47 protein-coding genes and 1 pseudogene (1 of these 48 running past the window's edge) are annotated in these 57,671 nt (G+C 38.1%); 21 read left to right on the top strand and 27 right to left on the bottom strand.

The window, feature by feature from the left end; translation table 11 throughout:
* The 8 genes from GQR53_RS09190 to glmM form a co-directional block, all read left to right on the top strand.
* Positions 1-43 carry the final stretch of a hypothetical protein gene (locus GQR53_RS09190; RefSeq protein WP_165743737.1) on the top strand. 683 nt of this gene lie to the left of the window's left edge, so the window shows 43 of its 726 coding nt (coding positions 684-726); its start codon lies off the left edge, out of view; its stop codon occupies positions 41-43.
* Positions 44-331: 288 nt separating this feature from the next.
* Positions 332-595: a glycosyltransferase family 4 protein gene (locus GQR53_RS09185; RefSeq protein WP_165743736.1), complete on the top strand. Its 264-nt coding sequence runs from the start codon at positions 332-334 to the stop codon at positions 593-595.
* Positions 592-1,722, top strand: a complete 1,131-nt coding sequence (locus GQR53_RS09180; RefSeq protein ID WP_165743735.1) for a hypothetical protein — start codon at positions 592-594, stop codon at positions 1,720-1,722. Before GQR53_RS09185 ends, GQR53_RS09180 begins: the two co-directional genes overlap by 4 nt.
* Positions 1,723-1,778: 56 nt before the next feature.
* On the top strand, positions 1,779-2,894 hold the full coding sequence (locus GQR53_RS09175; RefSeq protein ID WP_165743734.1) for a glycosyltransferase family 4 protein: 1,116 nt from the start codon (positions 1,779-1,781) through the stop codon (positions 2,892-2,894).
* Positions 2,891-3,838 (top strand): SDR family oxidoreductase, encoded by a 948-nt coding sequence (locus GQR53_RS09170; protein ID WP_165743733.1) that lies wholly within the window; start codon positions 2,891-2,893, stop codon positions 3,836-3,838. Before GQR53_RS09175 ends, GQR53_RS09170 begins: the two co-directional genes overlap by 4 nt.
* An 11-nt stretch (positions 3,839-3,849) precedes the next feature.
* On the top strand, positions 3,850-4,398 hold the full coding sequence (locus tag GQR53_RS09165; RefSeq protein WP_165743732.1) for a sugar transferase: 549 nt from the start codon (positions 3,850-3,852) through the stop codon (positions 4,396-4,398).
* Positions 4,399-4,737: 339 nt separating this feature from the next.
* Positions 4,738-6,684, top strand: a complete 1,947-nt coding sequence (locus GQR53_RS09160; RefSeq protein WP_346774392.1) for a nucleoside-diphosphate sugar epimerase/dehydratase — start codon at positions 4,738-4,740, stop codon at positions 6,682-6,684.
* Positions 6,685-6,869: 185 nt separating this feature from the next.
* Complete coding sequence (gene glmM, locus GQR53_RS09155; RefSeq protein ID WP_165743730.1) at positions 6,870-8,225, top strand: phosphoglucosamine mutase; 1,356 nt, start codon at positions 6,870-6,872, stop codon at positions 8,223-8,225.
* A gap of 164 nt (positions 8,226-8,389) precedes the next feature.
* Here glmM and GQR53_RS09150 read toward each other — a convergent pair whose 3' ends face one another.
* The 7 genes from GQR53_RS09150 to GQR53_RS09120 all read right to left on the bottom strand — a co-directional run bounded on the left by GQR53_RS09150 (position 8,390) and on the right by GQR53_RS09120 (position 19,381).
* The gene (locus GQR53_RS09150) at positions 8,390-9,544 is read right to left on the bottom strand and encodes a DUF3596 domain-containing protein (protein ID WP_165743729.1); all 1,155 of its coding nucleotides are present in this window, start codon (positions 9,542-9,544) and stop codon (positions 8,390-8,392) included.
* Positions 9,545-9,891: 347 nt separating this feature from the next.
* Complete coding sequence (locus GQR53_RS09145; protein WP_165743728.1) at positions 9,892-11,130, bottom strand: hypothetical protein; 1,239 nt, start codon at positions 11,128-11,130, stop codon at positions 9,892-9,894.
* Positions 11,131-11,142: 12 nt separating this feature from the next.
* Positions 11,143-14,028 carry a site-specific integrase gene (locus GQR53_RS09140; protein ID WP_121954979.1) on the bottom strand — a complete coding sequence of 962 codons (2,886 nt, stop codon included), beginning with the start codon at positions 14,026-14,028 and terminating at the stop codon, positions 11,143-11,145.
* Positions 14,021-15,625 carry a site-specific integrase gene (locus tag GQR53_RS09135; protein ID WP_165743727.1) on the bottom strand — a complete coding sequence of 535 codons (1,605 nt, stop codon included), beginning with the start codon at positions 15,623-15,625 and terminating at the stop codon, positions 14,021-14,023. The genes GQR53_RS09140 and GQR53_RS09135 overlap by 8 nt, the downstream gene beginning before the upstream one ends.
* A 153-nt stretch (positions 15,626-15,778) precedes the next feature.
* Positions 15,779-16,258, bottom strand: coding sequence for a hypothetical protein (locus GQR53_RS09130; RefSeq protein WP_121954981.1), 480 nt, complete (start codon positions 16,256-16,258; stop codon positions 15,779-15,781).
* A gap of 2,154 nt (positions 16,259-18,412) precedes the next feature.
* Positions 18,413-18,838, bottom strand: a complete 426-nt coding sequence (locus tag GQR53_RS09125; RefSeq protein WP_165743726.1) for a hypothetical protein — start codon at positions 18,836-18,838, stop codon at positions 18,413-18,415.
* Positions 18,839-19,162: 324 nt separating this feature from the next.
* Complete coding sequence (locus GQR53_RS09120) at positions 19,163-19,381, bottom strand: hypothetical protein (RefSeq protein ID WP_165743725.1); 219 nt, start codon at positions 19,379-19,381, stop codon at positions 19,163-19,165.
* Between the two features lie 192 nt (positions 19,382-19,573).
* Here GQR53_RS09120 and GQR53_RS09115 point away from each other — a divergent pair, with 192 nt between their 5' ends.
* Positions 19,574-20,071, top strand: coding sequence for a hypothetical protein (locus GQR53_RS09115; RefSeq protein WP_165743724.1), 498 nt, complete (start codon positions 19,574-19,576; stop codon positions 20,069-20,071).
* A 100-nt stretch (positions 20,072-20,171) separates the two neighbouring features.
* On the opposite strand, the pseudogene GQR53_RS09110 reads toward GQR53_RS09115, so the two are convergent.
* Positions 20,172-21,167, bottom strand: a pseudogene (locus tag GQR53_RS09110) (IS256 family transposase); the annotation flags it as partial.
* A 439-nt stretch (positions 21,168-21,606) separates the two neighbouring features.
* Between GQR53_RS09110 and GQR53_RS09105 the strand changes: the two are divergent.
* The gene (locus GQR53_RS09105; RefSeq protein WP_165743723.1) at positions 21,607-22,929 is read left to right on the top strand and encodes a Fic family protein; all 1,323 of its coding nucleotides are present in this window, start codon (positions 21,607-21,609) and stop codon (positions 22,927-22,929) included.
* A gap of 491 nt (positions 22,930-23,420) precedes the next feature.
* Here GQR53_RS09105 and GQR53_RS09100 read toward each other — a convergent pair whose 3' ends face one another.
* Positions 23,421-23,864 carry an MbcA/ParS/Xre antitoxin family protein gene (locus GQR53_RS09100; RefSeq protein WP_165743722.1) on the bottom strand — a complete coding sequence of 148 codons (444 nt, stop codon included), beginning with the start codon at positions 23,862-23,864 and terminating at the stop codon, positions 23,421-23,423.
* 1,315 nt (positions 23,865-25,179) lie between these two features.
* Between GQR53_RS09100 and GQR53_RS09095 the strand changes: the two genes are divergently transcribed.
* The 3 genes from GQR53_RS09095 (at position 25,180) to GQR53_RS09085 (ending at position 27,207) form a co-directional block, all read left to right on the top strand.
* Complete coding sequence (locus tag GQR53_RS09095; RefSeq protein ID WP_165743721.1) at positions 25,180-25,599, top strand: hypothetical protein; 420 nt, start codon at positions 25,180-25,182, stop codon at positions 25,597-25,599.
* A gap of 28 nt (positions 25,600-25,627) precedes the next feature.
* Positions 25,628-26,440 (top strand): hypothetical protein, encoded by an 813-nt coding sequence (locus GQR53_RS09090; RefSeq protein WP_165743720.1) that lies wholly within the window; start codon positions 25,628-25,630, stop codon positions 26,438-26,440.
* A gap of 419 nt (positions 26,441-26,859) precedes the next feature.
* The gene (locus GQR53_RS09085; protein WP_165743719.1) at positions 26,860-27,207 is read left to right on the top strand and encodes a hypothetical protein; all 348 of its coding nucleotides are present in this window, start codon (positions 26,860-26,862) and stop codon (positions 27,205-27,207) included.
* A gap of 398 nt (positions 27,208-27,605) precedes the next feature.
* Here the strand turns inward: GQR53_RS09085 and GQR53_RS09080 are convergent, their stop codons facing one another.
* Positions 27,606-28,352, bottom strand: a complete 747-nt coding sequence (locus GQR53_RS09080) for a hypothetical protein (protein ID WP_165743718.1) — start codon at positions 28,350-28,352, stop codon at positions 27,606-27,608.
* Positions 28,353-29,169: 817 nt separating this feature from the next.
* On the opposite strand from GQR53_RS09080, the gene GQR53_RS09075 reads away from it, so the two are divergent.
* Both GQR53_RS09075 and GQR53_RS09070 read left to right on the top strand, forming a co-directional pair.
* A complete protein-coding gene (locus GQR53_RS09075) occupies positions 29,170-30,336 on the top strand; it encodes a nucleotide sugar dehydrogenase (protein ID WP_165743717.1) in 1,167 nt (388 codons plus the stop codon).
* 519 nt (positions 30,337-30,855) lie between these two features.
* Positions 30,856-31,860: an NAD-dependent epimerase gene (locus tag GQR53_RS09070; protein WP_024606393.1), complete on the top strand. Its 1,005-nt coding sequence runs from the start codon at positions 30,856-30,858 to the stop codon at positions 31,858-31,860.
* A gap of 280 nt (positions 31,861-32,140) precedes the next feature.
* On the opposite strand, the gene GQR53_RS09065 is transcribed toward GQR53_RS09070, so the two are convergent.
* The 8 genes from GQR53_RS09065 to lptD form a co-directional block, all read right to left on the bottom strand.
* Positions 32,141-33,583 carry a capsule assembly Wzi family protein gene (locus tag GQR53_RS09065; RefSeq protein WP_165743716.1) on the bottom strand — a complete coding sequence of 481 codons (1,443 nt, stop codon included), beginning with the start codon at positions 33,581-33,583 and terminating at the stop codon, positions 32,141-32,143.
* A gap of 298 nt (positions 33,584-33,881) precedes the next feature.
* On the bottom strand, positions 33,882-35,897 hold the full coding sequence (locus GQR53_RS09060; protein WP_165743715.1) for a methyl-accepting chemotaxis protein: 2,016 nt from the start codon (positions 35,895-35,897) through the stop codon (positions 33,882-33,884).
* A gap of 137 nt (positions 35,898-36,034) precedes the next feature.
* Complete coding sequence (locus tag GQR53_RS09055; protein WP_165743714.1) at positions 36,035-36,853, bottom strand: symmetrical bis(5'-nucleosyl)-tetraphosphatase; 819 nt, start codon at positions 36,851-36,853, stop codon at positions 36,035-36,037.
* A gap of 8 nt (positions 36,854-36,861) precedes the next feature.
* Positions 36,862-37,251 carry a Co2+/Mg2+ efflux protein ApaG gene (gene apaG / locus GQR53_RS09050; RefSeq protein WP_002960839.1) on the bottom strand — a complete coding sequence of 130 codons (390 nt, stop codon included), beginning with the start codon at positions 37,249-37,251 and terminating at the stop codon, positions 36,862-36,864.
* Positions 37,235-38,041 carry a 16S rRNA (adenine(1518)-N(6)/adenine(1519)-N(6))-dimethyltransferase RsmA gene (rsmA, locus tag GQR53_RS09045; protein ID WP_165743713.1) on the bottom strand — a complete coding sequence of 269 codons (807 nt, stop codon included), beginning with the start codon at positions 38,039-38,041 and terminating at the stop codon, positions 37,235-37,237. The genes apaG and rsmA overlap by 17 nt, the downstream gene beginning before the upstream one ends.
* Positions 38,038-39,030: a 4-hydroxythreonine-4-phosphate dehydrogenase PdxA gene (pdxA, locus tag GQR53_RS09040; RefSeq protein ID WP_024589800.1), complete on the bottom strand. Its 993-nt coding sequence runs from the start codon at positions 39,028-39,030 to the stop codon at positions 38,038-38,040. Before pdxA ends, rsmA begins: the two co-directional genes overlap by 4 nt.
* Before the next feature lie 2 nt (positions 39,031-39,032).
* Positions 39,033-40,328 (bottom strand): peptidylprolyl isomerase SurA, encoded by a 1,296-nt coding sequence (gene surA, locus GQR53_RS09035; protein ID WP_002960833.1) that lies wholly within the window; start codon positions 40,326-40,328, stop codon positions 39,033-39,035.
* Between the two features lie 30 nt (positions 40,329-40,358).
* Complete coding sequence (gene lptD, locus GQR53_RS09030) at positions 40,359-42,611, bottom strand: LPS assembly protein LptD (protein WP_165743711.1); 2,253 nt, start codon at positions 42,609-42,611, stop codon at positions 40,359-40,361.
* A 100-nt stretch (positions 42,612-42,711) separates the two neighbouring features.
* Here lptD and GQR53_RS09025 point away from each other — a divergent pair, with 100 nt between their 5' ends.
* Genes GQR53_RS09025 through djlA form a run of 3 tightly spaced genes read left to right on the top strand, consistent with a single transcriptional unit; the run spans position 42,712 to position 45,264 of the window.
* Positions 42,712-43,713: a phosphotransferase gene (locus GQR53_RS09025; protein WP_165743709.1), complete on the top strand. Its 1,002-nt coding sequence runs from the start codon at positions 42,712-42,714 to the stop codon at positions 43,711-43,713.
* Positions 43,710-44,366 (top strand): N-acetylmuramate alpha-1-phosphate uridylyltransferase MurU, encoded by a 657-nt coding sequence (murU, locus tag GQR53_RS09020; RefSeq protein WP_039485522.1) that lies wholly within the window; start codon positions 43,710-43,712, stop codon positions 44,364-44,366. Before GQR53_RS09025 ends, murU begins: the two co-directional genes overlap by 4 nt.
* A gap of 31 nt (positions 44,367-44,397) precedes the next feature.
* Entirely contained in the window at positions 44,398-45,264 is an 867-nt protein-coding gene (gene djlA, locus GQR53_RS09015; protein ID WP_002960826.1) for a co-chaperone DjlA, read from the top strand.
* On the opposite strand, the gene GQR53_RS09010 is transcribed toward djlA, so the two are convergent.
* From GQR53_RS09010 to rsuA, 3 genes are all read right to left on the bottom strand, one after another.
* Positions 45,247-46,197, bottom strand: coding sequence for a DUF3530 family protein (locus GQR53_RS09010; protein WP_165743707.1), 951 nt, complete (start codon positions 46,195-46,197; stop codon positions 45,247-45,249). The two genes, djlA and GQR53_RS09010, sit on opposite strands and share 18 nt — an antisense overlap.
* A 92-nt stretch (positions 46,198-46,289) precedes the next feature.
* Positions 46,290-46,943, bottom strand: a complete 654-nt coding sequence (gene rluA / locus GQR53_RS09005) for a bifunctional tRNA pseudouridine(32) synthase/23S rRNA pseudouridine(746) synthase RluA (RefSeq protein WP_165743705.1) — start codon at positions 46,941-46,943, stop codon at positions 46,290-46,292.
* Between the two features lie 120 nt (positions 46,944-47,063).
* Positions 47,064-47,762: a 16S rRNA pseudouridine(516) synthase RsuA gene (gene rsuA, locus GQR53_RS09000; protein ID WP_138488517.1), complete on the bottom strand. Its 699-nt coding sequence runs from the start codon at positions 47,760-47,762 to the stop codon at positions 47,064-47,066.
* A 59-nt stretch (positions 47,763-47,821) separates the two neighbouring features.
* Between rsuA and zapE the strand changes: the two genes are divergently transcribed.
* Positions 47,822-48,931: a cell division protein ZapE gene (gene zapE / locus GQR53_RS08995; RefSeq protein ID WP_165743703.1), complete on the top strand. Its 1,110-nt coding sequence runs from the start codon at positions 47,822-47,824 to the stop codon at positions 48,929-48,931.
* Between the two features lie 447 nt (positions 48,932-49,378).
* On the opposite strand, the gene GQR53_RS08990 is transcribed toward zapE, so the two are convergent.
* From GQR53_RS08990 to GQR53_RS08965, 6 genes are read right to left on the bottom strand one after another with little or no spacing between them, the layout of a single operon-like run.
* On the bottom strand, positions 49,379-50,806 hold the full coding sequence (locus GQR53_RS08990) for a tetratricopeptide repeat protein (protein ID WP_165743701.1): 1,428 nt from the start codon (positions 50,804-50,806) through the stop codon (positions 49,379-49,381).
* A 19-nt stretch (positions 50,807-50,825) separates the two neighbouring features.
* Positions 50,826-51,482, bottom strand: coding sequence for an energy transducer TonB (locus GQR53_RS08985; protein ID WP_165743699.1), 657 nt, complete (start codon positions 51,480-51,482; stop codon positions 50,826-50,828).
* 1 nt (position 51,483) lies between these two features.
* Entirely contained in the window at positions 51,484-51,888 is a 405-nt protein-coding gene (locus GQR53_RS08980; RefSeq protein ID WP_036981164.1) for a biopolymer transporter ExbD, read from the bottom strand.
* A gap of 4 nt (positions 51,889-51,892) precedes the next feature.
* Positions 51,893-52,273 (bottom strand): MotA/TolQ/ExbB proton channel family protein, encoded by a 381-nt coding sequence (locus GQR53_RS08975; RefSeq protein ID WP_002960812.1) that lies wholly within the window; start codon positions 52,271-52,273, stop codon positions 51,893-51,895.
* On the bottom strand, positions 52,266-53,591 hold the full coding sequence (locus GQR53_RS08970) for a MotA/TolQ/ExbB proton channel family protein (protein ID WP_165743697.1): 1,326 nt from the start codon (positions 53,589-53,591) through the stop codon (positions 52,266-52,268). Before GQR53_RS08970 ends, GQR53_RS08975 begins: the two co-directional genes overlap by 8 nt.
* Complete coding sequence (locus tag GQR53_RS08965; RefSeq protein WP_024596704.1) at positions 53,591-54,364, bottom strand: DUF3450 family protein; 774 nt, start codon at positions 54,362-54,364, stop codon at positions 53,591-53,593. The genes GQR53_RS08970 and GQR53_RS08965 overlap by 1 nt, the downstream gene beginning before the upstream one ends.
* 217 nt (positions 54,365-54,581) lie before the next feature.
* Between GQR53_RS08965 and GQR53_RS08960 the strand changes: the two genes are divergently transcribed.
* Together GQR53_RS08960 and GQR53_RS08955 are read left to right on the top strand one after the other, a co-directional pair.
* Positions 54,582-56,762, top strand: coding sequence for a TonB-dependent siderophore receptor (locus tag GQR53_RS08960; RefSeq protein WP_165743695.1), 2,181 nt, complete (start codon positions 54,582-54,584; stop codon positions 56,760-56,762).
* An 89-nt stretch (positions 56,763-56,851) separates the two neighbouring features.
* Positions 56,852-57,532, top strand: a complete 681-nt coding sequence (locus tag GQR53_RS08955) for a Fe2+-dependent dioxygenase (protein WP_165743694.1) — start codon at positions 56,852-56,854, stop codon at positions 57,530-57,532.
* Positions 57,533-57,671 lie beyond the last annotated feature (139 nt).

Here is a 57,671-nt window from a genome sequence, read left to right as displayed (position 1 = left end):
GAAGATCAATACTATCAGAATGCATAGAAGTATAAAAAAATAAATTTTTATACTTAATCTTTAGTATTTTCTAAATTTGGATGATTAAGTATTAAGTGACAATTACGCTTGCCGCTTTACTTTCTAATAAATATAGATGGTCACTACTGTCTAGACCGGTATTACCGAATTTTCTGCTCATAGAATATTGCTAGCGTTAAATATGGTGTTCTCAGAGCAAAGGATTTTGAGGTTAGTGCATGGTCTTAATAAACTCAAGAGAGTGCTATTCAAAAATGGATATAGATATAGTGTCTCTAGAAGATGGCTCATGGGAAAGAGGAAAGTGTGTATGTATAAGTTATTACGATATATGAGTTGTGGCGTACCTGTTGTAGGTGTAAATGAAAGTGTAGTTACAGAAGTAAGTAGCGGTTTCCTGCTAATTCATATTGATACACTAAGTGAGTTGTTTAGCAGTGAAATGAACAGTATCGCTCTTGGTTATAATTGCTTTAATAAAGTGAAAAATAAATTCTGTTTAAATATCGAACAGTCTAGGCTTTTAAAAATACTACAATTTACATGCCCTCATGAAGCTGGGTTGCAAGAATGAATTGGTATCAGCGGTTAGGTCTTGAAACCTCTTTTTTTTACGATTTACCTAACTTTTTAATATGTGTATTGGTTGTATTAATAGCAGGTAGCTTGGCTAAGTTACCACGTAACTATAAGTTACTTTTATTAGTACATTGTTGTATGCCTTTTTTTTTAAATGACTTTTTATTCTCGGCCAGTTATATGGGAGATCAGTTTAGATATACAGGTGCAGTTCGTGAAATAAGAGAGAGCTTTGAATTAACTAGCGAGATTGGTAATGTTGCAAATGCTAGTTGGATTCTCGCTTTTATACCACTCCCCTTTGTTGAAACGATAAAAAGTTTAGGTTTTTTTAATAAGTTAATTTTTGTTTTAATGTTTATTTTTTTATATAAAAAGGGTGTACTAACTCGGTTTTCGGCTTATTTTTTATTGTTATATCCTAGTATTCTGCTTTATACGGGATTAAGTATTCGCGATACAGTTATTTTTAGTTGCATGATGCTAACTGCTTATTTTGCGGTTAAACGTAACTTCCTTTTAATGGTTTTATTTATTGCCCCTCTTTATTTTATAAAATTTCAAAATTTCTTTATTATGTTGCCCTTATTTACTTTTTTATTATTTAATTTAGGTGAAAAAGGGCTTTCCCTTCGTAAGGGGTTAGTAATTTTAGTGATTACCTTTATCGTATTAATTATAAGCTTTCCAGTAGCCGCACCATTAATAAATAATCTTCGTTTAGCTATGTTCCGAGAAGATGGCGGTATAAATGTTGGAGATGTGGCACTAATAAATGGAATTGGTGATTTTATTTATATGGGGATAACCAGTGGTTTGTATTTTTTTGTGAAACCTCTGCCTTGGGAAGCTAGTAAGGTACTCCAGCTAATACAGTCGCTCGAAAATATAGTCATTATGATAATTGTTATTAAATTAACAATTCACGCATGGCGTAAAAATATGAACAAATTAATGTTTTGGTTAGTACTATTTGTTGCTTCACTTTCAATATACGGGTTGGTAGTCTTTAACTATGGTACAGCGGCACGGTATAGATTTTCTTTCATTGCGTTATATGTTGTATATGTTGCTTACGTCTGCAATATAACTCAGCTTTTTAATAGAAAAATAAAAGCTTAACACTAAGGTAACTGCTGTTTGTATATTAATAATATGAACATTATTAAAGGTTTTTAATGAAGTTATTATTTATAGTTAACGTAGATTGGTTTTTTATATCTCATCGTTTATCCATTGCATTAACGGCTATTGAGCAAGGTTACGAAGTACATTTAGCTTGTGGAATAACTGATCGTAAAAGTGAACTTGAAGCATTAGGTATTATTGTTCACTCTTTATCAATCAGCAGAAGTGGTACGAGCTTAATAAAAGAGCTGAAAGTCATTAAAGAGATGAACGTTATAGTGAAAAAGATTTCCCCCGATGTTGTTCATTTAGTGACTATTAAAGGTGCTGTCTACGGTGGTTTAGTTACACGCTTTAAAAATATTAAAGTAAGAGTGGCTTCTATTTCTGGTTTAGGTTTTGTCTTTATAGATAAAGGGTTTAAAGCTCGTATTCTTCGCTTTTTAGTCACTAAATTATATCGAATAGCATTAAGTTCATTAAATACTAAAGTGATTTTTCAAAACGAAAATGATAAATCTATTTTTATTGCAAACAAAATAATAAAACCTGAACAAAGCCTGATTATTAGAGGTTCGGGAGTTGACTTAGAAGCCTACAAGTATTTACCTGAGCCTGCTGGTGAAAAAGTTATTATGTTTTTAGCACGCTTATTAAAAGATAAGGGCTTAGTTGAGTTTTGCGACGCTGGAATAAAACTTAAAAAATCAGGTTTTAAAGGTCGGTTTGTACTAGTCGGCGATATTGATCTTCATAACCCTAATTCTTTAACTCAAGAAGAGCTTAATAATTATGTAAAGTCTGGTTATATTGAACATTGGGGATTTGCGACGAATGTTGCAGAAATAATCGCTCAATCCCATATTATGGTTCTTCCTTCATATAGAGAAGGATTGCCTAAAAGTTTAATTGAAGCCGCGGCCTGTGGGCGTGCAGTTATTACAGCGGATGTCCCAGGTTGTCGTGATGCTATTACACCGAATGAAACGGGCATTCTGATTCCGGTGAAATCTTCTGATGCCATAGTCAGTGCAATTGAAATGCTTTGTAATAATGATGAAAAAAGAATTGTAATGGGTAAAAAAGGAAGGGTATTAGCAGAGAGTTGCTTTAATATAGATGAAGTTATTGAAACTCATTTAAAGCTATATAAAGAGGTTATATGAGAATTGCAATAACAGGTGCAACAGGCTTTGTTGGAAGGCATTTAATGAAAGGGTTAATAGCAAGTGTAGAAGAGTTAGTTACTATAGGGCGACGTAAAACTGATTTATCTAACGTTACTTTTTATAAAGGCTCTATTGATAAAAAAACTGATTATAGCAAAGCATTAGGCTCAGTAGATGTTGTTATTCATTGCGCTGCTAGAGTTCATGTAATGAATGATGCTGCAAGTGATCCACTAACTCAGTTTAGGTCTGTAAACACTCAGGGAACACTTAACTTAGCAAAACAAGCAGCCCAAGCTGATGTTAAACGCTTTATATTTTTAAGCTCGATTAAAGTAAATGGTGAAAGTACAAGTGGCAAAGCTCCATTCACTGCAAGTGATAAGTCAGTTGTCGAAGATCCTTATGGGATCTCAAAGTTTGAAGCTGAGCAGCAACTACTTGAGTTAGGTAAGCAAACTGGTATGGAAATTGTGATAATCAGGCCACCACTTGTTTATGGTGAAGGAGTAAAGGCAAATTTTTTATCATTAATGCGTCTTGTGGGCAAAGGCTTACCACTTCCTTTTAGATCGATTAAAAATAACAAACGTAGTTTAGTATCAGTTTATAATTTGGTTGAATTAATTAAGGTATGTATTACGCATCCAAAAGCAGCAAATCAGGTGTTTTTAGCTTCTGATGATAATGACTTATCAACCGCCGAAATGGTAGCATTAATGGCGAAAGTGCAAAATAAAAAAAACCTTGCTTTGCCAGTACCTGTTTGGTGTTTTAAGTTAGTAGGAAAAATACTAAATAAAGCTGATGTTATTGATAGGCTTACGGGCTCCCTTCAGCTAGATATTACCCATACAATAAACACGCTTAATTGGACGCCCTCATACTCCGTTGAACATGGTTTTAAATTAGCAGCTAAAAAGCCCTCACAAGATAATTAATGGATTTATAAATGATACGTTTACTTGATTTTTTGTTTTCACTTTTTGGATTGTTATTTGTAATGCCATTTTTAGTGATTTTATACATTATTGGTCTATTTGATACTGGCTCACCTATATTTATACAGGAGCGTGTTGGTCGTAATAAAAAGCCATTCACATTAGTTAAGTTTAGAACTATGACTGTTGATACAGCATCGGTCGCAAGTCACTTAGCAAGTACAGCATCAATCACTTCATTTGGTGGGTTTTTACGTAAGACAAAACTAGATGAGCTTCCTCAGTTGTGGAATGTTTTGAAAGGTGAAATGAGTTTGGTCGGCCCTCGACCAGGTTTGTTTAACCAAGAGGAGTTAACTCAAGCACGTGAAGCTAAAAATGTGTTTGCAGTGCGCCCTGGGATTACAGGCTTAGCTCAAGTAAACGAGATTGATATGTCTACCCCTGAACTACTTGCTAAAACAGACCGTGAAATGATTGATACACTCACAATTGGTAATTATTTTAAATATATACTAATGACGGTGACTGGTAGTGGTAGTGGAGATAGGGTTAAATAAGGCCAACTAACTTTAATAGTAAAACGGCCCAATTGTAATATCTATTGGGCCTAAATTTCTGTTGCTTTTAACACATTGATTTAAATACACTATTTCTTGAAGAGTGTCTCGCGTGAGACACTCTTGAGACAGTTTTTAGGCATTATTTACTGCACCAATAGTCACATTACTTATATATTTTAACTGTCTCAATCAAGCGCTTAAGCTCTAACCGTGTAATAAATAAATCATCATTTAAAGCTACTTATATTAATGAGTTTTTTGTTATAGTTTTAATATTGTTAATTTCAAACATCATATTGGGTTATGCCCTGGACCGGAATCGAAAAGGAACTTGCCGTGGATGGTTTTATCCGTTCTATTTTAAGTGCTTCTAGGCCTAAAAAGCGCCTTATTACACTTTTTATTGACTCGCTTTTTATAGCAGTCGCTTTTTGGTTAGCCCTTATTGTTAGGCTTGATAGCTTTGAGCCATTAAAAAGTGCTGATAATTGGCTGTTGTTATTGATGTTAATCCCCACCGCTTTGTATGCGTTTATTAGTTTAGGTTTATACCGCGCTGTACTTAGATACATGAACTCACAAGCTATTTGGGCAATTGTACTAGGCACTGTAATAACAACGGTCAGTTTGGTTTTAATCGCCTTTTTTATAGGTATAGATATACCGCGCACGATGCCATTTATATTTGCGTGGTTGTGCTTATTAACTGTCGGTGGGTCTCGCGTATTGGTACGCGCGATGATTGGCAGAATGACGACAAGTAAAAAAGAACCTGTCATTATTTATGGGGCGGGTTCTGCCGGACGACAATTAGCGACGGCATTAGGTGCTGGTCCAGAATATTTTGTTAGAGCGTTTATTGATGATGATGCAACTAAACATGGTTCAATCATTCAAGGTATACCCGTTTTATGCTTTAAAGGTATTTACGAGCTCATAAATAAACGCAAGGTAAGTAAAGTTTTATTAGCACTCCCAAGCGAAACCCGTGCTCGCCGCAAAGAAATACTCGCCCAATTAGAACCTTTAGCTATTAATGTGCTTTCAATGCCCGGTATGGCTGATGTAGTAGAGGGCAAAGCAAAGCTTGCTGAAATAGCAGAGGTTGGTGTTGAAGACTTACTTGGTCGTGACCCTGTTGAACCAAATACTGATTTAATGACCGCTAACATTGCTAATAAAGTGGTTATGGTTACAGGAGCCGGTGGTTCTATCGGTTCTGAACTGTGTAGACAAATAGTTAAACAAAAACCAACAAAGCTTGTTTTATTTGAGCTTAGTGAGTTTGGTTTATATTCAATAGAAAAGGAGCTTAGTGAGTACATTACTAATAATAACCTTGATATTGAGTTAATACCTATAATGGGCTCGGTGCAACGTATTAACCGAATTGAAACTGTAATGACAGCATTTGGTGTGCAAACTGTTTATCACGCAGCGGCTTATAAACATGTTCCTTTAGTTGAGCATAACGTTGTTGAAGGAGTGCGCAATAATGTATTTGGTACTTATTACGCAGCAAAAGCAGCAGTCAACGCAAAGGTAGAGACCTTTGTGCTTATCTCAACAGATAAAGCGGTACGCCCGACTAATGTTATGGGTGCTACTAAGCGTATGGCTGAGCTATCGCTGCAAGGTTTAGCACAAGAGCAAGGTGTTAAACATAAAACACGTTTTTGTATGGTGCGCTTTGGTAATGTATTAGGGTCGAGTGGCTCTGTAGTGCCACTATTTCGCAGGCAAATAAAAGAAGGCGGCCCGATAACGCTCACACATCCTGATATAACACGCTTTTTTATGACGATCCCTGAAGCTGCGCAATTAGTTATACAAGCAGGGGCGATGGGCAAAGGTGGCGACGTATTTGTACTCGATATGGGCGATCCAGTTAAAATTAAAGATCTTGCAACTAAAATGGTTCGTCTTTCAGGTTTTGAAGTTAAAAGCGATACTAATCCACATGGCGATATTGAAATACTGTGTACGGGTTTACGCCCTGGTGAAAAGCTCTACGAAGAGTTATTAATAGGCGATAACGTGGGTGAAACATCACACGAACGTATAATGACAGCCAGTGAAGTTATGCTACCTTTAGCTGAGCTTAACGTGTTTATAGAAGCGTTAGATATTGCATGTCATAACTTTGATCATGAAACAATTCGCCAATTGTTGTTAGATGCACCCACAGGCTTTAATCCAACCGATGGCATATGCGATTTGGTTTGGAATGCAAAAATAGGACAGTCAAGCGCGGATAAACAAAAGGTTGTGAATATAAATTAAGAAATTTTTTCGCACTTTGTTGATGTAAAGGTATGTATTTAGCCTTATATATTAAATTAAATTTAAAGCGTGAGTTTAACTCGCGCTTTTTGTGCTTTGTAGTAAAGCTTTATTTTTAGAATAATAGAGTTAACTAAGATTAATGACGCGTATAGCGTATTTGTAACATTTATAAAGGAATAATTATGCCACGTAAATATTTTGGTACCGACGGAGTAAGAGGTAAGGTAGGGACTTTTCCAATTACGCCTGATTTTGCAATGAAATTAGGCTGGGCCGCGGGTACTGTTTTAGCATCAAGTGGTACGAAAGAGATTTTAATAGGTAAAGATACACGTAATAGCGGTTATATGTTTGAGTCAGCCATAGAAGCCGGCCTTTCTGCTGCGGGTGTTAATGTGGCATTTGTTGGGCCAATGCCTACACCTGCGGTTGCTTATTTAGCATCCACTTTTAGAGCCGATGCAGGCGTTGTAATTAGCGCATCACATAATCCATATTACGATAATGGTATAAAATTTTTCAATAATTCTGGTACGAAGTTAAACGACGAGCAAGAGCTTGAAATTGAAGCCTTACTTGAGCAAGCATTAAATAATAACGCTATGCAGTGTGTAAGCTCAGAACGCTTGGGTAAAGCAAGACGCATTAACGATGCCGCAGGGCGATACATTGAGTTTTGCAAAGGCATATTTGCTAAAGATTTAACACTTGAAGGGTTAAAAATTGTTGTCGATAGTGCAAATGGGGCTGCGTATCACATTGCGCCTAATGTTTATGCAGAGCTGGGTGCTGACGTTATTAGCATTAACGATAAACCAAACGGTTTAAATATAAATGAGCAATGCGGTGCCACGCATCTAGATAGCCTTCAAGCAGCTGTACTTGAACATAAAGCAGACTTAGGTATTGCGCTTGATGGTGATGCCGACAGATTAATGCTTGTTGATGACAGTGGCGCTGTGATTGACGGTGACCAAATCCTTTATATTTTAGCTAAAGCAGCAAAGCTGCAAGGCAAAATGCAAGGTGGTGTTGTTGGTACACTGATGTCTAACCTGGGGTTGGAACTAGCGCTTAAGGAAATGGATATACCGTTCAAGCGCGCTAAAGTAGGTGACCGCTATGTTGTTGAGCAGCTTAAAAATACGGGGTGGAAACTTGGTGGTGAAGGTTCAGGCCATATTCTACACTTAGATTATGCAACCACAGGTGATGGTATTGTCGCTTCTTTATTGGTATTAACAGCGCTTATTCAGCAAAAGCAATCATTGAAAGACTACGCAGCCGGTATGCAAAAATTACCTCAGGTGCTTCTTAATGTGCGTTTATCACAAAATAATGCGAATGAGATTTTAAATACTGGTTCAGTTAAGCAAGCAGTACTAGAAGCTGAAACATTATTGGCAGATACAGGGCGTGTTTTACTACGTAAATCAGGCACTGAACCACTCATCCGTGTTATGGTCGAGTCAACTGATTCTGTCGCATCTCAAGAGCAAGCTGAGCATATTGCTACGGCAATAAAAGCGTTATTGTAGAAATATATATAGATTATAGAAGGTGAGGTTTCTATCTCACCTTCTAGTATATCTATGGGCTACATATATAATTTGGGTTAAATTACTGGCTATATGGCACTATTAATTCCCGAGTTTGCAAGCTAAAACGTAGCTAATTTTATTTAGCATTTTAATCAAACGCTTCATGCAATCCCACGCTCAACCATCATTTCATTAAACGCAAACCCATCCTGCCTTGACGCATTAGCAACATAAGGCGCATATACTTCAAACAGTAAACGTGTATCGCTATGCCCTAACATATGTGAAATATAAAGCGGGTTTTCGTGCGCAGCAATATGCAGCACAGCCGCAGTGTGGCGTGTTTCGTAAGGGCGTCTGCGTGCCAGGCCCGCTTTTTTTAGAGTGGGAAACCAAAGCTGCTTACTCACAAAGTGATTATCAAGTGGATTGGACTTATGAGTAAATACAAACTCATTACTCGCTTGGTTTTTTAAGCGGTTGAACAATGCATAGAGTGTATCGCACATTTTTAATTCGCGGCGTGACTTAGGTGTTTTTACATCACACAACTCACCATTGACCCAGTTATGGCGAATTCGAATCAACCTATGGTTGAAATCTATATCTCCCCAACGTAAACCGTGAACCTCACAGCTACGCATCCCTGTCCAAAAACGTACTTTAAAGTAATCTTTCCACTCAATAGGTGCCGCCTCTAAAAAGCATTGCACTTCATCAGCCGTTAGCGGGTTAGAATCAGCTCGCTCTTCTTTAAGCGTTTTGTATCGACGCATAGGGTAAGCAAAGTCATGCTCTTCAGCCGCCAAACTTAAAATCGCAATAAGTGGCCACAAAATGCCATTAATGCGTTTGTTGGTGAGCTTTCGTCGACCATTCTTTTTTATCATCGTTAGGCTTTCACGAAAATAATCCACATTGGCGAGTGTAATTTCACTCACGAGGATATTCCCAAACTCAGGAATTAAATATTTATCGAGCGTATTGCGCATTACGCTTTGATAGCTCTTCTTCCATTTTGCTTTTTGACGATCAAACCATTCATTGGCGTAATCATTAAAAAAAGGGTAGAGGCGATCGGGGTCTTTAGTGCGTTGCAGTGTCTCAAACTTCGCGACTTTTTTGCTATCAGGAAAGTAGTCACGGTACTGAAACGTTTCTAAGTCAATTTCCGCGTTCATTTTTTTAAGGGTGGCATTGGCTTTTTTTAAATTAGCCGGCGTTGCCATGAGCTTAGTGCCTTCACGAAAGCGCTGCCCATAAAGGTGTAAATCATATTGAATACGCCCGTTAGGACGAATGCGAATGTGGGCCATAATAGCCTCCATTAGTTAGTCAATCTATAAATAGATCTATCCCTCACCAATGGAATTCGTTAGAATTAAGCCATCGGCTGGGTAGGGTTAAACGTCGCGCAGCCGATACGGGGTAGAGAGGTTCCAGTCTCTCTACCTCAACTGCTTATTTTATTGTCAGTTATACGAATACCATACACTAGGTACAAAATCGCGCTACTAACTAGAATTTCAGTAATTAATATAGCAGGTACTGTTTATTTATCCAGTGCCCCGTTGTAAGTTTGTCGATTTTGAAATCTTTGCAAACAATGTGAGTAAGTGATGACACTGGGCTTAACATAAACACATTAGCCTCAGCAGATAATTTAAATATCATCAAACCCTAGAGCATCACCTTGTGGGTCACTAAAATCTTCCCCACGTTTCCCAAGTTTTTTCTCCAATGCTTTTTTAGCTTCTATTACCTTGTCCATTTTTTCAGGTGCAAGTTCAATATCATCAATACATTGATATGGATTGACTGAGTCTGTGTCGCTATAAAAACCGAGACTACGTTTTCCATTTTCATCTAGTAACATTTGCAACTTGATTTGCTTAGCTGATGTGATATCACTAATTTTCACTTTTGAAAGTGCACTTAAGTTAATACGGTAAATCGTAGGCGGTGTTTCATTGATTTCCTGTGTAGATAAAAAACAATTACCCCCAGTTTCTTCCGTTAATCCAGCGAGCATCACGCAATTACTTTCTATGTACAATAGTGCTTCGTTTGCTTTTTTTACTATGTTCATACTACGATAGATTTTAATTTCATCTTTTAAGGAATAGATACTGATAATAAGCCTTTGCTCAACGATGTAGTTTATTTCTTTTTTATTAGCATAATCTCGCAAAGAAAGTAACGAGTTGGATATTACGTTATAACCATCACTAAATATCGCCCGTTCATCATCAGTATATATAGTCACTGTTTTAGATTTAGTTGATTCACAGAGATTTTTTAAATTGTCAACGCCATCCTTATTCAATAATAAGTCAAATTTTGGTACAAACCCTTTAGGAGCATCAAATGGGATAAGTCTGTTGTCACGCTCGATACGAACTTTCAATTTTTCTTTATTGATTTCAAATGAATCGTAAGGCGTATGTGAATTTGCGATATTGGCCATTTCTATTGCTGAGGCTGTTGGTATTGTGAGCTGCTTTGCTTGTTCTACAAACATTAAAAAATCAAGGTGCTCGGCTACTATCTCTTTAGCCAGAATATATATACGTGACTCGGCTTCTGTTAGGGTGTCAACATGCGGGTAGGAGCTTTTGGAGGTATACTCGATATCGACCTCAATATTGGCCTGTTGTGAATGGACACTCAAACACTGATTGAAGCTGCTTGCGCATAGACTCCACTGTCCATTTTTTAATAACCAATCTTTTTCAATATTTAGACCGATTATTCGCATGTTATCACCTGCTCCCATGATTAGTTTGCATATTTTATCATCGATAATAAATGAAATCCGAGCTTCAGCATCCAATTTTATTACGCTCTTTAGAAAATCATTTATCGAAGTTTGCTCTTTTGGTTTAACAACTATTTTTGCCATTATTAGTTATCCTTATTTTAAGGTTATGTTTAAAAAGTATTGTTCCAACGTTTGCGCTAGCAATGTTGAGGGAATGAGAGTTCTCAGCGTGATAATTAATTGAGTATTTCCATAAGGCGTTTTACGCCAGTTAAAATTATCGGCTTTACGTAAAAATTGGTGCTTAACCATATTTAATTTGTTGCTGTTAAGGCTTTTTCTATTTTGGATTAGTAAAAAAGTAGCCGTGTAATGCTTTAATGACCCTCTGTGGCAAAGAGTTTTAAAAGCTTGCAATGTTTTTTGGTTGCATTTACAAGTAAATTGAATATCAAGGGTTTCGATATTTGATTTACCCTCTGGTGTGTGAAGAATTACTTTGGGTTTACCCAATGTTTTTAGCGCTGTTAGCTCTTTAGAGGTAAAGTTTAAATATTGTCCTTTTGCTAATTGACGCCATTGAATATTGGCTGTTTTAAAGTCTAATATTTCATTATTAAGCGCAGTAAATAGCTTTTTACAAAAGTAATAAAACGTATTTGTATTTTTATCGATAAATTCTTCAGGTAAGGAGCTAATCCAGAGAGGTGTAAAATCACACTTATTAAATGTAGAAGGCTGTTTATTGATCGTGCTGCTCTTACCTCCCATGAGGGTATTTAATTTCAGTTTATTTATAATTTGGCTCTCTGCTAACTCAGGCTGGAACTGCTTTTTATCCTTATTGCTCAGTAATGAGTACTCTTGGCTAAGTGAGTTTAAAATACGCGAAATATCATTTGAACCTACAGGGATATCAAAGATATAGCGAAGCTCTGCTCGTGAGTATTGGCGACATGCAGGTTTGAGTAATGCAATTGTTTTTTCCATACCATGAAGGTAATGACGACGAGTCGTTGCGTAGCTAGAGTGTCCCAGCTCCTTTGCTATAGTGTCTAATAATAACCCGGTATTCATTTCGTTAAATGGTCGGCCTTCTAACCAAAAATCAAAACGCGCTAAACAGCTTTCCTTAGATAGCATTGCCTCTGTAGCTTCATCTTGAAGGATACTTGATAAGTGACATCCTTGACGCTGATAAGCGAGATGTAATCCCTGTAAATAAAGTAATTCCGCACCACCATGACGCAAATGATGGAAGCGTACTTTAGGGCCGAATAGTGCTTTTAATGCTTGAGTTGCAGGGTAGATATAATAGCTTGAGCGCAAGCCTATAGATTCGTGTTCAAAACCAAGTAAAGGTTTCGTTTCATCACAGCCTGTTTTGATTTTTAATAATATTCGTATAAGTTTGGCTGCTGGCTCTGGCATAAATACAGTAATTATTCTCGTCTTTTTATTTTTAGTCGTCCCCTCTGGCGTATTTCTTATAACGATACTAAAAAGCTGATTTTTTTGTGAGTTTATGTTCGTAATGTCACCTAGGCATAACCTTAAAACTTCGCCTCTTCGCATAGCTCCGTAATACCCTAAGATGACTGCTATACTGGAAAATAGTCGCTGCATGGCATGCCCATTTTTTGAAGAAAGTAATAGCTCTACGGTGCTGTTTATCTGAGACACATTTAAGCAAAGTGGATCAACAAGGGAAGGCAGTTCAGGGCGCTCGAACTGTTCTAGATCTAACTCATCAGTGAGCTCTTGATGCGCTGCACTGCGAAGGAAATTATATAAATGCCACGGTGTTGTTTTTTCATCTAAACGTTCGAACTCTTTATGTGCCCAACGATGCAATGTTTCCGGGTTGGAGGCATCGTCAAAGCTTAATGGGTTTAAGTTTTTATAAAAGTTTGTATAGCGGTCGATACTTTGAGGAGGGAGCATCTTTTTGTGAACCCCACCTTCATTAAATAGTTCATCAGTAAAGTGAAAAAACAGTTTAGGTATCACATTGTCGTGATCCCAAGTTGGCGCAGTAGGCCTCATAACATTTTTTTGGGATGATAATTTATAGTATTTAATAAGTTTTGTATGAGGCCATGCATCGACGAGTGCTTTTTTTACTGTCCCTGCAACCGCTTTATTCATCGGGGGAATGAATAATAATTTTTCTTTTGCCGTATCAATAGTATGAGGTTTTGTGGATTCAAGTGGCGATACATGACGCATAGGATCACTTAAGTCACGTAATAATTTTGGTGGCACTGCATAGTGGTGATGCCAAAATGATTGAAAAGTACGCAACCATTCTGCTGGGCTCATTGCAGCGAAATAATATGGTTCAGTATCTACCCATCGATTAATAGCATCCAATAATGATTTTGTTGTTAACGCCTTTTCAGGGGGATAGTTATAAAAGTTTTGCAAAACCCTTAAAGGGAAAGCTGGCAGTGGGTAACGTGTGAAACTCGTGTTGCTTTCATCTGCATATGAAGCAATAGGTTTAGGGTGTGAAACTTTGAGTGTAAATTGCCCTTCGAAAAACTCAATACAAGTAGGTGTTGATAATATCCTTTGCCAGTACGATAAATGCAGCGGTGCCACTTCAAAGTTCAACACAAGTAATACCCAACCTAAATCATGCCATCGCTTAACTATAAAAGACTCACGCTGTGACTCATATCGGGAAAAACATTGACTTGCTCGTAGATTCTTTTTATGAATATTAAGTAGCCACATGGTTGACTCATCCGTAAAAGCTTGCTCTTTTACTTCAGGTAACTGCCAATTACATATTTCTTTCAAATAAAATAAAACGTGATCAAGTGCGTTTAAAAGCACCCATTGTTTACCTGTGGGTATACTTTTAATTCGTTTATTAATGTCGTTGAGCTGCTCTTTTGATAATGCTCGTTCATTAATACTCAAAGAGTTAATTAGATCACATACCCACTGAAGGTTGCTAGTTTCCTCGCAATCCATACCTAGCTCTACACGGTAGGTAATAATAGTCTGAGCCGTTAGTGCTTTTTTAGCCATGATTTACTCCTTTTATCTCAGCTAAATTTAAAAACTCAGGGATTTTATTTAAAAAAGAGCAAAACTTATTTAGTGCGATAGGAAATAGCTCATCGCTTCCTAGTTGCTCTCCATAATTTGCATGCCCAATAAGTCGACTTATATCTTGCGACGTGAGCGTAGGAGATAATGATGCTAATGCATGCTGGGCAAAAAAGTGTCGTAAATGATAAGGTACTACTTTTACTTCCCCAGGATTAACTTTAGACCACCACTTAGCCATGAACGATCGTAAAATCTTCGCTGATAATGGTTTTACCGATAAATTTTCATCAATCAAGAACCACATTAATGGAGAATCAAAAGTAGTAGATGAATGACGTTGTAAGTTTTGTAGTAAAAATTCGTAGCGTAATAATGCGAGACGAAAATAATCACATAACCAAATAGTACGATAACGACCTTTATCAAAAATGATGGCAGAGTGTTTATCGAAGCAATATTCTTTTTTAAATGTGATTTCGTGTGTTGGACGTGCACTTGTTAATGCAATATATAATAGTGCAAGTTCAAATACTCTAAAGTTATACAGCTCCAGTAAACTTTCTAGCGTATGCGTACTATACTCAAGCTTTTGGCCTTGCAAGTGAAGTTCCTGAAAAAAGCGACGTACTGAATCAACATTTATATATCTTATTGAACCTATAAAAATAGGTGGAGTGTTTATATAGTTTCGTTTTGCTGTTGATATATCATAGTGTAAAGAAGGTATTTTCCCTGATGTACTACATAGGTAGTCTTGTTGTTTAGTCGTATTGCGAATGAGCTGAGAGTCGTTATACAAAATAGGTTTTGGAGCGCTAAAAAATTTTAATAGCTCAGGCTCATAGATAGCTTGTGATAGTCGATCTAAGTAATATGTTTGAGCAATAAAAATATCAGATCTTATTTGATCACTGTCGCGTCTTTGATAATGAAAAGCACTAGAATGATGTAAGTTATTAACTCCAAGTAAAACGACTTGTGCTGGTGTTGTTAGATTTGGATCGCATTGAGCCATTTTTTTGAAGTGATTAAACAAAACATCCTTACGAACTAGATATTTTCCTTTTAATACCGGAGGAGTACGCCATTTACCATTAATAAAATGTAAGAATACCTCTTTCTCTTCCTGGCTCATCACCCAGCAATTATTAGCTTGCTTCGTTTTTGTTATTGCATCAGAGAACCAATGATTTAAACCATTTGGGATAGGTTGCCATTGCCAGTTAATCCCCTCTTTAGTTGGATAAGCAATAGCATATTCGATCCACGAAGGATTATTTCTCCGTACACTCCTTAAACTGTGTTGTTGACAAGGAGTATTACCACCAACAATGGTGATATCTGGAATATCTTTGCTCGCTCTACATGACGTGAGAGCACCGATCAGCCATAGATATAAGAAGTTAAAAAGTGCGCGATCATATGCTGTTACCTTCGTACTTGATGATGGCTTATATAGTTTTTTCAATCTTATTACAGCTGTAATTAACTTAAGAGCACAATGCCTAGCATTGGGGAATGGGGCTCCACTATTTTTAAATCTTTCTTTTGATTTTATGGCTTCATTACTCATCGTTTATACATTTCTCGTTTAGTTGTTCGTTATTGAAATCGGTTAACTTTAAGCTAAATAGTAGGGCTACCTCAGCACACTAGTAGCGCTTAAAAACATGAATAAATCCCATGGTATTTATTCAAAAAATTCTGTTAATGAATTCAGTTTTTATCAGATACATTTATCACCTCTAATACTTGACGGAGATACTTGAGCTAAATGACTAAGCTGTTTTTTACTGGGTACCGCTAAATTAAGTGATTTAGCGTTGTTATGTCGGCTGTGTAATTGCTGCGGTAAAGATCTGAATTCAGGTGCAAGTAGTGCTGGCTTTATTAGCGCAAGGGTAGAAATTATTGGCTCAGCTTCATCATAAATAATGAGTGATGCTATTAACTTATATGCTGCATCATGACTGAGAATTACTTTAATTAGAGGTATAATGGCTAATACAACGAACTGTCCTTCATTTTCAGTCTTCAGCACTGGTATAGGACAGGAATCAAGCACACACTGAAGTTCTTTAATTGAAAGATACTGAATGTCGAGTAGTTTTTTCTGCGTAATCCTATCGTCTGATAGCAAAGCAGTCAGCGTTGGGTGTTGTTGCAATTCAAGTACGTTTAAAGGTAGTTTTTTAATCTTTGGCACAACAAGAGCTTCCTATATAATTCAATTTTACGATTAGCGATATGTTCATTTTGTTATTTATTAATATTGCTCTGGCTTCACTAAAATAGAAAAGTGCACTTCAAAGGATTTAAATCGATTAACGTTTGTATTACCTCAATTGGTAATTCTTTGAAGCTCCGATTTGCTTTCAATTGCACAGCATCACTTTTTGCAAATTTACTCAGTAGCGGATGAGTTATTAGCTTTATCTTTAAAAGTGGAATCGATTTCTGTCTATATTTCATAATTAGCTTCTCCATATATTTTAATCACCAAAGCAGCGTAAAGATTTTGTTTCACTGCAGTGGTCATTTAGTCATGCTAATAAGGCCTACATAATCGAAGTCGAAGTAACAAAAGTTACTTCGTTAGGATCAAGCAAGGGAATAAATAGCTCCATAGGTACAAGTCGAATCGTAAACATTATTTTTGATATATAAAAAAATTAGAGACCCCTAAAAAGCATGCTGTAATTTTCCTTTTTTAAATATTATTTAATTTCAATGAGTTAAGTTTTGTTTTTTTTCTAAAAAAAGGGTGTTTTTTATGTTTTTTTTATTGATGTTATGTTTTAAGTGGATTTTTAGGTGATAAATAAGGCTATTTATGCGTTTTAATGTGGACGTTGGAAGGGAGAGTGACTGAACAAGTATTTATTTAAGGAAGACGTAGTTCGTATAACTAAAGCATATAACGATGAACGTTAGTATTGATGTTCTGATTTTTAAAATAGTTGCTTAACGAAAAAATATGAAGCAGAGAATGAACGCCTGTTCAGCTAATAAACTTTCAATTTTCCGCTATTTCCGCGACTTTAAGTTCTGAGTTTTATTCATAAATTTAAGATAGTCTCAAAAATGAATATCCACCCATCTAAGCGACTTCAAACTTTAGGTTTTTCGCAAATTAATAGATTTTTGATGAGTTCCAGAAATAGAGCACCCTATTTAACACTCTCTAAAATTTGAATTTTAAAAATGACTTTTAATTCAACCGGTTAATTTTTATGAGGTTTTTATTGTTTTATTAATTATAAGTTTTAGATTAGGTACAAGTGGAATCGTAAACATAATTTTTTGACATATAAAAAAATTAGAGCACCCTAAAAAGCATGCTGTAATTTCAATTGGTTAAATTTTAATTTTTTTAAACAAAGATTATTTTTATGTTTTTTAATTGATTTTGTGTTTTAAGTGGTTCCTGAGGTGATAAATAAAGCTATTTATGCGTTTTAATGTTGATGCAGGAAGGGAGCGTGACTGAATAAGTATTTATTCAAGGAAGACGTAGTTCATATATATAAAACATATACCGATGTACGCTAGCATTGATGTTCTGTTCTGATTTTTAAAATAGTTGTTTAACGAAAAAATATGAAGCAGAGAATGAATGCCTGTTCAGCTAAAATAGCTCCAATCGGTACGCTTTCTCACAAGTTTTTTCGCGAAAATTTTCGCACCTTCAAGTTTCGTTATTTTTTCGCCCTTTGAGTGTGGCTTTAAGTATGTAAGTAGTACTAATGACATATAAAAATAGCTCTCGTAAACCCCAATTTACGATAGCTATTATTATGTTTAATAAGGGTTGAGTTAACTTCTGTGCTCAATGGACTTCTAAGGTTTCACCGTTGACAGAAATTCAAAGACGCGAGAAACATTTAACAAGGTAGCTTGGGCCGTAGTCATAACAACGAATATTGCGTTCGTTGCGATTTAAATTAAGAATATATTTAGTTAATAATCTTGAAGTGGTAATGCATTTGCATTACCACTGATTGTAAGCTTAGTTTTGGGAGAGCATATGACACAAGTAGCTTTAGTTACAGAATCAACATTAACCGATCGTTTTCAAGCAACCGTACCTAATGTTGAACGCTAAGCATTGCACTTAGGTAAAAAAATAAAATTCAGTTTGAAATTCAGCCTAACGGTAATGTCATGTTTGCACGCGTGAAGTCACCTGAAAGTGAGCCTATTGTTGAATCCTTTTTAGCTTTTTATTGCTAATGATATGCAAAAGCACCCTGAAAATTTCAGCTACTTACGGAGGCTATGCGAGAGTATGAAACATCGTTTAAGCGCTTACAGCAATTAATAGCAAGCGCGTTTATATGGGGTGTTGTCGTCACATAGCTTAGAACGGGAAGCTCATGGCCCACTTGTCATTTTCGTAGACAAAATCAATCGTTTTTACTGAGCCGTCATTCAATGTATATTCATACATGCATGCGCCTCCCCACTCCTTAGGCAGTCCTTCTGCTTCTATTGTTTCAGCATCGAGATAACAAGTCTTTTCATTTAAAGTCATATTCCCCGTTTTTTGTTCATGTATTTTTTGAAGCATTTTGCCAGCATTCTGTAGCTTACTCTCTGACCAGTTAGCCATTTTTCTTGTTTTTCGTCCTTTAGGATCATAAACAACCGAAAAAGCGGTTTTAACATCACCGGCTTTAGCCGCTGAATTAAAGGTATCAATGACTTGTTCAGGAGAACCATTAAATGGTGAGCAGGCTGTGAGAAGTAGTGATGAAAGCGCGAGCAGGGGGATCGTGTTTTTCATAATTCAATGTCCTTATTTGTTTGTATGTTAATTGTACATATTTAAGTTAGCAGCTATATAGGTTATTTACAATTTACAGACTTAACTTTATGAAAAGTAGCCTGCTATGGGCGATGGAAGATAAATTATCGGAATATATTTTCACTATTTTAACTTCCGATCTTAGCTATGACAGATCGTTTCAAATTATCAAGTTTAGGCATTTTTGTGATCCATCACAAAAGTGAAGTCGGCAAAAAGTCTTTTTAAGGGGTTACAGTTGAGCAAGGAAAACGATTTTTACTCTTACCTTCTATTTCCCTGTAAAGTTCATAAGTTTAAAATTTACATTTCTATGATGCGTTGAATGACTTTGTCATGAAAACTACTGTAGTCTGGTGTCGCGCGAGGATGAGTAATTCTGGAGCATGTGGCATTTTCGGCGGTAAATCTCCAATATTTCCTTGGTATAATATCCCGATTATCATAGCCGCCAAAGTTTTCTTCAAACAGTTCCCTTATAATTGGCTCTATCCCTGTTAAGCCTGCTGAAAATGTTCTCATTTAACCTAAACCTATTTCACCAGTGTCATAAAATGGTATCAATAATGTGCTTTATGATACTAGTTTGGTAGTGTCATTCAAGGAGCATTTTTTGTATCCATAACAAGCTATCATTTATCGAATCAATTGTTTACGAGAGGCGTTAGGTGTAAAATAGCATTAAATACAAGTTTCTTAAAAATGGATTTAAAAATGGATTTAAAAATGGCTAGTAAAATTATCGGGCTTACTCTAATTTGTATTTCAGGAGTTGCAGAGTCAGCAAGTTGGTCTGTGAATGAATCAATCGATGAATGGACTGATGAAGTAGTTGTTAGTGGTTATTATAGTGATAGAGAGCTTGGAGTTTGGTCAATTTATTGCAATGGCACTGTTAATATGTATCACAAACCTAAGCACGGAAGGATAATTGGAACAGCATATGCAATCATTAGAATAGACAAAAATAAAGTACACGAAGGAATTAGATTAGGAGAAAGCCTGAACCATTGGGTTTATCCTTTAAAACAAGAATTATCCTATAAAAGTATTAATATATTAGATGAAATGCTTATTGGAAAATCAATGATGGTTAGATACAAGGATTTAGAGTATGAAAAAGGTAAAATTTCATTGAAAGGATTTAGTGATACATATAAAAAAGTTAGCGACGCATGTAATGCTAAAAATGGGGAAGTTAGCGGCGGTTAATTAGATTTCAATCGTGTGTACTAACACTCACCTTTTCAAGTTGAATTATCAGATATTGTGAGCCTGTAACGGATTCTGTGTAACTGCCCGTTGTTAGATTTTAAATATGCTTACTACTGAGGCGCTCCTCAAATTCAATGATAAAACGACTCATGTCTCGAGTTGGCATCGTCTATTTTTTCGATGCCTCTTTTATTGCCAAATAAATCATTTTTCTTGCAGAATCGTTATTTGGAAAGAGCTTACGTTTTTTAATCGCTCGACGAATAACGCTGTTAAGTGATTCAATAGCATTAGTTGTATAAATGGCTTTGCGTATTGCCTCAGGGTAATTAAATAGCGTATTTAGATTATCCGAATTCGCACGCCATGACTTGGCTATTTGAGGGTACTGACTGTCCCATTTCTCTGCAAATCGCTCCAACTCTAGCAACGCCTCTTCTTCTGTCGACGAACAGTAAATCAACTTTAAATCTGCCGTCACGGCTTTATAATCTTTCCATGAAACATATTTCAATGAGTTACGAACCATATGCACTATGCACAACTGAACATGTGTTTGCGGGTAAGCTGTATTTACCGCATCAGGAAAACCTTTCAGGCCGTCTACGCACGCGATTAAGATATCTTCAGCGCCCCGTTGACTTAATTCAGTGAGCACAGCTAGCTAGAATTTAGCACCTTCATTTTCAGAAATCCACATGCCAAGCAGTTCTTTATGACCATCAATATTAATACCTAAGGCAAGGTAAATAGACTTTTTGATAGCGCGCTTATCTTGGCGTGTTTTTACAACCAAGCAGTCCAAATAAACAATAGGATAAATGGCATCCAATGGCCGGGATTGCCATTCTGTAACCAGCTCCATCACTGCACTGGTTACACGTGACACCAATGTAGGAGAAATATCAGCGCCATACCACTCATCAAATGCATTAACGATATCACTGGTGCTCATACCTTGTGCATATAGCCACAGAATCTTATCATCCATTGAAGTAAATCGAGCTTGATGCTTTTTAACTAGCTGTGGCTCAAAAGAGCCTTCACGGTCACGGGGCGTATTAAGCTCAAACTCACCATCTTCCGTTTTTAAGTATATTAGCTATTTTTAATAGATTTTTTGATGAGTTCCAAAAATAGATCACCCTATTTAGCAATCTCTAAAACTTTTTTAAAAGTTATTTTAATTAAATGGTTTATTTTTTTGTGGTTTTTTACTGATTATATGTTTTAGATAGGGTTTAAAGGTGGTTAAAAAGATTATTTATGTATTTTTTATATGGACGCATCAAGAGAAAACTCTACGTTTGGCTGCTATTATTTTTCGGAGGGGTTACCATATCATTCACAATGATTTGAGCATTTTTACAAAGCGGACGTTTAAATAACCCAACCCTGTCCAAAAGGATTAATTTGATTTATACATCTTAACTTTATAAATCAAAATTCCTTTCTATATGATTCATAAAACGTAGACTTTTAAATCATAATTCGATATAAGTTGATTTATAAAATACAAGAGTTTAAATGACATGTATCATTGGCAACAAAAAAATTGGCCTCAATTCGAATATGATGTGACACGCTTTGAGGCAAGTGTCAGCGAGTATTCGAAAAAAGCCTACAGCATTGAAGGGGCATTATCGCAAATACCGTCAAAGGACCATAATGATGCATTTATCCACTTACTGGTTGAAGAAGCATTAAGCACCAGTGCCATTGAGGGTGAAAAACTTAACCGTGAAGAGGTGCGTTCATCGGTTGCTCGTTTTCTAGGGTTAAAAGAGCCAGAACGTGGTGGTTACTTCCCTAAAGAAAAAGGTATTGCGGCGATGCTTGTTGATGTGCGGAAAAGCATTAAAAGCGCTATGTCTAAAACCTTACTTTGTCATTGGCACACGCAGCTATTACACGGTAGTGAAGATTATTATCTAAACCCTATTACTAAAGGCGATTATCGAGACTCGCCTGTTGATGTAATAAGAGAAGATTTATACGGTGATAGTGAAATCATATACAAAGCACCCGGTAATAATCGCACTGAGGTTGAACATGAAATGGATGCTTTTATACAGTGGTATAACAGCGCCAATAGTTCAGGCCCTATAAAAGCAGCCGTTGCTCATTTATGGTTTGTCGCTATTCACCCGTTTCAAGATGGGAATGGCCGTGTTGGTAGAGCCATAGCAGAGCATGCGTTATTTCAAGACTTTTCGAGGCCTCCGCTTTTTAGTATGTCGAGCATGATTAATACTAATCGAATGGAATATTATCAACAGCTTAGAAATACCAATGCCAGCTTACAAATTAATGAGTGGATAGCATGGTTTGTTGAGTTAGTCAGAACTTCGCAAGATAAGTCACTTGAGTCTGTTGAATTTGTATTACAAAAATCAAAGTTTTGGGCTGAATATAGGGAGGTCAAACTCAATCAACGCCAAGAGAAGGTGATGAAAAAAATCTTCACTGTCGGCGCTGATGGCTTTGTGCGAGATGGTTTAACCAATGAAAAATATCGAGCGATTACTGGAGCGCCTCCGGCAACCGCAACAAGGGATTTAAAATCATTGGTTGATAATGACTTGCTTTACCCGTCAGGTGAAGGTAAACGTGGTTTACGTTACTTTGTGAACTTCCCGCAAGAGAAAAATCTATTTGCTGACAAAGAAGATGTTTCACTAGCTAATGATGTTAGCCTAATTAATATTTTTAAGAAAATAGAGCGTAATATTGAATATTTCCGTGGTGAAAAAAATTCAGGCTTAACAAAGCTTATTGATGAATATAAGGCTCTATCATTAGATGATAAAGTAGCGGAGCAAAAGTTAGAAAAGTTTTTAGGACGAAACAGGTAAATATAGTTTTAAGTTACCGGTATCTGGGCACACTATTATCTATTGGCTCGTGATACAAGGGTTGTCTCCGTCAGTAACAGTAGAAATCGGCTATTCATTGTCAGATTTGATTCAACTCTAGAAATCAAATCTGGCAGTTCAAGTTAAGACTTATTCAGCTAAACGCTAAGGTCTAAGCTTATTTAGGCTATAAGCGTCTTTACTTTAAATTGTTAGTTCCGTCGGCCATTTCTGAAAAGCACATACAGGAACAATTTGGAGTGGCTGAGGGATTACCAAAGCAGTTGCGTGATTAAAACCAGCTGAGAAATTAGGTTTACGTATGAATATATGCGGCTTAAATGACAAACCGAAGCCTTTTCAAGCATACCCGATTGTTGTGTAGAGACGGTATAAGCAGCAAGACAACGGGTTTAGCACTATGGCGTTCAATACTGAAAGACAATTACAGGGATTGTTATATTGCTTAGGGCCTATCCGATAAACGACTATTACGCTGTAAATCCATGCTGTAGCCCGCTAATGACTCTGCGTATTAATTCACGGCCACGGATACTGTTCATTATGGCTCGCGCGGGTTGATTATCAAACTGAACATTGGGTGTGTCTAACCATATATTCCAATTATCGATACTGCTGAAATATGCAATCCCAAAGTTTGATAATCGTGCCACTTCTATCGCATTCTCACTGATCTGTTTATTTAAGGGCTTATCTTTGTTACATAACAAAGTACGCTCAGTTGTGCCCAACACTTTTGCTAAAGTACCCAATTCCCATTGTATTAAAGTAGAAAAAGTACGCAAACCGGCTGTTGTTAAGCCTACTTTAACTATGGCTATTTCAGCCATAGGGTTTGAGTGTGTATTTAAATTACCAAGCGTGACGACATTGAGAAAGTCGTGCCTTGTACTTCTATTTTGTATCGAACTCATTAGTAACTCACTATAATTAATGACAACTACCTTTAGCGTGCGCAGCTAACCCGCAAAGCCCTGAGCAAAATACTATAGCAATGTAATTAATAATATTCTGAATCACATACGGTTTTGGGACATAAAATACGTATGCCGACTTTTACGCTATCAAAGCTGGAAAACATTGCTGATTAGATAAAAGAACACTATCTGTTTCTATTTTTAAGAGCGTATAAACCAGTGACGAGAGCCACTACAGACATAGCTAAAATTAATAAAGTGGCTATTTGTATTGCGTTCATAAATTATCTCCTGATGAGTATATTTTAAACTTCATATTAAACTATAACTTTGAAAATTTTTAGTACAAATTTAATATGTACAGACTAAAGCTTTATTGTTGTGTGTTTTGTTTTAAATATGGTTTATTTAATTGGTTTGGCGTTAGCTAAAAAAACGACGGTGGGGTGTTTACTAAAGTGGTAATTAGGCCGGAAGTTGAAATGCACTCGATGAACAATAAATAGACGTGCGATACTTGAAAAAATCATAGTCACTCCTTTTGACGTGTCCCACCATGGGGCTTATGATAATAAATTGCAACAAATTACCCTGCTGAAGTACATCTAGCAGCATCGATTCAATCAATTATTTCCCTCATTTTTATGGCGGGCGTATTTTTACTAGGCGCATTAGTAACGGGAAAATGGATTGTGCGACAGCCTCCCTATAGCGTATCTATTGTTACTTGTTATAACTATAATTACTCAAGATGTTACAAAGGCTGCTCCTCGTGAGGTAAAACGCTAGGTGATAAAAAATAGTGTTTAGAACTAAATTCTTTCAGTAATATAGATTGTTTTTTCGATACGATATTTAATCAAATGTTATCGTATATGCTTGGTAAATAATGATAGTAATAAGCGGGCATACGAAAGTAAAAATGATGCTTATAAGATTTTTTCAAGATGTTAAAATCCAGGAACCCACCCGATAGCTGGAATGATTCAATAAAAGTTTCTAAAAACAGAAAGCGCTAAATTCTGCAAAACCTTGCCTAACTCCTCGTCCGATGGGCGGAGCATAATGTAGAACCCCCTCAAAGCACTCTAAAATTTGGTTTTATGCATACTCTGTAGTGGCTGGTAAGAGTACAAAACCTGCTATTTGATTAAATCACATGTTTAATGAGCAATATCAAAGTCCTCATAGAGGTTGATATTTAAATTTATTGTAATCATATGTTAATGAATGTTATTTTATGTGGTGTTCTATTTTCATTGAAGATTTAAATAGATCTAGGAAGAATTAACTTATAATTAAGGAATATAATATGAAAAAACTTTTTTTACTCCCCCTCTTATTGATCACATCAAATGCTAGCCTGGCTAAAACCCCAGAAAAAATCCCAGATATTATCCAATTACAAGGGCCATATAATGTCACTATAGAACAAGCACAGAAAAGTGTCGTGAACCTATATGTGCCGGATAATGGTGCCGCAGCAGTTGATATAACAGGGCCGGATAAGTTTATTAGCTACACTAAAAGTACAAGTCAATTAGCGGTGGAAATAAAATCAAAAGGAAAAATAGCGACTATTAGGAGTTCATTAGACCCTAAACAAATAAGCACCATATCACTTGAAACTGAATGTGGCCGATCAATCGCGGTAAAAATAATTGGATTAAGCACCAAAAGTGATCCAAGTAAAGTAAGGCCTAAGCTTTTGGCTACTGCAACTAGCTGCTAAATAGTTACCCATTATTAAAGGAATAAATATGGAAAAGCACCACAGTGCTACCCAAGGAAATACATTCACGCACTTAAAACTATTAAACAAATTAGGGGTCGCCTTTTTTGTTATGTTCATTATTGGCGCGTACCTGCCATTAGCTGATTTAGGAGGCTGGTCAACAGAAAACTTTAGCCTCAATACACTCGCTGAACCGACACTGTTAATAATTTTAGCTGTGGCAGGCACACTAATTTACGCATCGGGGGTTAGCCGTTTAGCAGGTAGAGCAGTCTCCTTTCTCTTTGTGATTTTAATTGTAGGTTGGTTTTTATCTCAGCTATACGATATTTATGACATGGCAAAAACATACAGAGAGGTGCGGGGACGTCCTTTTGAGTTTAAGCACTTCGCACGTTCATTTGAAGATGTGGTAGGCGCTTTAAATATCCAAGGCGAAGATATAATATCGCCGGCCAGTTTTTTATTAGTCATTTCATTTATAGGCATTGCGGGCTGTATTTATTCACCCCGTTACAGAGAAAACAAGCTACTTAAAGCCACTTTGCTAGGTCAGAATGTACCTGCTAGTGAGTCGCCTTTGTCATCTGCTAACGAAAATAGAAATAGTAATAAAGAGAATACTGTTATTGCTAAAGGCAAAAACTTATTAAGTATCATCGTACTTAAAGCTATTCGTTTTATTAAATATATTTATAAAATTGTTAAACCGCTAATTGAAGCTCTGCTTGATAAAGCTGCTGACATTATTTGTGAAAAGCAGCCAAACTTAGACCGAGAGAAGCTCAAATGGGTATTGCTCGCTATTATTATCGTACTGATTTTTATGATCTTTTAATAAAAGTAACGACCTGCCAATATTAACGGAATATACAATGAAGCAAATTAAATTATTAGGCTTATCTTCATTATGCCTGATTACAGTTGCATGTAGTGATATTGAAGATACGAAAGCAATAGCATAAATGACACCAACAGAAGTCGCGCTTTTTGCATGTAATACATTTAATAATAAAGAGCTTGAGCAATTACAACCTTTAGTGCCTAAAAAGTCATATGACAGGTTAATTCGAAAAAGCACCAAAAACCCAGAGGAGTTAACATCGTTTATTAAAAGTGTAGATTGCACTTTTACACAGACAGAATGTATCTCCAAGAAAAAAGTAGATATGACACGCGTCTCTTTTGAGGCGTTTGCTGCTACTAAGATCTTCAAAATTGAAGATAAATACCAGTACCAATGGAAGGATAAAGAATATGAAAAAGTTAATCGTTTCAACATTAACAGTGCTCGTTCTGTCAGGTTGTTCATCATCAAAAGATGAAGCTACTGAGGTTGCTCAGAAAGCCTGTCTTGCCGATAAAAATAGTGATATGAGGAGCATGGCTAAGTATGTGAGTGCTGAAATACTTAAAGAAAATAAACAAGCACATAAAATGCTTGGTAAAGGATTAAAAGCATTTTTAAAAATGCAGAACTGTGATGTAGAGAATACTAAAGAAGCAGAGGATGGACGTTTTGTTGTTAGTTTTAAAAAGCATAGTAGCTATATTGTTGGTGAAATTAATGGTGATTTAAAAGTTGTGGAAGATATGTACTTTTAAATGGGGAGAGTCTCATGAGAGCGCTTTGACTTGGTGCTCTCCAACCTCTGCTTGCAATGAAAAGCGAGCATACTTTGTGCTTAAGGCACATTACGTCTAAAAGCATCATCGCTAAATGGAATTTACAAACTCAGTACGTCTTTTAATGTATATGCATATATGTAGTCCCTCGCCATTGCTTAGGCAGTTCAGTGTATCTAAGCCTGTGAGGGTTAGCTGTCTCTCGCTGTGTTCTTTTGTAAGGTAATTGGCAGGTGTTACAGCTAATAATGAAGCGGGAAATCGTTATCAAAGCGATATTAATGGCTGTATGGACTGATAAAACAGCCTAGCTTAAAAGCTAGGCTGTCGGATCCTATTGTTCGCCACGTAGTGGCAACGATGGATCGTTCACATTATTAAGCATTCGTTACTTCTGCGACTTTTGCTTTTACGCTTTTCAAAATTTCAGCGACATCAATCACGTTTTTATCTGATTTTTTGGTTTCAATTATAGCATTGACGACAACTTTAGAGCCGTTTCTATAAGGAAAAGACTCCACGAGCATAACAACTTCTGCACCGTCGACTGTCGTCATATAGTAATCCTCTAAACCCAGTTTAGAGTTACTACCATAAATGCGGAATCTGCCATGTGCTTTTTTCATTAGGCGATCAAAGTTAGCTTTTACTGACTGAGAAGGGTATTCAGAGTTTATTTCAAATTTTGTTTTAAACTGTGAGTTTTTTAGGTAAGCGGCTATATCGATACTCGGCACAGCAAAAGGGAGTATAAACCCTTGCTGATAAGGCGTCATTTTTACCGGCTGATAGGTAACTATATTAGCATCTGCTGTACGCTCAGTGCTTTCTTTAATTGTATATACGGCACCCGATCCTATAGTTCCATTGTGGACTCGCTTTTCTACTAAAAAGTCGCCAGACGCTTCAGCCGTTTTTATGCTGTCATACTTCACGCAACCGCTATCACCAGAGGAGACACATGTATTGTATGCGTTAAAACTTATGTCAATTGATTGATCGAGTGGCATCTTATAGCTAACGCTAGGGATGTTTGTTAGTTGAACCTCAGCAGGGGGCGGGGTTGATTTACACGCTGTCAATGTAGAAGCAAACATCGCAACGGTCATTACTTTTTTAAACATACTTCGTCCTTTGTAGTAATAGAAAACTTACACTTCCTGTGCCTTGTATCTTGCGCAATAAAAGTACAAGTTATTAGATTTTAAACATATTCTAATAATATTTGATTACTTCATCAATAGATAAAGTGAATTTTTCTTAGCAAAAGGCATGAAAAGTGATAAGTGCTGCGATGGCCTGTATGTAATCTGTGAAGGCTCTAACGCGTGGTGAACATCAAACTATATGTAAAATACTTCCATTTACGAGAAGCTTGAGTAAGTTAAAAAGTGTATTTTTATACCTTTTTATCTCAGACTTTTGCGAGGTGAAAGTGTCTCAAATAGCCAGATTCAGACGTTTTTCTGTCTCATGATAAAAGCTAAATTGTGCTAAAACCTATACTGTATAAGGGCTGCCGGGGAGGGAAGTGTTTTCTTCTAATAGAGGGAACTATTAGATAAAGAACTTACATAACTAAATTGAGGTATTGACTTCATGAGGAATGGCTTTGTTTTTCACTTTGACTAATTTAGGTGCTTTTACAGCCTCTTATATTTAGACCGATATTTATAAAATTTTGAAGTTGGTAACTTGTTTTTCCTACAAAACACGTCAATAAATAAGCTACTAGTTTGTTACTGCCCAATCAATTTTTGCCAGTCATTAAGGGGTCTTTGTGTGCATAATACCTACAGTAAAAAACTGAGAGCATTTTCACTTGATTGAATTCACTCTGCTAGGTGTGGTTGCTCGGATGTTTACGAAAATAATAACTTTTCGTTTTCTCTGCTCCCTCTGGTAAAATAATAAAAATATTTTTAAATATAAAGGATTAATATGAAAATTGCTGTGGTCGGTACAGGCTATGTAGGCCTTTCTAACGCTATGTTGCTAGCACAACACAATGAAGTGGTCGCATTAGATATAGACGAACACAAAATAGCACTGTTGAATGATAAAAAATCACCAATTGTTGATACCGAAATTAGTGAATTTTTAACACGTAGTGACTTAAACTTTACAGCAACTACCGACAAAGTAGCAGCGTACAAAAACGCTGATTTTGTAATTATTGCTACACCCACTGATTACGATGTAGAAAACAATTACTTTAATACAAGTTCTGTAGAAGCGGTAATTAAAGATGCGATAGCGCATAACCCAAATGCAGTTATGGTTATTAAGTCGACTATACCCGTTGGTTTTACGCAAGGTATTAAAGAGACGTTAGGCGTTAGTAACTTAATATTTTCGCCAGAGTTTTTACGTGAAGGTAAAGCACTACACGATAACCTATACCCATCGCGTATTGTTGTTGGTGAGCAAAGTGAGCGCGCGAGTGTATTTGCAAGCTTACTTAAGCAAGGCGCTATCAAAGAAGATATTGAAGTACTTTTTACTGACTCAACTGAAGCCGAAGCTATTAAGTTGTTCTCAAACACTTATTTAGCAATGCGTGTAGCTTACTTTAATGAGCTTGACAGCTACGCTGAAGCGCATGGCTTAAACTCTAAGCAAATTATACAGGGCGTTAGCTTAGACCCTCGCATAGGTGATCATTACAATAATCCATCGTTTGGATATGGCGGCTACTGCTTACCAAAAGATACTAAGCAATTACGTGCAAATTATGCAAATGTACCAAACAACATTATTGGTGCGATTGTTGATGCTAATACTACACGTAAAGACTTTATTGCCGACTCAATAATAAAGCGTAGCCCTAAAGTGGTTGGTGTATATCGTTTAGTAATGAAAACAGGGTCTGATAACTTTAGAGCCTCTGCTATACAAGGCATAATGAAGCGTATTAAAGCGAAAGGTATTGAGGTTGTAGTTTACGAACCCGTGCTTGAAGAAAGTGAGTTTTATCATTCTCGTGTCATTAAAGACTTAAATGAGTTTAAGCAAATATCTGATGTTGTTGTATCTAACCGTATGGTTGAAGAGCTCAGTGATATTGCTGACAAAGTTTATACTCGCGATTTGTTTGGTAGTGATTAATAAACAAAGTTTAAAGACTAAAAGTTAAAGGTTAAAGGCTAAAGGCTAAAGGCTAAAGGTTAAAGGCTAAAGGCTAAAGGCTAAAGGCTAAAGGCTAAAGGCTAAAGGCTAAAGGTTAAAGGCTTATAGTTGAAATTAGTTTTTTTTGTGCGTGAGCAAGCTTCACGCCTACAACTCAGCCGTATAATTGCGATGTTATTGTTGTAGGCACCTTACTTGCTGGCTCGTTTAGGCTTTTTTCGTGCGTGCGCAAACTTTACGCCTACGACTCAGCCGTATAATTGCGATGTTATTGTTGTAGGCGCCTTGCTTGCTGGCGCGTTAGCAAATAAGCATAGCTTTAAAAAGTTAAAGGCATTGAGGTAAAAGTACGGACCTGAATAGAAGAGTCTAGGCAGTTATCAAAAATGATATCTGCCTTAATGAAAACTATTGAAACTTGGGATTAGGCTTTTAGTCTTCAACTTTCAACTTTCAACTTTCAACTTTCAACTTTATCAGCTTAAAGATTAGGAAATTATGAAATATTTAGTAACGGGTGCTGCTGGTTTTATTGGCGCGGCAACATGCCAAAAATTATTAGCGGCTGGCCATGTAGTAGTCGGTATTGATAACCTTAACGATTATTACGATGTAAATTTAAAACTAGCTCGTTTAGCGCAGTTTGAAAGCCATGAAGCGTTTACATTTATTAAGCTTGATATAAGTGAACGCCCAGCAATGAGCGAGTTATTTAAAACACAGCAGTTTGATAAAGTAATACATTTAGCGGCGCAAGCCGGTGTTAGGTATTCAATAGAAAACCCTGATGCTTATGCAGACTCTAATTTAGTAGGGCACTTAAATGTGCTTGAAGGGTGTCGTAATAATAAAGTTAAACACTTGGTTTATGCTTCATCTAGCTCTGTATATGGCTTAAACGAAAAAACACCGTTTGAAACAACCGATAGTGTTGATCACCCAGTGTCGTTTTATGCTGCAACTAAAAAAGCGAATGAGCTAATGGCGCATAGCTATTCTCATTTATATAGTTTACCTACAACAGGCTTACGCTTTTTTACTGTATATGGGCCATGGGGTCGCCCAGATATGGCCCCATATATTTTTACTAAAAAAATACTTGCCGGCGACACTATTGATATAAACAACAATGGCGATATGTGGCGTGACTTTACTTACATAGATGACATAGTCGAAGGTGTTGTTCGTGCTGCCGATGTTATACCTGTTGCAAACCCAGATTGGAAAGTTGAAACAGGTTCACCAGCTTCTAGCTCTGCTCCGTATGCGGTTTATAATATTGGCCACGGTAGCCCAATAAACCTAATGAAGTTTATTGAAGCCATTGAAGCTGAACTAGGTACTGAAGCTAAAAAGAACTTCCGTGAAATGCAAGCTGGCGATGTTTATAAAACTTATGCTGATACTACAGATTTATTTAATGCAACAGGCTATAAAGCGCAAGTTGGTGTTAAGCAAGGCGTGAGTGAGCTTATTAAGTGGTATAAAGACTTTTATAAATAAAGGTTACAATTTGTAAGTCATTTAAAACACTGTTTTAAATTTAAGACAGTGCTTTTTTTTGCTTTTAATAAAGTTAATTTAGATGAGCGCGAAGTAAATTCGCGCCTACAGGGTGTGTGTATTGTAGGTGAGGTTTTATACCTCGCTTTTGGTAAAGTTAAATCACATGAGCGCGAAGTAAATTCGCATCGATAGGGTGTATATTGTAGGTGAGGTTTTATACCTCGCTTTAGTAAAGTTAAATTACATTAGCGCGAAATAAATTCGCCCCTACAGGGTGTTAAAAATTGGCAAATACACCTAACCTAGCAAATGCTTCCCCGTATACATCCTTTCCTTGATACAGCTCAGCTCCCCAACTTTTAGCACCCATTATTGGTTTACTTAATTTCCGCGTATAGGCTGTTTGTAACTCATAACTAGTTTTATAACCATCACGTTTATTTTCAAGCATGCGAATGGTGGTATTTAAACTTTCTATTTTACTCAATTGCCAATGCCAGTTTACGCTCATTGATTTAGCAGGAGTGTAGTCGCTGTAGTCGTGTTCATCACCCGCCCAGTGGCCAATTACATTGCCTGAATTACGATTCCCGTCTAAGTATAAGTGATTACCATACCAACTAGGCTGCCAATTACTGTGCTCAAAACGTAGACTATGGTTATTAGCAATAAAAGGTAAGTAGAGTCCAAAACTGTAGGCATTATTACGTGAGCCTCCCAATGTATCTTCAAGCGCAATCTCGCCATAAAACTCAAACGGTAGCGCATAAATACTATTGTTGTAGGCGAATGTTATGGATCCTAGTTGATCCCCAAGCTCGTATTCATCACCAAGTTCGTTAGCATCATCAGTTGTTATATTGTCTTTAGCCCCTGGAGTAAAAAAACCCTCTGCAAAGTCTTTTAAGGTAACTGTTCGAGGGCCGCCTCCGAACTGCATTAAACGACTTAAGCCTATTGTTAGATTATCAGTTGCTGCAAAACTCGTGTGTAAACCAAATAAATAGGGCTTACCTGGTTCATAAACCCTATCAACACCTGTTTGTTGACCTTCTTTTAAAATGCCACGTTGCTCGGTCATTTTGCTAATAAACATATCATAACGAATATTAAAGCTGGTTATTGGCTCTACATTACTAAGCGTTATAGAAGGCGTTGTTTTAGCTTGTGTGCTTAATAGCATGGCGCTGTCGTTAAAAGGTGAGTACCAATGCTCTCGGTAACCTACATCTAACTGCGCGTACTTATTACCAAGGTAAAAAAAGCTTTGTGTAGGTAATATTTCATCTTCGTTGGCTATGCCAGCAACACTTACACCAAAGTAACGCCCGAAGTTAGCGTAAGCGCCACCTTCAACAATTAAGTTGGTTTTAGTGGTTTGGCCGCGTTGGTTTGGCAGTGTTTTATCTTTTGTGCCAGCAGCAAGCGCTAGTTTTGCAAATGTGCCCGCATCGCTTTGAATGTAAGGACTAAGTTGGTACGAAAGTGTTTGATATAGTTCTGGGTAAGTATGCCTTACTGTTTGCAGCACTCTATAAATATCGTGCGCTTTATAAGGCTTGCTCATAATATGTGTGTTTTTACTTACGGCTAAAAGTCGTTGTACTTGGTGCTCAAGTTCTGGGGCTTGATTTAAAGGTAAGTAAGGAGACACGCCACCTTTAGCAATAGCACTTGCACTGATTGCCATCCCTATAAACAGTGATATTTTTTTGAGCATAATTATTCCGTTAGCAAAAATTTGTTTAAGTAAAAACGTTAACGCGAGGTTAGCAATAAACGCCTAAGTAAGGAAGAAAAAAGCGATATATTAGTAGTTATTAGTTGGTGTATATAAGTTGTAGGTGAGGTTTTATACCCCGCTTTGGTAAAGTTAAATTAGATGAGCGCGAAGTAAATGCGTACCTACAGGGGCGTATATTATAGGTGAGGTTTTACATCTCATTTCTAAAGGTCTTATAAACAAAAAACCCGATGGTACTGTGTACCATCGGGGTTTTTTAATCGTTTTAGTAAACCTAAACTTTAAATTCGTCTACCGACAAGCGAAGCTCTTCAGCAAGTTTTGCTACTTCTGAACTTGAAATATTAGTTTGGTTTGCGCCTTCGGCTGTTTGCTCTGCGATGGCTACAATCGACTCAAGGCGTTCGCTAATTTCTTGTGCTACTTGCTGTTGCTCAAGTGCGGCAGTCGAAATTTCTTCACTTACGTCGTGGGCTTGCGAAACCGCAAATGTAATCGAATCAAGTGCGCTACTTGCTAGGTCGGTTTGCTCAACACACGATACAGCGCGTTGCTTACCTTTGCTCATTGCCGTTACTGCAGCTTCAGCGCCTGTTTGTAGCGACTCAATCATTGATTGTATCTCTTGGGTGGACTCTTGAGTTTTACTCGCTAGAGAGCGTACTTCATCAGCTACAACAGCAAAGCCTCGGCCGTATTCACCAGCTCGCGCAGCTTCAATTGCGGCATTTAGTGCAAGTAGGTTAGTTTGATCCGCTATTCCGCGTATTACATCTAATATGCTGCCAATTGATGCGCTATCTTGATGCAGTTTATTAATAACTTGTGAGGCGTCGTCTACTTCACGCGCTAGTTGTTCAATCGTTGCTTTATTGTTATTCGAAATACCTTTAACGCGTTCAGCTTCTTTATCAGCATTTTTAATTTCGCTAAGTGCCTGTTGAGCGCTGTTACTAACTGTTTGCGATGTACTGCTCATTTCGGTTGTTGCAGTTGCGGCTTGTTCAACTTGTGCTTGCTGGTTACGAATTGCTTGGCTTGATTCTGAGGTAATGGCCGATGTTTGCTCTGATGCTGCTGCAAGCTGAGTAGAGCGCGAAATAATACCTTTAATTAGGCTACGTAGGCTGTCAATTAGTGTATTACAACTTTTAGATAGTTCGCCAAACTCGTCTTGAGCGCTGTCGTCTAAACGTTGTGTCATGTCGCCACTGGCAACAATATCTAAAATGCGATTAACTTCGGCAAGTGGTTTAGTAATGCGGCTAACAGTAATAATGGCAATCACAATTGCTAAAAGAGTGGCTATAACCATGCCAACCCACGTCCATAAATTAGCTGAGTCTACATCGCTGCGCACACCTTGTTGCAATTTAAACGCAACGTCACTCGCTTGATTAACTAGCTCGTCAATTTGGTTAAGTGCCATTTTGGTGGCTTGCTCTGACTGCGCAAGCTCTGATTGCGTAAGCGTAATTGAATCAATTAAACGTTTTTTGTTTGCCGCTAAGCTGTTACTGCCCTTTATGTTATTTTCTAAAACATCAACATATTCTTTTAGGCTTGAATATAAGTCGCTATGCGTTTGCTCTATTGCTGGCTTAATTAAATCAACGGTGCGTACTACTTCTTCAAGGTAATACGTTTGCTCGTTCTTAACAATATCGAGAGTGTTAAGCGTTTTAACAGTTAGCATGTCGGTGCTGTTACTAACTACCGACATAAAGTTGTTTTCTAAATTATTTGCAGCTTGATAAGCACGAGGGTGGTTTTGTTCAAATCCGTCAATGTCGATAATGTCGAGTACAACAGAGTTAGCATCTTCTGCACTTAGTTCTATGTTTTCTAATTGTGCTTTTAATGCTTTATTTAATGCTAGTTGTTTGCCTTTATCTGCTAATAAATTTTCAACGGTGCTTAAAAAGCTTAAATAGGTTTTTTCTACGTTTTGGCTGCTTTGATTAAGTGCAGCATCGTTTTTTACTACGTCTTGAAGCTCACGGTGCAGCGTGTTGAATTGCTGTTTTTGCTCAAAGACCTGTGCTTTTATTGGTGCAAGCTCATTGGCTGATGTAGTGTAAAAGCTCGCTTGTGCGGCTTTACTCATTAAAATAAATTCGGCTTGTAGCTCAGAGCTTTTATTTAATGCTGGGAGTGATAGTTGGTTCACTTTTTGAGTGGAACGGTCAATATTTGCAATTTTTATTAAGGAATTACCACCAATTATTAATAATAATAGTGTGATAAATATAAAACCACCCCAAATACGCTGGCTTACTGTCAGGTTCATAAGATTTCCACTCAAAAAGTACTTCAATTAAGACTTATCGGCGTTTGTACCAATAAGTTAAGTAATTAAAATCAATTACTTTAATTAATTTTAACTATTAATTGATAAATCTAACAGATGTATTGTTTTTTTTCAGTTTATTTAGACGAAAGGTGGGAATTTTCTACAATTACTTTTTTAGTACTCAGCTCCATTAGGCTCATGGTGTTACCCCATACGCAGCCTGTATCTAGGGCGTGAACCCGTGAATTACCTGTTCTACCTTCAAGTGCGGCCCAGTGGCCAAAAATAATATCGTGTTTAGATTTAGCTATATTGGGGTGGTTAAACCAAGGAGTGAGAGTTTCGCTGTCGGTTATTGCACCCTTTGCATTAAGCTCGAGTGTGTTATCACTTGTTAAAAAACGCATGCGGGTAAAGTAATTAACTATGTATCTAAACTTTGCAAAGTCATCAAGGGTATTCGACCACTTAGCGGGGTGAGGCTGATACATGTGTTCAAAAAACGCTTTTGCGTTACTTGATTGATAACAGCTTTGTGCAAATTGGGCTTGTTTTAGCGCATCTTCAACAGACCAATCGGGATTTAACCCCGCGTGAGATATAAAGCAGTTATGTTTTATAAGCTCTAATGCCAATGGCTGGGTTTGTAAAAAAGCGATGTAGTTAGCCAATTTAGGGCTTTCAAATATTGAGTGTAATTTATCGTTTGGATTAGTGGGTTTGTTAAGAAAGTAGCAGGCAACCATGTGAAGGTCGTGATTGCCTAAAGTGATGGTCATGCTATTTTGATGTTGGTAAATATAGTCTAAGCAGGCTAGGGAGTCTGGCCCGCGAGCAACTATGTCGCCAACTAAATATAGGTGATCTTTACTTGGGTTAAAATCAACCCGTTGTAAAAGGGTGTTAAATTCACTAAAACACCCTTGTAAATCACCTATCGCATAATCTGCCATCTAAGTGCTTAATGCAAAATGTTAGGGCAAGCCAAACGAAACACATTAATAGGCGCCTGAAACTCAGAACCAAACTCGTTGCGTAACGTGTAATGGCCTTGCATAGTGCCTACAGGTGTATCTAAAATTGCACCGCTGGTGTATTTATAGCTTTCGCCTGGGCCAATATCTGGCATTTCGCCAACAACGCCTTCGCCTTCAACTTCTACTTGTTTGCCATTTGCGTCGGTAATTAACCAATAGCGGCTCAGTAATTTTGCACTGCATAAACTATGGTTTTTAATTGTTACCGAGTAAGCAAATACATATTTTTCAAGCTCAGGTTGAGATTGGCCTTCTACGTAAAATGTTTCTACAGATACCTTTACAGGCGATCCAATGTTACTGCTTGTTGTCATAAATCCAGTTAGCTATATCAATAAATTGTTGTAAAGATAAGCGCTCAGCACGCAGCGTTATATCAATGCCAATGCTAGTTAGTTCTTCTGCGGTAAGTAAGTTACCTAAACTATTACGTAGCGTTTTACGGCGCTGGTTAAATGCTTCTAAACACACGGTGTTTAAAATTTTAATGCTTTTTGCTGTACGTTGCTCTGGCTTTTTAGGTATTAAACGAATAACAGCAGAGTCAACTTTTGGCGCTGGTTTAAAGCACTCAGGTGGTACTTCAACAACCGGCATTGCATTACAGTAGTATTGAGTCATTACGCTTAAGCGGCCAAATGTTTTACTACCTGGGCCTGCTACCATGCGTTTTACTACTTCTTTTTGAAGCATAAAGTGCATGTGCTCAATATGATCTGAAAATTCAAAAAGGTGAAACAATAACGGTGTCGAAATATTGTAAGGTAAGTTACCAAACACTTTTAATTTTTTGTCATCGCGAACCAAGCTTGCAAAGTCAAACGTCATTGCATCGCCTTGATTAACGGTTAATTTAGGACCCAAAAATGGATGTTCAATTAATCGTTGTGCTAAATCTTTATCTAATTCAACAACCGTTAAATGGCCGCTTAAGTCGGCTACTGGCTCAGTAATTGCGCCAAGGCCGGGGCCAATTTCTACTAAGTTGTCTTCTGGTTTAGGATCAATCGCAGAGACTATTTTATCGATGATAGATTCATCAAATAAAAAGTTTTGCCCAAAACGCTTACGAGCGCGGTGTCCTAAATGTACTTTATCGGTCATTGATTTTGTGCTTTTTCTTGGGCGAGCTTAATTGCTTCGCGGATCGCTAATTCAAAACTGCCAACGTCAGCTGTACCAGTCCCTGCTAAATCGAGAGCAGTACCGTGGTCAACTGAGGTGCGGATAAATGGTAAGCCAAGGGTAATATTTACCGATTTACCAAATCCTTTGTATTTTAGCACAGGTAATCCCTGATCGTGATACATAGCAAGTACTGCATCTGCTTCAGATAGGTATTTATGTTGAAATAAGGTATCGGCCGGTAGTGGGCCAATTAAATTCATCCCTTCACTTCTAAGTATTTCGAGCGTTGGGGTGATTGTTTCTATTTCTTCACGGCCTAAATGGCCATCTTCACCTGCATGTGGGTTTAAGCCACACACTAAAATACGTGGTTTTTCTATCCCAAACTTAGTTTGTAGGTCGTGATTTAAAATACCCGCTACTTTAGTTAAGCGCTCAGGAGTAATGGCACGCGATACATACGCAAGTGGAATATGCGTGGTTACAAGTGCAACGCGTAAACCTTCAGTTGCAAGCATCATAACTACATCTGCAGTATTTGATTGCTGCGCAAAATACTCAGTGTGTCCGCTAAATGAAATGCCCGCTTTGTTAATAATGCCTTTGTGAACAGGGCCCGTAACAACCGCATCGAACGTGCCATCCATGTTTTTTTCACTTGCTATACGCAAGGTATCTAACACGTATTGGCCGTTACCGTCGTTTAGTACGCCAAGCTCTACATCCGCACCTAAATCAACCTGATGAATATACAAACTGCCCGCAGGAGCTGCTATGGCGGGGGCATTATCATCAAATTCAATTAAGTTTATTGTTAAGCCTAAATGCTTTGCACGCTCTTTTAATAGTTTGCCATCAGCAATCGCTATAAGTTGAGCGTCCCACGCTTGCTGAGCAAGCGTGAGTAGCAAATCTGGGCCAATACCGGCTGGTTCTCCCGGTGTAATAGCAATTCTTAGAGTCATATTTATTGGTCTATAGGGAAAATTTCAACGTGAGCTTGCTCGCGCATTTCTTGCTGCCAGTTAAAACTTTCTTCCTTAAATTTACGGTTAAACAACATACCGTGAGCACGGTTACGTTTAGCTAGTTCAGTTTTATCAGCTACACGTTTGCCAAGTAACTGCACAATATGCCAACCAAACTGTGTTCTAAACGGTTCGCTTATTTCATTTTCTTTAAGAGAAAGTAATGTATCTTTAAACGCAGGTACGTAGGTAGTTGGATCTGTCCAATCGTACTCGCCACCTTTAAGTGCAGAGCCAGGATCTTCTGAGTACTCTTTAGCAAGTTCACCAAAGTCGGCTGTTCCTGCACGTAAGTCTTTTGCAAAGCCTGCAAGCATTGAGCGTGCTTTTTCTTCACTTAAAATAATTGAAGGTTTAATAAGTATATGGCGTGAACGTACTTCAGTTGTTTCTACAACTTGTAGACCACGAACGTCTTGTACTTTTATGATATGAAAACCAGCACCAGAGCGAAGTGGGCCAACAATAGCGCCTTTCTTTTGCCCTTTTACTGCTTCAGCAAAAAGCGATGGCATTTCGTTAATGCCCATGTAACCAAGTTGTCCACCTTCAAGTGCTTTAGAGCCGCTTGATGATGAAATAGCAATACGCTTAAACTCTTGGCCATCGTTTAATAGCTCAATAACCTTATCTGCACGTGTTTTTGCATCAGCAATTTCGTCAGCTGTCGCATCGTTAGGGATATCTATTAAAATATGACCAATGTCGTACTCTTCAGCACTTTGACCTTGGGTTTCCATAATTTTTAAAAGGTTATCAACTTCTTGTTCGCTAATATAAATACGACGATCAACGCTTGCACGTGTTACTTGCTGCGTTGTGATTTCTTTACGAATTTCTTCACGGTAAGCTTGAAAGCTTTCGCCCGAACCTTCAATAGTGCGGCGTAAGTCGGCGATTGTTCCGCCTTGCTCTTTTGCCATGTTAGCGAGAGTTTGATCGAGTTGGCTGTCTGAGATTTGTAACCCCATACGCTCAGCCATTTGCATCATAAGCGCTTGATTAACTAAACGCTCTACAGCTTGTACACGAAGTGTTTCATCTTTTGGTAATTGCTGGCCTTGTTCTTGTGCTTGCTTTTTAACACGATCAATTATGGTGTCTACTTCGCTTTTTAAAATTACGCCTTGGTTTACAACGCCAATAACTTTATCTATTTCTACTGGTGCAGCCATTACACTTTGACAAAGGCTGGCACTTAAAACTGCTGATGTTAATAATTTTTTTAAATTCATATTCTTTTTACTACTCTTGCTGATAGTACTCTAGTTACTAAGAAAATACGGTCTACGATAGCCAAAAATACCTTGTTGTAATAATTTTTGTGCATCATAACGGCTTTTACTGCCAAGTCCTTTTAATACAAAATTCAAACTAATACCTGAATCAAAAGTTGCTTGTTCTTGTCCTATTGACTGATTTAAATCAGTTTCAATTTGGCGATGGCCAGTAATTTGGATAGCCCAACAGCATGATTCATACTGTAATCCGCTCAATACTTCGATACTTCTGTTGTTTTCAAGATCTCGATGGTAACTCGCAATAAATTGCCATTCGTCGCTAATAGGAATACTTGTAAATACACCTGCTTGCTCGATTGTATTTCCTGAGACATCATTTGCATAGCGATGGTTCAATTGTACTAGCTGATTATTATCACCTTTATAATCAAGCGTTACATTTGACTGTACCATTTGCTTGCCATCTGTATCATATTGAATACCTCCAGCGAGGTACCAACGGCGGTGCCAATGTAACATGGTTTGAGCTGCAAATAGTGCATTATAATTAGTGTCTGAGTTTAAGCCTTGCTCTGTTGGCTTGGCATCGTCACTTAAATAAAATATTTGGCCTGCACTAAAGTTAAATACTTCTTCTTGTTTTTTATCAAATAAGCGCGTTGTCGCACCTAAAGTAAACTGATTCGCAGCTGCTATACGGTCAACACCCGAAAAGCGCACGTCTCTAAATAAACCATAATAATCATCTTGCAGCTTGGTTGTATCAAACAAGCCAATGTCTGATTGATCTTTATTAGGTGTATATAAATACTGAATTTGCGGCTCAAGCGTTTGTATACCATCTTCAAAAAAGTAAGATGCGTCACGCTCAAAATTAAGCTGAGAGTACAAACGTACTTTTGGGATAGTACGCGATACGGTATCACTGTATTGCGTGCCGGTTAAATTTCCGCTTTGCTTATAATTAGTTTGTAATAAGCTTACTTCAGATAAAAATGACCACGCATGCGTAGCGTAGTTGTAGCGTGCTTTTGGCTCTACGTGTACACGAGTTGCGCTGTCTATGGCCACTGCTGATGAATCATTAGTAAAATGGCTAATCTCGCCCGACACACTAAAGTCAAAATTATCAAAACGCCAAGGTGCTGTTTGCGTAAAATTAACTTGTGGTATTGCAGTGTAAGACTCTAAGTGATCGCCGAGTACTTCAAAGTTTTGCACTTTTATATCAGTGCGCCATGTATCACCTAAATGCGTAAGTGAGCCAGTACGATACAATTGAGTATCGGTTTTACTTGCGTAGTTTGAAGTTAAGTCGGTGATGTAGTTATCATCGCTCACATTGGTTATATCAACGTTTGCGCGCCAGTTTTCACCTAAGTAGCTTTGCTGTTGCCAATGAAACATGTAGCGTTCGTTCAAATCAGGCTCAGAATCATCACTATTTAAGTATTCAATCCCTACTAACCCTCCATGTTGCTCTGTTAGGTATCTAAATTCTGTTTGTAATTGCAGCCCTTTGTTAGACATATAACGAGGGGTGATGGTGGCATCAAAGTTAGGTGCAATATTTAAATAATACGGCGTAATTGTTTCAAGACCGTATTTGTCAGAGCTTGAAATAGTCGGGGTAAGCAAGCCCGATTTACGACGCTCATCCAGCGGGAATGTAAAATAAGGTAAATATAAAACCGGTGTATCTAAAATACGTAATACGGCGTTATATGTTTCTCCCCAGCCTTCTTCGCGTGAAAGGTTTATTTCGTCAGCTTCAATTTCCCATGCTGGTGTGTCACTTGGGCAAGTAGTAAAGCTTGCATTCATGAGTAATAAGCCAGACTGATTAACAGTGAGCTTTTCAGCGCCGCCTTTACCTTGTTGTTCGGTTAAGCTGTAGTCGGCGCCTAACAAACTGACTTCTGAATTATTTAAATCGGCATTTAATCCGGTGCTGTTTACTTTACTTACGTAGTCTTGATAAGTAATTGGCCCCGTTGCATTTAATAAACCACGCTGTTTGTCTATCAACGCAGTTTGTGCGGACAAACTCATCTTAAGGGTGTTAATATCAACATTGCCGGTAAATTCAGCGCTTTGAGTGCCAAGCAGCTCAACATCATCAGCTTGAATATCAACTTCACCAAGGTTAAGGCCTTCAAGTGGTTGCCAAGCTCTGGTTTGCATTGAAATGCCACAAAGGTTGTGTGCCAGTTCAGTTTCGGCAAGCGATGGTGCGCTAACTACGCTTAGCATCAATATGCCCCAGGTTTTGCTCATTTATCGACCTTAATACTTTGTGTTTAATATAATATACACATAATAAAGGAAAATAATGGCAATTACAGTAATTGACCTATAAAAATAGATATCTAATAAAATGACACGCTTTGAGAATTTACAACAATTTATAAACACACACCTTAATGCCAAGTCGCATACTTTAAACGCGATCACGGGGGATGCTAGCTTTCGCCGTTATTATCGTTTAAATCACGATAATAAACATTTAATAGTGATGGACTCAGATCCAAAAAAAGTGAATAACGAACCTTACATTTCGCTAAACCAGGTGTTTGTTGAGCAAGGTTTTTTACTTCCCACTATTATTGCAAGCGATGAGAAACAGGGCTTTTTTATTCTCAGTGATTTAGGCAGTACGCACTTAGCTGACATGCTTGATGATGCAAATCGCACCGAGCATTACCAAGCATTAATTAGTTTAAGTGCTCAGTGGGCAAAAACGCCCACAGCTTCTGCTATGCAAGCGTATAACGAAGATTTTATAAAGCTAGAGCTTGATATATTTAGCCAGTGGTTAGTAAGCGACTTTATTAATGAGCCACTCAGTGCCGAACAAAAAATAATGTGGCAAGCAAGTTCAGAGCTATTAATAAAGGCGATGCTTGAGCAACCTACGGTTACCGTTCATCGTGATTACCATAGCCGTAATATTATGAATAGTGACGGCCAGTGGGCCATTATAGATTATCAAGATGCTGTACGCGGGCCGCTTTGCTACGATTTAGTATCGCTACTACGCGATTGCTACTTTAAATTGCCAGAGCAAGAATTAACAAGTTTGCTTGATTTTGCTTATCAAGAATTTACAGCTCAAAATTTACTGGCTAACACTTCATTCGATGAGTTTAAATATTGGTTTGATTTAACTGGATTACAGCGCCACTTAAAGGCTGCGGGTATATTTTGTCGATTGTATTTACGCGATGGTAAAACAGGTTATTTAGATAATATTTTACCGACGCTTGATTACATTATTGAAGTAGCAGCAAATTATCCAGAGCTTAAAGCATTGAGTGAGTGGACAAAAAATATCATAGTGCCAAAAGTGACTGAAAAGTTGGCAAAGGAGCGCTCATGAAAGCGATGATTTTAGCTGCAGGGCGCGGACAAAGAATGATGCCGCTAACGCAAAATATGCCAAAGCCAATGTTAAAAGTGGCAGAAAAACCACTTATTGAGCACCATATAAATAACCTTAAAGCAGCCGGCATCACCGATATTGTAATAAACCTTGCGTGGCAGGGTGATAAAATAAAAGACTACTTTAAAGATGGCAGTCAATTTGGCGTAAATATACTTTATAGCCAAGAAGTTGAAGGTGGCCTTGAAACGGCCGGCGGTATTATTGAAGCGTTACCGCTGTTGGGCGACTCGTTCATTGTAATAAATGGCGATGTATACACCGACTATGATGTAAGTGCGCTAATGCAACTCCATTTACAACCCGGTGAGGCGCACATAGTGCTTATAGAAAACCCGCCACACAACCCAGATGGCGACTTTGCATTGAGCCATTTGTCGGCCGAGAGTCAAAAATATACCTTTTCGGGGATTGGCCGGTATCAGGCTGATTTTTTTAAAGGATTAACGCAAGGTATTCGCCCTTTAGGGCCTATTTTACGTGAAAAGCTAAATGAACATTTAGTCTCTACTGAGCTCTATATAGGGCAGTGGGATGACATTGGTACACCAGAGCGTTTAAACCAATTAAACACGCGCCTTGAGGCGTAACAACTCAATTTTTAAGAAGGCAGTATTATAGATGTGGGGAAAAATTCTCGGTTTTTGTTTTGGCTTTATGTTTGGCAAAATATTTGGTGCTATTTTAGGTTTATACCTAGGTCATTTATTTGATAAAAGCTTAAAAAATAACTTTGATAAAGCAGGCGGTTTTTCTAGCTTATTTAGTGGTGACGATGTTCACGAGCGCCAAGCTTTATTCTTTTCAAGCTGCTTTGCTGTTATGGGGCACATTGCAAAATCGAATGGCCGAGTGAGCGAAATACATATAAAAGCGGCTAACTTGTTCATGGACGAAATGGGCTTAAAGGGCGAAGAACGCCGCGAAGCACAACATGCATTTCAGTCAGGTAAAGAGAGCGACTTTTCACTTAAAGAAACCGTACACGATTTTAAAGAACGCTTTGCTAAACGAAACGATTTAATACAGTTGTTTTTAGAAATACAAATACAAATGGCGTTTTCTGACGGGGTATTAGCCGAACAAGAAAAGCAATTATTAGCAGAAGTAAGTAAACAGCTAGGCATTTCTAAAACACACTTTGCATTTGTATTAAAACGTTATCAAGCTGAGTTTAACTTTAGAAAGCAACAACAGCGCTTTAATCAACAGCAACAAAGCCAAGGTCAAAGTAGTAGCTACCGTGAGGGTTCTGGCCATCATGTACCGCCAAATAATAATATGAACCGTGCGCAAGCATTGGCGTTATTAGGCTTAAATAGCGATGCAACGCAGCGTGATATAAAAGTAGCGTACCGTAAACTTATGTCGCAACATCATCCAGATAAATTAGTGTCGCAAGGTTTACCAAAGCACATGATGGAATTGGCTGTTAAAAAGAGCCAAGATATTCAAGCCGCTTATGAGTATTTAAAAAAGTCGGCGTAAAAACCCGTCTATTTCTTTTGTTAGGCGTGCGTGTTGACCGGGTTGATCGCGCAGGCCAAACAATTGGCGTTGGCGGTAATCAAATTTTGCATTTCGCTCAACCCAGCGCTGACGACTTTTAAGGCTCATTAAAATGTCTGTGCTGTCATTTGCGTAGTAAATATCAAGTAAGGCGGGTGTAACAAGTGACGCTGTTTGGCTCAAACTTTCGTTACGTTTAGTATTAGGTAAGTAACTGCTTAAACTTATAAACGCATCCAGCCTCTCGTCCGGAAAGTCTGCATAGTACTCCAACAACACACCCGCACTAGTACCTTGTGCAATAACCACTATATTACTCGAATCTTCCATAGCGGTTTGATACAGCGCATTAAACCGAGAAATGAGATTTATTTTATAGTCATCAAGTATGTCGTCAGTTACTTTTTCAATTGCATTAACGTAATGAGGCTCACCTTTGATTTTTGCAGGCTGTGATTGTGCGTTTGTTGCTGTGTCGGGTGATGCAGGCTCATCGGCTTTACTAGGCGCAGCTTCGGTTTCGCTGGGCATTGTTTCGGCCAGTTTACTTGCTTGCCAGTCAATGTCGGGCACTGTCATTGCGTAGGTGCTGTAACCTAAATTATTAAGCTCTTTGCGCAAGTAACTCATACCTGAATTATTGGTAGGTGAAGAATGCCAATCGGGTATAAGTATTACGATACCTCTAAAATTACTACTCATGTACTCGCTGTAAAGGCTTAAAAATTCTGTTTCACCCGCCAATATAGGCTTTATTTCATCACTTGGCAGTAGTCGCTCAATATCGCTATTTTCAATACTTGATAGGCTAGGTGGAGCAATATATTCAGCCGCGCTGATGGGGTTAGCTAAAAGTAGGGCACAGCTGAGCTGTATATAAAAAGCCCCTTTTAAAAACCGTGTAAATAGCATCACGCACCTAACTAATGACAATTAGTTAGGTATCGGCAAGGTTATCTAAAAGTTTAATGTATAGAGCGAATTAGCTAGTAAATTTAAACCTGTTAAAACTCTAATTCGGCTTCAAAAGTAAGTACTTGCTCAGTTACGGGGTGCTTTAATTTCAGCATTTGTGCATGTAATTGTAAGCGAGGAGCGGCAGCAAGTGCCTCTTTGTGGGCGTAAAGTCTATCACCTAAAATAGGATGACCCAGGCTTAACATATGCACACGTAATTGATGCGAGCGACCAGTGATGGGAGTTAGCTCTACACGGGTTGCATTTTCTTCACGCTCAAGTATTTTGAAATGCGTAAGCGAAGGTTTACCTCTGTCGTGATCAACCATTTGTTTAGGGCGATTAGGCCAATCACAAATAAGGGGTAAATCTACTGATCCTGTTTCAGCTTCAAGTTGTCCGTATACACGTGCTATGTAACGTTTAGCTGTTTCGCGCTCTTGAAACTGCATACTTAAATGTCTGTGCGCTGCTTTATTCATGGCAAGGCACAGTATGCCAGAAGTCGCCATATCTAAGCGGTGCACTATTCTTGCTGTTGGAAAAACACGATTAACACGATTAATTAAGCTGTCGGCATGTTTAGGATCTTTACCTGGGACAGTTAATAACTCACTTGGTTTATTAACTATCAGTAAGTCGTCATCCTGAAAAAGTATCGTTAAATACGGACTCATAGGGGGATTGTAGTTAACTAACACGGCCGACCTTAGTAATTTTGAAGGGCGCTATTTTAGTAGAGCAAGCCAACAGGCTCAAGTAAAAGTTTGGCTATATTGTTTTAACTAATAGTCCAAGCCTTAGGCTCCTTTAAAGTGCTTTTATAACTTAATTTCTTCGGGTGTTAATAATCGATATTCACCACTGGCCAAGTTTTCATCTAGGGTAATCCCCGCAATCTGCTCGCGATGTAACTCAACCACTTTGTTATCTACCGCGTAAAGCATACGCTTAACTTGATGATACTTTCCTTCACTTATTGATAAACGTAGTCCGTAATTAGCAAGTCGTTCGGCAATAGCTGGGCGGGTTAAATCTTTTTCGTTATGCAGCATGACACCTGTGCGTAATTGCTCAAGTGCTTCATCGGTAATCGGTTCTTGAGTTTCTACTAGGTAGGTTTTAAATTTATTGCTTTTAGGCGACGTAATTTTATGTGACCAATCGCCATCATTAGTAATAATAACTAACCCGGTGGTATCTATATCAAGGCGACCTGCTACGTGAAAGTCGCTCATATTTGGCTCATCAAGTAAGTCAAAAACAGTTTTATGTAGCTCGTCGCTGTTAGCGCATACATAGCCAACAGGTTTATTTAACATGTAATAGCGCTTACCTAAAAATACCAAAGGCGTACCTTGGTGCAGTACTTCATCTTGCTGGGCTAGCTGAAAATTATGTGATGTGATTACTTCGCCATTAACGCTTACTTCTTTTCGCTTAATACTAGCGCGAGCTTGGGTGCGCGGTATTTCAGCTAAGTGGCTAATAAATTTATCTAAGCGGCAAGGGAATTTCATTTTGGTTCACATTTTTAGTCGGCTACAATGGGCGCGATTATAGCCGATAGTGAAATACCATGACAGTGCACAGCACACAAATTTTAAGCCTTTACCAAGCAAAAATAGACACGGGAGAACTGTGTTTTGATGCAGCGCAGCAAAATGCGGTGGAAGCTTTAAATACGCTAAGCGAGCAACTTCAAGCTCACACATCATGGTGGCAAAAAGCGCCCTTAATAAAAGGCATTTATTTATATGGATCCGTAGGGCGTGGTAAATCCATGTTAATGGATTTATTTTATAAAAACCTACCTATTGAGCAAAAGCAGCGGCTGCATTTTCATCATTTTATAGCACAAGTGCATGCCCAACTTTCGCAGCTACAAGGTCAAAAAAATCCACTTATTCTAATTGCAAAACAGTGGGCTAAAAATATTCGAATACTGTGTTTTGACGAGTTTTTTGTGAGCGACATTGGCGATGCCATGATTATGGCCAGATTGTTCAATGCGTTGTTTGAACAAGGTGTTGTGCTGGTGGCCACATCGAACGCAAAGCCAGAGCAGCTTTATTACAACGGCCTACAACGAGCGCGGTTTTTACCTACTATTGATTTAATTAATAACCATTGCTATATAATTAACGTGGCAGGGGAGGACGATCACCGCTTTAGATATGGTAAAAACAGTCGTCACTATTTTATAAATTTATCAAATCTCGATTTTAAAAATGAGTTTTTAGCTTCGTATCCGGTTGTAACATGTAGCAATACAATTACTGTGCATGGGCGTGACTTACCCTATTTATTAAGAGCCAATAATGCCTTGATGATTGATTTTATGGCGTTATGCTCTGGCCCTCGTAGTGCTAACGATTATATGTTGTTAGCAACACAATTTGATGTGTTATATGTATCGAACGTGCCGCAAATGGGTGTTAAAGCAACGGGTAAAGTTATTGTTCACGGTATAGAAGATAGCTACCAACGCGAAAAACAAACGCTTGATGAGCACACATTTGACGACGAAGCACGGCGCTTTATTGCCTTAGTAGATGAGTTTTACGATTGCCATAAATTGCTGGTAATAAATGCGCAAACCGACATTGAACATTTGTATAAAGGTAAAAAGTTGAGCTTTGAATATGCGCGCACGCAATCACGCATAGTCGAAATGCAAAATTGGTAACGCTTTAATATATATTGTAAACGAGCTTGCTCACGCGAAAAGCGCAGCGCCTTCTCAACCTCTTTGTGAATAAATCACTTAAGATCTTATTGCACAAAGAGAAGCAAAAGAGGAGTAAATGAGAAAACATAAAACAATAGTAATTATGTATTTTTACTTCTCTAAAGCGCAGCGCCCTCTAAACTTCCTTGTGAATAAATTATCTAAAAACTTATCGCACAAAGAGAAGTAAAAGAGGAGTAAATGAGAAAACATAAAACAATAGTAATTATATATTTTTACTTCTCTAAAGCGCAGCGCCCTCTAAACCTCTTTGTGAATAAATCCCTTAAGATCTTATCGCACAAAGAGGAGTAAATGAGAAGACATTAAAACATAGAAATTACGAGCTTTGCTCGTCACGCCAGCAAGCTGTGCGTACAAGTAAATTTAACCACGGCGTTAAACTTACCCTTCTTGGCGCACTATATTCTCAAGGGCGCGAATATTAGTAATTAAGTCCTGGCGTTGTGGGTTGGCTTGTAATGCTTTTCTAAGATGCTTTAGCGCACTCGGGTAGTCTTTAGAATCAATCGCTATTTGCGATAATCCAAGCCACGCCGATAGTTGGTAATCAGGTAGAGCTTGTGCACGAACATACATAAGTTTAGCTTGGGTAAGTTGGCCTTTACTACGATATATACTCGCTAAACTAAGTAGGGCATCACCTAAATTCGGATTTATTTTAAGTGCATTATTTAAGCTTTTAAGAGCACGTTTAGTATTACCTTGTTGCATAGCAATTTGTGCGCTGTATACAGAAAACTGCGCTTGTTCATCACGGGGTAGCTGCTTAGTTAATCTTTTTGCGCTGCCTATTAGCTCTTTAGCTAAATCCCATTTTTGTTGAGATACAAGCCAGCCTAAAGTTTGCATCGTGGTATTAATAACCTCAACTTGCTGCTGTTTAGTGGCGTGTTTTAAACCTTGCTTTAATAAACTCACTGCGCGTTCAGTGCTGCCTTCAGTTAAATGCAGCTGGGCTGCTAAAAGCTGATTACTGGCATCTTTAGGGTTGAGTTTTAGGGCTACTTCAATAGCAGCTAGCGCTTGCTTTTTTTGATCAAGTTGTAACGCTATTTGCGCACGTTGCAGCCAAAGTTCAGCTTTATCAGGGCTTTTATTAAGTAATTCTTTTAGTAATGCACTTGCCTGACTTAAATCACCCGATTCAATTAACGCAAACAATAGACCTTGTTGATATTGGCTTGTTTCTGGCGCTAGCATAAGCGCCTGGCGGTACGCCGCTACTGCGCTCCAAGGTTGGCTATGCTGCACGTGTATATAAGCAAGTTGCGCATAACTTTGTGCGTCAGCTTGGCCTAGTTCAATACTGTGAACTAGGTGTGTTTGTGCTTTGTCATACTTTGCTTGTTGCATGTATAAAAGGCTCAAACCTTGGTGTGCTTTTACTAAATCAGGTGAAGCTTTTAAACACGCTAGGTAAGCTAGTTCAGCGTTATTAAAGTCTTTTGTTGAAAGCAGTACTTGTGCACGTAATAAGTTTAAAGCAGTGCTATCTTGGCTTATATCTCGGCCTTTAAATAGCGCCGCAACTTCACTGTAATTACCGGCTTGTAATAGTGGTTGTACTTGGCGAGCAAAACCGCGCTCGGTCGGCTCAATAAGAACCTCTGTAGGGCCTAGTAATTTATTATTTATAGCCAACTGCCATGTTGGATCGCTAGGTGATAAGGTTACTTTTAGTGGCGCACTTTTCAATGGCGTACTAGCAGCGCTTGCATGCACGCTACTTACACCTAATAAAGGGAGTGAGCACATTAAAGTAGTGATAACTGCGCGAGTTAATGGTTTTAGCGTTTTAAATATATTCATATTTTTCATTTTAATAGGCTTAAGGTTTAAATTCGATTGGCCAAATAAAGCGAGCGCGTACGGTTTCACCTTCTTTTTTAGGTGCACTAAAGCGGCTTTGTTTAATAATTTTGTCGATAGCTGGTTTAAGTTCAGGGTATGGGTTTTGTACTACCTCAATTAAACTTAACTTACCACTTTCATCAATAAATACATCGAGTTTTACAGTAAATACATCAACACCTCGGCGGGTTAAGCTTTTTGGTAAAACGGCCTTGACGGGAGTAAGTAAAGTGGGGAGACCATCGAGTTGATTTAAGCTAAATGCATCCCAATTTACACTCATTGATTGCCATTGTGGCGCGCTTACTTTTACGTTGGGTGTATCGGGTTTTACAATACTTAAATCACTCTTTATCTTAATTTTTACGGCTTGAATTGACGCGCCTGCACCTTCTACCGCTAAGCTTTGCATTGGCTCATTTGTTTGCTGTTGTGATATTGATGGAGGTGGCGGAGGTGGCAGTGCCACCATGGCAATCTCACGTACAACCACTTTGTCTTGTATATGATGTTCAGCAAGTTGCCCAAGCCATAAAAGCAGTAATGCAGCACTAAGCACAATGAGGCTAAGGCCAAATGCAAACAGCGGATGGCGATTGTTTTTTGTTTTTTGAAGCGGGTTAATCGTGTGCATATTATTGTTTCGTAGCTAAGTTAACTTGCGCTGCGCCTGCCAGCTTTGCTTCGTCAATTACTTGAACAAGTAATTCAGTAGGTACTGTTTTATCAGCTTGAATAACCACAGGGCGTTGTTGCTGTTTTAACATTTGCTCGACACTACTACGTACACCCGCAACACCAATTTGGCTGCCATCAAAAAATACTTGTTGGTTGTCGGTTATTGCTAAAAATATAACTTGCTGCTCAAGACGACTGGCCGATACGGCTTGTGGTTTATCAACCTCAACGCCGCTTTCGCGCACAAATACGGTTGTAACAATAAAAAATATTAGCAATATAAATACCACATCAAGTAGCGGCGACATATCAATATGTTGCCCCGCTTCTTGCTCTAGCTTGTGCTTTAATCGTGATTGCATAGTGTTACCCTAACTGCTTACTTAACGTATGTAATTTAGGATTACGCTGTGAATATGCTAAGTAAGCTTGCATTAACCACGCGGGAATAGCGCACACAAGGCCCAATTGAGTTGTTAGTAATGCGTCACCAATGGCGTCACTCATTAACTCGTTATGGCCCAGCGCCATTACTTTAAATGTATCAAGCAAACCAACAATGGTGCCTAATAAACCAAGTAGCGGAAGCGCTGCAGTTAAAATAGAGCTAACTTCTTGCCAATAACCTTTGCGCTGTGCTTGGTATTGTTTAAGGTGCAGTAAGTCATGAAAAATCAGCTGGTATACAAATAAAGCGAGTAAAAGAATACACCAGCAAATAGGGTTACTAACGATTTTCTCAAACATTGTTATCTCCTTTTTCTAGTTGGCTTAGCTGTAATGCAAAGCCTTCTAGTTGGCTGTAGTACGCTTTTGCTTTACGCGATAACAGTGCATTTAAAACTAGTGCTGGTATGGCCACGACTAAACCTAATTCAGTTGTTATAAGTGCTTGTGCAATACCGCCCGATACAACTTCTGGGTCACCTGAGCCAAACAAGGTCATCATTTTAAATGTTTCGATCATGCCGCTAACAGTGCCTAATAACCCCAGTAGTGGGGCTACTGCTGCAGTAACGGCAATAGCGCCAATAAAGTTATCGAGTTTATGCTTATCATGAATTAACTGATTAAATAATTGATCGTCTCGTACTTGGCCTTTTTCGCTTTGCAGCGTTAAGTTAAATAACTGCTGCTGCATGCCTGCAAATTCACTGCTATTTTCAGCTTTAAAAAATTGCTGTAATTGCATTTGAGAGTGCATTTTAATTTTACTTAAACGCAGTAGCTGTGCGGCTTTTAATAGCGCAATGGTAAGTGCAAAGCAGGCAAATAAAATAATAGGGATAGCCCATAAACCGCCTTTTTCTAGGTGTTCAAGCGGACTTTCTTGTTGGGCTTGGCTAGTTACTAAGTGCGTTAAACTAGGATCAAAAGTAAGTAATGTAGAGCCTACACCGTTTTGCTTTAAAGTATTATCGAGTGGGTTGTCGTCACTTGTTGATTGTACTAACGCTACTTTTAATGCATTAGATTCATCATCCAAATTTAATAAACCCATAAGTTTAGGTGTTTGCGTACTAAACCATGCAACAGGCCCGACTTGAAGGGTATTAGCTTGGCTTAATTCGCCATTAATTAGCACAACCGATTGTTTTTTTAACTGTGGATAAAGTGCCTGCTCTTGATTATTAATTAGCGATACAACACGGCTTAATAACTCGTTTTGGCTATTAGCCGACTCGTTACTGCTAGCACTATTGCTGGTGTTTTGGCGTACAAAACGGCTAAGTAAGTTTAATTGATATTGCTGCTGCTGTTGCCAAGTGTCTAATCGGGTTTGTAACTGATCAAGGCTTAATGTGTTTTCGTCAGCTAGGCGGCGATTAACGGCTGCTTGTTCGCGTAATTTACTGAGCGATTGCTGCTTGGTAAAAATTTGCTTTGCAAGGGTCGCTTGCTCTTTTGAAATGCTCTTTTGAGTTTTACTTAGAGTACGCTGCGCTGTTTTAATATCACTTAAAATACTTTGCTTAGCATCATCACTGCTAGCTGCAAAAGAAATGTTTGCACTAAAAAGTAAAACTGTGGCGCTAAATACTTTAATTATGCTGTTAGTAGCCATTATTTAGCCCCTTGCTGGTTTTTATTTACATAACTTAATATTGGGAGTGTTACCCAATCAGCAGCGCGCTTTTTTTGCTGTACAGCAATACCCAGTGCAACTTGTTCTGCATTAATGCTTGAATCAAACTCCCACTGCCAACCTAAGTCACTTGGAAAACCAATACCTACGTAACTTAAGTCTTCGCTTACAAACCATGCTTGAGCTGCACCTAAATAAAGCTGCTTAACCCATACTTCTTGCCCGTCAGGATGCTTAATAGCCATTTCGTGAATAGAAATACGTTGTTGAAAATCATTAAGTAGAGTCAGCATTTTTAGTGCTGTTTGTAATTTGTCAGTTGTACTGAGTTTTGAATCGCTTAAATCACCAGCGTTTTTCCAACTACTCAAAAGTGGCGGGGGGAGTTGCACTTGTAATGAAAGTAATTGCCCAGAAATACGTGCTAGTTGATCATTTAATTGCTGTTGATCATTTTCAAGTTCTGATTGCTGAGTTACAAGCTGTTCGCGTTTTTGGGCAAGCTCACTGGTGCTTTTTTTTCTACGCTGATTAAGCTCGCTAAGTTGCTGCTGCTCGGCATTAAGAAGCGTTAAGGTTTGCTCCATACTGCTTTTTTGTTCAAGCCAATGAGTATTTAATTCTGTGTTTTGATTTTCTATTTGTAGCCATTTATTAACGAGTTGTTCTAGCTCACTAACAGTGTCGGCTTTTACTGCCATAGTGCTACAAAGCGCGATAACTACGCTAATTGGTTTAATTAAGCTTCGCATTACTTAACAACAATCCTGAAAGTTACGACGAGCAATTACAAGGACGTAATTACTGTTAATTTTTGAGTGTGTATACAATATAGTAATTCACATAACAATGCAATTGATAACAGTTATCGTTTACATTGCGTTATTTGAGTGGTAGGATTTCGCCGAAATTAAATATGTACCTTAAATTAACAATAGTTAAGTGCTTAATAAAAACTACGGAGTAACCATGAGTAAGCCATCGAATAAAGGAAATGCGTACGTGAAGCCAATTGCAGCGGTTGTTACAGCTACGCTTTCAACTTGGGCAAGTGCACAGGATGTTCAAGAACTATCGGTAACCAAAGCAGAAACTAAAACTGAGTCTAGTTATGTTGTAGAAAAATCAACGTCGCATAAATACACTCAATCGCTACTCGATACAGCTAAAACGGTAACAGTAATCAACCAAGCGGTAATGAAAGACAGAAACGTAGATAGCCTACGTGATGCTTTGCGTAATGTTTCAGGTATTTCTTTAGCAGCAGGTGAGGGTGGCTCACCTACTGGCGATAGCATGTCGATTCGTGGTTTTAGTGCAACAAATGATATTTTTGTTGATGGTATTCGCGATGTTGCAGGTTACACACGTGATATTTACAACATTGAAGCCGTTGAAGTTGCAAAAGGCCCAGGCTCTGCAGTTTCTGGTCGTGGCGCAACAGGTGGTAGTGTTAATTTAGAAAGTAAAAAAGCGAAGTTAGACAACTTTAACGACGTTTCTCTACGTTTAGGTACAGAAAACGATTACCGTGGTCGTTTTGATACTAACATTCAAGTAAACGACACAAGCGCACTACGTATTAATCTTCTTACTGATAAAGGTGATGTTGCAGGTCGCGATCATGTTGAAAACGAAACAAATGCTGTTGCGTTTGCATTTGCAACAGGGCTTGGTACAAACAGCCGTTTTGATTTAAACCTAGAGTATCAACGCCAAGACAATTTACCAGATTATGGTATTCCTTGGGTTTACAGTGATACACCAGTAGCTGAACTTGCAGATAGTGCACGCTCACCTTCTCCTGTCGACTTTGATAACTTTTACGGTAATATTTACCGTGATTACGAAGATATTGAAGCTTACTCAACAACAGCTCGTTATGAGTATGATTTTTCTCAAAATACTACGTTACGTGTGCAAGGTCGTTTAGGTAAAGTTAAGCGTGAGTCAGTAACAACTGCACCGCGTTATTTCTCGGTTACAACAGACACTGATATTACCTTTGCGGATGAAAAAACACGTGATACAGAAAATTCACTTGCTGCACTTCAAGTTGATTTAATTGGTAACTATGAATTTGCTGGCTTTACTCACGACGTAGTAGTGGGTGTTGAACTTGCAAATGAAACGTTTACACGCCATAACTTTGTTGCAACTACGCCTGATAACCTAATTGAAGATGGAATACGTAACGACTTATACAATCCTGATGCAACAATTGCATTTACGGGTGTGTACGGCCGTGATGGTACAAGCATTGAAGCTAAAGGTAAAAACCAAGCTATTTATGCATTTGATACAGTGACGCTTAACAAGCAATGGGAAGTTACAGGTGGAATTCGCTTTGATAGCTTCACTACGGATTATCACAACGATTACAATGATCCAAGCGCTTTAATTTCTACAAGTGACGATTTATTTAGCTGGAATGCAGCTGTAGTTTATAAACCTACAGAAAATGGCAGTGTATATTTAGGCGCGGGGAATTCATTTAATCCATCGGCTGAAAGCCTAACGGTATCTACGCGTTCAAATGCAGCTGATTTAGACGCAGAAGAAAGCCGCAGTTATGAATTAGGAACTAAATGGAGCCTAATGGATGGCCGCCTGCAAACTAATGCTGCACTTTTCCGTACTGAAAAAACCAATGCCCGTACTGATGACCCATTTGCAGATAGCTCAAGTGACGAAATACTCGGTGGTGAGCAGCGCGTTCAAGGTTTAGAGCTTTCAGCAACAGGCCTAATTACTAAAGAGTGGACTGTAATTGCTTCATACACTTACCAAGATAGCGAAGTAACTGAAGCATTAGGCGACGACGCAACTCAAATTGGTAACGAGCTTGCGCGTACGCCTAAAAATAGCGCAAGTGTTTGGACTACGTACGATATGTCGGATAAGTTATCGTTTGGTTTAGGTGCGCAGTATGTAGGTGAGCGTTACAACGGCACTACGTCAACACGCTCTCGTGCGCCAGGTTATACTATTTTTGACCTGATGGTTGCGTATGACATATCAAAAGATTTGAGCCTGCAGCTTAATGGTGAAAACCTAGGTGATAAAGATTACGTTGATCAGTTAGGTGGTGGACACTTTGTACCAGGTGATGGTCGTAAGTTTAGTTTAACAGCGAGCTACTCTTTTTAATTTTAAAACAAATTAAAAAATAAAAGTAAGCATAAGGGCAGGCCTATTACCTGCCCTTAATTATTTGATGAAAATGTGAGAGGGCGCACATGATAGTTAAAGTTCCAGAGCTATTAACGAAAGAAGAAGTGGCGTATTGCCATGAGGTTTTGCTTAAAGCGCAGTGGGCCGATGGCAGTATTACCGCAGGTCATCAATCAACCAAAGCAAAAAATAACTTACAACTACCTGAAAATAGTCCTGAATGCCAAGAGCTTGGCGATATTATTATGGCAGCACTTGCGCGTAGTAATTTGTTTATGTCGGCTGCACTTCCTGCAAAAATTTTTCCTCCATTATTTAATTGCTATCAAGGCGGGCAATCGTTTGGTGTACATGTAGATAATGCAATTAGACAAGTGCCGGGTACGCCAGTAAAAATTCGTACAGATGTATCAATGACGTTATTTATTAACGACCCTGAAGACTATGAGGGCGGTGAACTTGTTATTGAAGACACTTATGGCTCACATAGCGTAAAGCTCCCAGCAGGCAGTATGGTGTTGTACCCTTCAACGAGTTTACATCGTGTAATGCCAGTAACGAGTGGGCGCAGATTAGCCTCATTTTTTTGGCTGCAAAGCATGGTAAATAGCGACGAAAAACGTGGTTTGTTATTTGATTTAGATATGTCGATTCAAAGTCTGCGCAGCAAAGTAGAAGATAGCCCAGAGATTATTCAATTAACAGGTGTGTACCATAACTTACTAAGACAGTGGGCACAGACATAACGAATATACTCGTTATTAAATACTGGATATAAGTATTTAAATATAAGTAATTAAAAGCTGCGCTTTTCGCGTGGTAAGCGCTACGCTTACAGCCAAAACTTAACGCTGTGGTTAAATTACCTGTAGATACCATCTCTCA

This window comes from Pseudoalteromonas sp. Z9A6 (assembly GCF_011378805.1).
GTDB lineage: Bacteria > Pseudomonadota > Gammaproteobacteria > Enterobacterales > Alteromonadaceae > Pseudoalteromonas > Pseudoalteromonas distincta.
Note: the sequence above shows the minus strand (reverse complement) of the source record. Positions and strands in the feature narration are given on the sequence as shown.

Excerpts from the sequence above, each read along its gene's own strand:
- GQR53_RS09185 (WP_165743736.1), top strand. The coding sequence starts at position 332 with ATGTATAAGTTATTACGATATATGAGTTGTGGCGTACCTGTTGTAGGT.
- GQR53_RS09180 (WP_165743735.1), top strand. The coding sequence starts at position 592 with ATGAATTGGTATCAGCGGTTAGGTCTTGAAACCTCTTTTTTTTACGAT.
- GQR53_RS09175 (WP_165743734.1), top strand. The coding sequence starts at position 1,779 with ATGAAGTTATTATTTATAGTTAACGTAGATTGGTTTTTTATATCTCAT.
- GQR53_RS09170 (WP_165743733.1), top strand. The coding sequence starts at position 2,891 with ATGAGAATTGCAATAACAGGTGCAACAGGCTTTGTTGGAAGGCATTTA.
- GQR53_RS09165 (WP_165743732.1), top strand. The coding sequence starts at position 3,850 with ATGATACGTTTACTTGATTTTTTGTTTTCACTTTTTGGATTGTTATTT.
- glmM (WP_165743730.1), top strand. The coding sequence starts at position 6,870 with ATGCCACGTAAATATTTTGGTACCGACGGAGTAAGAGGTAAGGTAGGG.
- GQR53_RS09150 (WP_165743729.1), bottom strand. The coding sequence starts at position 9,544 with ATGGCCCACATTCGCATTCGTCCTAACGGGCGTATTCAATATGATTTA.
- GQR53_RS09145 (WP_165743728.1), bottom strand. The coding sequence starts at position 11,130 with ATGGCAAAAATAGTTGTTAAACCAAAAGAGCAAACTTCGATAAATGAT.
- GQR53_RS09140 (WP_121954979.1), bottom strand. The coding sequence starts at position 14,028 with ATGGCTAAAAAAGCACTAACGGCTCAGACTATTATTACCTACCGTGTA.
- GQR53_RS09135 (WP_165743727.1), bottom strand. The coding sequence starts at position 15,625 with ATGAGTAATGAAGCCATAAAATCAAAAGAAAGATTTAAAAATAGTGGA.
- GQR53_RS09125 (WP_165743726.1), bottom strand. The coding sequence starts at position 18,838 with ATGAAAAACACGATCCCCCTGCTCGCGCTTTCATCACTACTTCTCACA.
- GQR53_RS09120 (WP_165743725.1), bottom strand. The coding sequence starts at position 19,381 with ATGAGAACATTTTCAGCAGGCTTAACAGGGATAGAGCCAATTATAAGG.
- GQR53_RS09115 (WP_165743724.1), top strand. The coding sequence starts at position 19,574 with ATGGATTTAAAAATGGCTAGTAAAATTATCGGGCTTACTCTAATTTGT.
- GQR53_RS09105 (WP_165743723.1), top strand. The coding sequence starts at position 21,607 with ATGTATCATTGGCAACAAAAAAATTGGCCTCAATTCGAATATGATGTG.
- GQR53_RS09100 (WP_165743722.1), bottom strand. The coding sequence starts at position 23,864 with ATGAGTTCGATACAAAATAGAAGTACAAGGCACGACTTTCTCAATGTC.
- GQR53_RS09095 (WP_165743721.1), top strand. The coding sequence starts at position 25,180 with ATGAAAAAACTTTTTTTACTCCCCCTCTTATTGATCACATCAAATGCT.
- GQR53_RS09090 (WP_165743720.1), top strand. The coding sequence starts at position 25,628 with ATGGAAAAGCACCACAGTGCTACCCAAGGAAATACATTCACGCACTTA.
- GQR53_RS09085 (WP_165743719.1), top strand. The coding sequence starts at position 26,860 with ATGAAAAAGTTAATCGTTTCAACATTAACAGTGCTCGTTCTGTCAGGT.
- GQR53_RS09080 (WP_165743718.1), bottom strand. The coding sequence starts at position 28,352 with ATGTTTAAAAAAGTAATGACCGTTGCGATGTTTGCTTCTACATTGACA.
- GQR53_RS09075 (WP_165743717.1), top strand. The coding sequence starts at position 29,170 with ATGAAAATTGCTGTGGTCGGTACAGGCTATGTAGGCCTTTCTAACGCT.
- GQR53_RS09070 (WP_024606393.1), top strand. The coding sequence starts at position 30,856 with ATGAAATATTTAGTAACGGGTGCTGCTGGTTTTATTGGCGCGGCAACA.
- GQR53_RS09065 (WP_165743716.1), bottom strand. The coding sequence starts at position 33,583 with ATGCTCAAAAAAATATCACTGTTTATAGGGATGGCAATCAGTGCAAGT.
- GQR53_RS09060 (WP_165743715.1), bottom strand. The coding sequence starts at position 35,897 with ATGAACCTGACAGTAAGCCAGCGTATTTGGGGTGGTTTTATATTTATC.
- GQR53_RS09055 (WP_165743714.1), bottom strand. The coding sequence starts at position 36,853 with ATGGCAGATTATGCGATAGGTGATTTACAAGGGTGTTTTAGTGAATTT.
- apaG (WP_002960839.1), bottom strand. The coding sequence starts at position 37,251 with ATGACAACAAGCAGTAACATTGGATCGCCTGTAAAGGTATCTGTAGAA.
- rsmA (WP_165743713.1), bottom strand. The coding sequence starts at position 38,041 with ATGACCGATAAAGTACATTTAGGACACCGCGCTCGTAAGCGTTTTGGG.
- pdxA (WP_024589800.1), bottom strand. The coding sequence starts at position 39,030 with ATGACTCTAAGAATTGCTATTACACCGGGAGAACCAGCCGGTATTGGC.
- surA (WP_002960833.1), bottom strand. The coding sequence starts at position 40,328 with ATGAATTTAAAAAAATTATTAACATCAGCAGTTTTAAGTGCCAGCCTT.
- lptD (WP_165743711.1), bottom strand. The coding sequence starts at position 42,611 with ATGAGCAAAACCTGGGGCATATTGATGCTAAGCGTAGTTAGCGCACCA.
- GQR53_RS09025 (WP_165743709.1), top strand. The coding sequence starts at position 42,712 with ATGACACGCTTTGAGAATTTACAACAATTTATAAACACACACCTTAAT.
- murU (WP_039485522.1), top strand. The coding sequence starts at position 43,710 with ATGAAAGCGATGATTTTAGCTGCAGGGCGCGGACAAAGAATGATGCCG.
- djlA (WP_002960826.1), top strand. The coding sequence starts at position 44,398 with ATGTGGGGAAAAATTCTCGGTTTTTGTTTTGGCTTTATGTTTGGCAAA.
- GQR53_RS09010 (WP_165743707.1), bottom strand. The coding sequence starts at position 46,197 with ATGCTATTTACACGGTTTTTAAAAGGGGCTTTTTATATACAGCTCAGC.
- rsuA (WP_138488517.1), bottom strand. The coding sequence starts at position 47,762 with ATGAAATTCCCTTGCCGCTTAGATAAATTTATTAGCCACTTAGCTGAA.
- zapE (WP_165743703.1), top strand. The coding sequence starts at position 47,822 with ATGACAGTGCACAGCACACAAATTTTAAGCCTTTACCAAGCAAAAATA.
- GQR53_RS08990 (WP_165743701.1), bottom strand. The coding sequence starts at position 50,806 with ATGAATATATTTAAAACGCTAAAACCATTAACTCGCGCAGTTATCACT.
- GQR53_RS08985 (WP_165743699.1), bottom strand. The coding sequence starts at position 51,482 with ATGCACACGATTAACCCGCTTCAAAAAACAAAAAACAATCGCCATCCG.
- GQR53_RS08980 (WP_036981164.1), bottom strand. The coding sequence starts at position 51,888 with ATGCAATCACGATTAAAGCACAAGCTAGAGCAAGAAGCGGGGCAACAT.
- GQR53_RS08975 (WP_002960812.1), bottom strand. The coding sequence starts at position 52,273 with ATGTTTGAGAAAATCGTTAGTAACCCTATTTGCTGGTGTATTCTTTTA.
- GQR53_RS08970 (WP_165743697.1), bottom strand. The coding sequence starts at position 53,591 with ATGGCTACTAACAGCATAATTAAAGTATTTAGCGCCACAGTTTTACTT.
- GQR53_RS08965 (WP_024596704.1), bottom strand. The coding sequence starts at position 54,364 with ATGCGAAGCTTAATTAAACCAATTAGCGTAGTTATCGCGCTTTGTAGC.
- GQR53_RS08960 (WP_165743695.1), top strand. The coding sequence starts at position 54,582 with ATGAGTAAGCCATCGAATAAAGGAAATGCGTACGTGAAGCCAATTGCA.
- GQR53_RS08955 (WP_165743694.1), top strand. The coding sequence starts at position 56,852 with ATGATAGTTAAAGTTCCAGAGCTATTAACGAAAGAAGAAGTGGCGTAT.